The sequence below is a fragment of the Acidocella sp. MX-AZ02 genome (assembly GCF_000306035.1).
In the GTDB taxonomy this organism is placed as follows: domain Bacteria; phylum Pseudomonadota; class Alphaproteobacteria; order Acetobacterales; family Acetobacteraceae; genus Acidocella; species Acidocella facilis.
Map to the genome: position 1 here is coordinate 1,086,560 of NZ_JH976207.1, position 40,832 is coordinate 1,127,391.

General features: G+C 64.5%; 42 protein-coding genes. 15 read left to right on the forward strand and 27 right to left on the reverse strand.

Going from position 1 to position 40,832, the window contains the following annotated elements; genetic code table 11:
* Positions 1 to 134 precede the first annotated feature (134 nt).
* Positions 135 to 413, reverse strand: coding sequence for a succinate dehydrogenase assembly factor 2 (locus MXAZACID_RS05350; RefSeq protein WP_008493117.1), 279 nt, complete (start codon positions 411 to 413; stop codon positions 135 to 137).
* A 49-nt stretch (positions 414 to 462) separates the two neighbouring features.
* Here MXAZACID_RS05350 and recG point away from each other — a divergent pair, with 49 nt between their 5' ends.
* Complete coding sequence (gene recG, locus MXAZACID_RS05355) at positions 463 to 2,511, forward strand: ATP-dependent DNA helicase RecG (protein WP_008493118.1); 2,049 nt, start codon at positions 463 to 465, stop codon at positions 2,509 to 2,511.
* Positions 2,512 to 2,587: 76 nt separating this feature from the next.
* Here the strand turns inward: recG and MXAZACID_RS05360 are convergent, their stop codons facing one another.
* Entirely contained in the window at positions 2,588 to 3,073 is a 486-nt protein-coding gene (locus MXAZACID_RS05360) for a cupin domain-containing protein (protein WP_008493119.1), read from the reverse strand.
* A 55-nt stretch (positions 3,074 to 3,128) separates the two neighbouring features.
* On the opposite strand from MXAZACID_RS05360, the gene MXAZACID_RS05365 reads away from it, so the two are divergent.
* The gene (locus MXAZACID_RS05365) at positions 3,129 to 3,551 is read left to right on the forward strand and encodes an NUDIX hydrolase (RefSeq protein WP_008493121.1); all 423 of its coding nucleotides are present in this window, start codon (positions 3,129 to 3,131) and stop codon (positions 3,549 to 3,551) included.
* A gap of 122 nt (positions 3,552 to 3,673) precedes the next feature.
* On the opposite strand, the gene MXAZACID_RS05370 is transcribed toward MXAZACID_RS05365, so the two are convergent.
* Together MXAZACID_RS05370 and MXAZACID_RS05375 are read right to left on the reverse strand one after the other, a co-directional pair.
* Positions 3,674 to 4,108 carry a 6,7-dimethyl-8-ribityllumazine synthase gene (locus tag MXAZACID_RS05370; RefSeq protein ID WP_008493122.1) on the reverse strand — a complete coding sequence of 145 codons (435 nt, stop codon included), beginning with the start codon at positions 4,106 to 4,108 and terminating at the stop codon, positions 3,674 to 3,676.
* A 44-nt stretch (positions 4,109 to 4,152) separates the two neighbouring features.
* Positions 4,153 to 4,638: a glutathione peroxidase gene (locus MXAZACID_RS05375; RefSeq protein WP_008493123.1), complete on the reverse strand. Its 486-nt coding sequence runs from the start codon at positions 4,636 to 4,638 to the stop codon at positions 4,153 to 4,155.
* 29 nt (positions 4,639 to 4,667) lie between these two features.
* On the opposite strand from MXAZACID_RS05375, the gene mazG reads away from it, so the two are divergent.
* The 3 genes from mazG (at position 4,668) to MXAZACID_RS05390 (ending at position 7,577) form a co-directional block, all read left to right on the forward strand.
* Positions 4,668 to 5,456: a nucleoside triphosphate pyrophosphohydrolase gene (mazG, locus tag MXAZACID_RS05380; RefSeq protein ID WP_008493124.1), complete on the forward strand. Its 789-nt coding sequence runs from the start codon at positions 4,668 to 4,670 to the stop codon at positions 5,454 to 5,456.
* Positions 5,453 to 6,049: a carbonic anhydrase gene (locus MXAZACID_RS05385; RefSeq protein WP_008493125.1), complete on the forward strand. Its 597-nt coding sequence runs from the start codon at positions 5,453 to 5,455 to the stop codon at positions 6,047 to 6,049. Before mazG ends, MXAZACID_RS05385 begins: the two co-directional genes overlap by 4 nt.
* Positions 6,050 to 6,296: 247 nt before the next feature.
* A complete protein-coding gene (locus tag MXAZACID_RS05390) occupies positions 6,297 to 7,577 on the forward strand; it encodes an Nramp family divalent metal transporter (protein WP_008493126.1) in 1,281 nt (426 codons plus the stop codon).
* Here the strand turns inward: MXAZACID_RS05390 and MXAZACID_RS05395 are convergent, their stop codons facing one another.
* Positions 7,578 to 8,021, reverse strand: coding sequence for a monooxygenase family protein (locus MXAZACID_RS05395; RefSeq protein WP_008493127.1), 444 nt, complete (start codon positions 8,019 to 8,021; stop codon positions 7,578 to 7,580). It lies immediately after the preceding gene.
* Positions 8,022 to 8,075: 54 nt separating this feature from the next.
* Here MXAZACID_RS05395 and MXAZACID_RS05400 point away from each other — a divergent pair, with 54 nt between their 5' ends.
* Entirely contained in the window at positions 8,076 to 8,636 is a 561-nt protein-coding gene (locus MXAZACID_RS05400; protein ID WP_162173871.1) for a TetR/AcrR family transcriptional regulator, read from the forward strand.
* Positions 8,637 to 8,967: 331 nt separating this feature from the next.
* Here MXAZACID_RS05400 and MXAZACID_RS05405 read toward each other — a convergent pair whose 3' ends face one another.
* From MXAZACID_RS05405 to lepB, 12 genes are all read right to left on the reverse strand, one after another.
* Positions 8,968 to 10,224 carry an MFS transporter gene (locus tag MXAZACID_RS05405; protein ID WP_008493130.1) on the reverse strand — a complete coding sequence of 419 codons (1,257 nt, stop codon included), beginning with the start codon at positions 10,222 to 10,224 and terminating at the stop codon, positions 8,968 to 8,970.
* A gap of 267 nt (positions 10,225 to 10,491) precedes the next feature.
* A complete protein-coding gene (pnp, locus tag MXAZACID_RS05410) occupies positions 10,492 to 12,642 on the reverse strand; it encodes a polyribonucleotide nucleotidyltransferase (protein WP_008493131.1) in 2,151 nt (716 codons plus the stop codon).
* 254 nt (positions 12,643 to 12,896) lie between these two features.
* Positions 12,897 to 13,784, reverse strand: coding sequence for a DUF817 domain-containing protein (locus MXAZACID_RS05415; RefSeq protein ID WP_008493132.1), 888 nt, complete (start codon positions 13,782 to 13,784; stop codon positions 12,897 to 12,899).
* Between the two features lie 137 nt (positions 13,785 to 13,921).
* Positions 13,922 to 14,392, reverse strand: a complete 471-nt coding sequence (gpt, locus tag MXAZACID_RS05420; RefSeq protein ID WP_008493133.1) for a xanthine phosphoribosyltransferase — start codon at positions 14,390 to 14,392, stop codon at positions 13,922 to 13,924.
* 39 nt (positions 14,393 to 14,431) lie between these two features.
* Entirely contained in the window at positions 14,432 to 16,231 is a 1,800-nt protein-coding gene (locus tag MXAZACID_RS17700) for a hypothetical protein (RefSeq protein WP_008493134.1), read from the reverse strand.
* Positions 16,232 to 16,424: 193 nt separating this feature from the next.
* A complete protein-coding gene (locus tag MXAZACID_RS05430; protein WP_008493135.1) occupies positions 16,425 to 17,183 on the reverse strand; it encodes an NAD kinase in 759 nt (252 codons plus the stop codon).
* Complete coding sequence (locus tag MXAZACID_RS05435; protein WP_039884747.1) at positions 17,180 to 18,010, reverse strand: carbon-nitrogen hydrolase family protein; 831 nt, start codon at positions 18,008 to 18,010, stop codon at positions 17,180 to 17,182. The genes MXAZACID_RS05430 and MXAZACID_RS05435 overlap by 4 nt, the downstream gene beginning before the upstream one ends.
* A complete protein-coding gene (locus tag MXAZACID_RS05440; protein WP_168118393.1) occupies positions 18,001 to 18,777 on the reverse strand; it encodes a bifunctional 2-polyprenyl-6-hydroxyphenol methylase/3-demethylubiquinol 3-O-methyltransferase UbiG in 777 nt (258 codons plus the stop codon). The genes MXAZACID_RS05435 and MXAZACID_RS05440 overlap by 10 nt, the downstream gene beginning before the upstream one ends.
* Positions 18,778 to 18,868: 91 nt before the next feature.
* Positions 18,869 to 20,302 (reverse strand): hypothetical protein, encoded by a 1,434-nt coding sequence (locus MXAZACID_RS05445; RefSeq protein ID WP_039884749.1) that lies wholly within the window; start codon positions 20,300 to 20,302, stop codon positions 18,869 to 18,871.
* A 225-nt stretch (positions 20,303 to 20,527) separates the two neighbouring features.
* The gene (gene era / locus MXAZACID_RS05450) at positions 20,528 to 21,421 is read right to left on the reverse strand and encodes a GTPase Era (RefSeq protein WP_008493141.1); all 894 of its coding nucleotides are present in this window, start codon (positions 21,419 to 21,421) and stop codon (positions 20,528 to 20,530) included.
* Positions 21,418 to 22,089, reverse strand: coding sequence for a ribonuclease III (gene rnc / locus MXAZACID_RS05455; RefSeq protein ID WP_008493142.1), 672 nt, complete (start codon positions 22,087 to 22,089; stop codon positions 21,418 to 21,420). Before rnc ends, era begins: the two co-directional genes overlap by 4 nt.
* Entirely contained in the window at positions 22,086 to 22,850 is a 765-nt protein-coding gene (lepB, locus tag MXAZACID_RS05460; RefSeq protein WP_008493143.1) for a signal peptidase I, read from the reverse strand. Before lepB ends, rnc begins: the two co-directional genes overlap by 4 nt.
* Positions 22,851 to 23,021: 171 nt before the next feature.
* Here lepB and MXAZACID_RS05465 point away from each other — a divergent pair, with 171 nt between their 5' ends.
* A complete protein-coding gene (locus MXAZACID_RS05465; RefSeq protein WP_144052659.1) occupies positions 23,022 to 24,281 on the forward strand; it encodes a D-alanyl-D-alanine carboxypeptidase family protein in 1,260 nt (419 codons plus the stop codon).
* Positions 24,278 to 24,532: a DUF3297 family protein gene (locus MXAZACID_RS05470; protein WP_008493145.1), complete on the forward strand. Its 255-nt coding sequence runs from the start codon at positions 24,278 to 24,280 to the stop codon at positions 24,530 to 24,532. The genes MXAZACID_RS05465 and MXAZACID_RS05470 overlap by 4 nt, the downstream gene beginning before the upstream one ends.
* Before the next feature lie 136 nt (positions 24,533 to 24,668).
* Here the strand turns inward: MXAZACID_RS05470 and MXAZACID_RS05475 are convergent, their stop codons facing one another.
* From MXAZACID_RS05475 to MXAZACID_RS05515, 9 genes are all read right to left on the reverse strand, one after another.
* Complete coding sequence (locus tag MXAZACID_RS05475) at positions 24,669 to 25,577, reverse strand: hydrogen peroxide-inducible genes activator (protein WP_008493146.1); 909 nt, start codon at positions 25,575 to 25,577, stop codon at positions 24,669 to 24,671.
* A 7-nt stretch (positions 25,578 to 25,584) separates the two neighbouring features.
* Complete coding sequence (ahpF, locus tag MXAZACID_RS05480; protein ID WP_008493148.1) at positions 25,585 to 27,165, reverse strand: alkyl hydroperoxide reductase subunit F; 1,581 nt, start codon at positions 27,163 to 27,165, stop codon at positions 25,585 to 25,587.
* A gap of 119 nt (positions 27,166 to 27,284) precedes the next feature.
* Positions 27,285 to 27,848 (reverse strand): alkyl hydroperoxide reductase subunit C, encoded by a 564-nt coding sequence (gene ahpC / locus MXAZACID_RS05485; protein WP_008493149.1) that lies wholly within the window; start codon positions 27,846 to 27,848, stop codon positions 27,285 to 27,287.
* 213 nt (positions 27,849 to 28,061) lie between these two features.
* Positions 28,062 to 28,844, reverse strand: a complete 783-nt coding sequence (locus MXAZACID_RS05490; protein ID WP_008493150.1) for a succinate dehydrogenase iron-sulfur subunit — start codon at positions 28,842 to 28,844, stop codon at positions 28,062 to 28,064.
* A gap of 15 nt (positions 28,845 to 28,859) precedes the next feature.
* Positions 28,860 to 30,674: a succinate dehydrogenase flavoprotein subunit gene (sdhA, locus tag MXAZACID_RS05495; RefSeq protein ID WP_008493151.1), complete on the reverse strand. Its 1,815-nt coding sequence runs from the start codon at positions 30,672 to 30,674 to the stop codon at positions 28,860 to 28,862.
* Between the two features lie 12 nt (positions 30,675 to 30,686).
* Positions 30,687 to 31,094 (reverse strand): succinate dehydrogenase, hydrophobic membrane anchor protein, encoded by a 408-nt coding sequence (sdhD, locus tag MXAZACID_RS05500; protein ID WP_008493152.1) that lies wholly within the window; start codon positions 31,092 to 31,094, stop codon positions 30,687 to 30,689.
* A 5-nt stretch (positions 31,095 to 31,099) separates the two neighbouring features.
* Positions 31,100 to 31,537, reverse strand: coding sequence for a succinate dehydrogenase, cytochrome b556 subunit (sdhC, locus tag MXAZACID_RS05505; RefSeq protein ID WP_008493153.1), 438 nt, complete (start codon positions 31,535 to 31,537; stop codon positions 31,100 to 31,102).
* A gap of 99 nt (positions 31,538 to 31,636) precedes the next feature.
* A complete protein-coding gene (locus MXAZACID_RS05510; RefSeq protein ID WP_051060197.1) occupies positions 31,637 to 32,305 on the reverse strand; it encodes a methyltransferase in 669 nt (222 codons plus the stop codon).
* Entirely contained in the window at positions 32,289 to 32,549 is a 261-nt protein-coding gene (locus tag MXAZACID_RS05515) for an accessory factor UbiK family protein (RefSeq protein WP_008493155.1), read from the reverse strand. The genes MXAZACID_RS05510 and MXAZACID_RS05515 overlap by 17 nt, the downstream gene beginning before the upstream one ends.
* A gap of 46 nt (positions 32,550 to 32,595) precedes the next feature.
* On the opposite strand from MXAZACID_RS05515, the gene rfaD reads away from it, so the two are divergent.
* The 5 genes from rfaD to MXAZACID_RS05540 are packed head-to-tail and all read left to right on the forward strand — an operon-like array spanning position 32,596 to position 36,968.
* On the forward strand, positions 32,596 to 33,579 hold the full coding sequence (gene rfaD / locus MXAZACID_RS05520; RefSeq protein ID WP_008493156.1) for an ADP-glyceromanno-heptose 6-epimerase: 984 nt from the start codon (positions 32,596 to 32,598) through the stop codon (positions 33,577 to 33,579).
* Entirely contained in the window at positions 33,576 to 34,433 is an 858-nt protein-coding gene (lgt, locus tag MXAZACID_RS05525) for a prolipoprotein diacylglyceryl transferase (protein ID WP_008493157.1), read from the forward strand. Before rfaD ends, lgt begins: the two co-directional genes overlap by 4 nt.
* A 23-nt stretch (positions 34,434 to 34,456) precedes the next feature.
* A complete protein-coding gene (locus tag MXAZACID_RS05530) occupies positions 34,457 to 35,350 on the forward strand; it encodes a class I SAM-dependent methyltransferase (protein WP_035178909.1) in 894 nt (297 codons plus the stop codon).
* Positions 35,347 to 36,084: a peptidoglycan editing factor PgeF gene (pgeF, locus tag MXAZACID_RS05535; protein ID WP_008493159.1), complete on the forward strand. Its 738-nt coding sequence runs from the start codon at positions 35,347 to 35,349 to the stop codon at positions 36,082 to 36,084. The genes MXAZACID_RS05530 and pgeF overlap by 4 nt, the downstream gene beginning before the upstream one ends.
* The gene (locus MXAZACID_RS05540; RefSeq protein ID WP_144052661.1) at positions 36,081 to 36,968 is read left to right on the forward strand and encodes a hypothetical protein; all 888 of its coding nucleotides are present in this window, start codon (positions 36,081 to 36,083) and stop codon (positions 36,966 to 36,968) included. Before pgeF ends, MXAZACID_RS05540 begins: the two co-directional genes overlap by 4 nt.
* A 124-nt stretch (positions 36,969 to 37,092) precedes the next feature.
* Here MXAZACID_RS05540 and MXAZACID_RS05545 read toward each other — a convergent pair whose 3' ends face one another.
* Entirely contained in the window at positions 37,093 to 37,755 is a 663-nt protein-coding gene (locus MXAZACID_RS05545; RefSeq protein ID WP_039885026.1) for a tyrosine-protein phosphatase, read from the reverse strand.
* A gap of 64 nt (positions 37,756 to 37,819) precedes the next feature.
* Here MXAZACID_RS05545 and MXAZACID_RS05550 point away from each other — a divergent pair, with 64 nt between their 5' ends.
* A complete protein-coding gene (locus MXAZACID_RS05550) occupies positions 37,820 to 39,577 on the forward strand; it encodes an ABC transporter ATP-binding protein (RefSeq protein WP_008493162.1) in 1,758 nt (585 codons plus the stop codon).
* Positions 39,578 to 39,586: 9 nt separating this feature from the next.
* Entirely contained in the window at positions 39,587 to 40,729 is a 1,143-nt protein-coding gene (locus MXAZACID_RS05555) for an MFS transporter (RefSeq protein WP_008493163.1), read from the forward strand.
* Positions 40,730 to 40,832: the final 103 nt, after the last annotated feature.

Below are 40,832 nucleotides of genomic sequence, written 5' to 3' on the forward strand. Positions count from 1 at the left end.
CAACAGCGGGTGGAAAGGCACCAGCCGGGCCCTCCCTTCCACAGACCCGAATTGATGGGATCCTAAGGGACTGAGTCCCTTAGCGGGGGGTGCAGGGGGGCGGCGCCCCCCTGCACTGACCGAGACAATACCCCTCATATCCCGTTCAGGGCGGCTTCGCGGATGCGCCGGAGCATGGGGCTGTCGGCGTGGGCGGGGATGGGTTTGCGGCCGGTGAGCCAGTCGGCGAGTTCGGCGTCGGGGAATTCCATGACGGCTTCAATTTCGTCGAGTTCGGACTCGGACATGCCGGCGATTCGGGCTTTCACGAAGCCGCCGATCATCAGGTCGTTCTCATAGGTGCCGCGGTGATTGGCGCGGTAGAGCAGCCGTTTGCGGCGTGTGTCCAGGGACGCGTGTTCATCTTCGGTCATGACAGCTTGCGGTATAGGGTTGGTTTGGCCAAGAGTTAAGCCCGTGACGATGGAATTTTTGCTGCCTCTGCGCGCTTCGCTGGCCACGCTGCCGGGTCTGGGCGCCCGGCTTTCTGGATTGATGGCGAAGCTAGTGGGCGGGGAGAGCGTGCGCGATGTGCTGTTCCATCTGCCGGTGGAGTATGTGGACCGGCGGGCGACGCCGAGCCTGGCGCAGGCCCAGCCTGGGCAGGTGGCGACGCTGCGGGTGGAGATCGTCAGCCACGAGCCGCCGGGGCGCAAGGGCCAGCCCTGGCGGGTGGTGATGGGCGATGGCACCGGTTTTGGCGAGATCGTGCTGTTTCATGCTGCCCGGCTGTCGCAATTTCCGGTGGGGGCGAAGCTGATTGTCGCTGGCAAGCTGGAGCGGTTTCAGGACCGGCTGGTGATGGCGCATCCGGACCAGGTGACGCATCAGTTCCGCGAGGCGGAGTTTCCCTGGATCGAGCCGGTCTGGCCACTCGCGGCGGGAATTACACCGCGCACGATGCGCCGGGCGGTGCTGGGGGCGCTGGAAATGCTTCCGGAGTTTCCCGAATGGCACGATCCGAGCATTCTGGCCAGGCGCGGCTGGCCAGGTTTTGGCGCGGCGTTGCGCGCACTGCATGCGCCGGCGGAAGTGCCCGGCAAGGCGCCGCGTGAGCGCCTGGCCTATGACGAGCTGCTGGCCCGCCAGATCGCCTTTGCGCTGGTGCGGGCCCGCCGGCGGCGCGAGAGCGGGCGCGTGCTGGCTGGCGATAACCGGCTGCGGGCGGCCGCCTTGGCGAAATTCGGCTTTCCTCCCACCGCCGGGCAGTTGCAGGCGCTGCGCGAGATCGACGCGGACATGGCGGCCCCGCACCGGATGCGAAGGCTGCTGCAGGGCGATGTCGGCTCCGGCAAGACGCTGGTGGCGCTGCTGGCCTGCCTGGGGGCGGTGGAGGCCGGGGCGCAGGCGGCGTTGATGGCGCCGACGGAGATTTTGGCCAAGCAGCATTTCGCGACCTTCAAGCGCCTCTCCCCGGTGCCGGTGGCGCTGCTCACCGGCAGCGTGAAGGCGGCGGCACGCCGGGCGATTTTGCAGGATCTGGCGGATGGCACGCTGAAGATCATCATCGGCACCCATGCGATTTTCCAGAAGAGCGTGGAATTTCACGATCTCGGCCTGGCGGTGATCGACGAGCAGCATCGCTTCGGCGTGGATCAACGCCTGGCGCTGGGCGCCAAGGGCGAAGCGGCGGATCTGCTGGTGATGACCGCCACCCCGATCCCGCGCACGCTGCTGCTGACCCATTGGGCGGAGATGGATGTTTCGCGCATCACCGAAAAACCCAAGGGCCGGGCGCCGATCACCACCACCATGCACCGGCTCTCGGAGCTGCCGAAGCTGCGCGACGCCATCGCCAGGGCAATCGGCGCGGGTGGGCGGGTCTATTGGGTCTGCCCGCTGGTCTCGGAATCCGAGGCGCTGGACATCACCGCCACCGAAATCCGCTTCGCCGAACTGCAGAGCGTGTTCGGCGCGGCGGTGGCGATGGCGCATGGGCAGATGCCGGCCGAGCAGCGCGACGCCGCACTCGCGGATTTCGCCGCCGGGCGGAAGACCATCCTGGTCGCCACCACGGTCATCGAGGTCGGGGTGGATGTGCCGGAGGCGAATGTGATGGTGATCGAGCATGCGGAGCGCTTCGGGCTGGCGCAGCTGCATCAGCTGCGCGGGCGGGTCGGGCGCGGCGCGGCGAAGAGTTTCTGCCTGCTGCTGCATGACAACAAGATCGGCCAAACGGCCCGCAAGCGGCTCTCCATCCTGCGCGACACCGAGGATGGATTTCTGATTTCGGATGAGGATTTCCGCCTGCGCGGGGCCGGCGAGTATCTCGGCACCCGCCAGTCCGGCCTGCCCGGCTATCTGCTGGCGGACCCGGAGGAGAATGGCGATCTGCTGACCATGGCCCGGCAGGATGCGGTGATGACCCTGCAGCGCGACCCAAGGCTGGAGAGCGAACGCGGGCAGGCCTTGCGGATTTTGCTCAATCTGTTCGATCAGCGCGAGGCGATCGAGACGGTGAAGGCGGGTTAGAACAACATCCGATCAAACGGATTCGTTTGATCGGATAAACTTGCTCGCTCAAACAAAAAGCGAGAGCCTGTTCTGCTCACCTCGCCTTCCCGTCATGCGGCCCCATCTCGCGCGCCGGCCAGTCCGTCCAGCCACGCTCGCCGATCGAGGCTTGGTAAGCTGGGTTTTTTGGGTAGGCGATGCGGTTTTGCGGGAAGTTCGGCTCGCCGATCACCAGGAGCCGCACCTCCTCGCCGGTATTATTGAGAAAACTGTGGCAGATGCCGGTGCCGGGCGGGAAGGACACGGCATCGCCGGGGGCGAGTCGGTGCAGATGCCCGTCAAGCCACACATCCGGCGTGCCCTCCAGCACATACACGAATTCTTCCTGCGCACTTTCCGCATGCGGGTAGGAGGTGCGCCGCCCGGGCGGCAGCCTTTCATGGTGAATGGCGATCCGCGTCAGCCCCATTTTGCGGGCAAGCGGCGCGCCAATGCTCATCAGCTCCGTATCGCCCGGATAGGCGGCATCATCCGCATCTTCCAGGTCACGCCAATGGCGGATGCAAGCGGGTCGGGTCATCTTAAAACTCCTCGCATTTGGCTGGATGCCGCAATGGCCCTAGATGATCTAGAATATGAGCCAATATCCCAGCGCGCCGAAAATCGGCATCGGCATCGTTCTCATCAAAGGCGATGAGGTGCTGCTCGTCAAACGCGGTAAACCGCCAGGGGCCGGGCTCTGGTCCCTGCCCGGCGGCAAGCAGGAGCTGGGCGAGACGGCGGAGCAGACGGCGCGGCGCGAGCTGTTCGAGGAAACCGGCCTGCGCTGTGGGACTCTGGTGCTGGCCGGGCATGTGGATTCGATCCATCGTGACGCGGCGGGAGCGATTGAGTTTCACTATACGATTTTGGATTTCGCGGCCCGCTATGCGGGCGGCGAGGCGAAGGCGCAGGATGATGTGCTGGAAGTCGCCTGGGCGACGCGCGATGAGTTTGACCGTTACGGGCTTTGGAGCGAGGCGCGGCGGATCATTGAGGCGGCGTTAAGGTTGGTTTAACGGTGTTGCGAACACCCCCAACGTTTTCGGAAACTTTTTGAAAAAAGTTCCCGACCCTGCGGCGCCTTTCCATCGCCGCTGCACGACGATGGAAGCTTGGGCGCCTCCGCCCTCAAAAACGTTTAGGACTTTAGGCTTGCCCGCGTCTCGGTGATCGCCAACGCCGCTTTCGCGGCTTCCTGGCCCTTGGTGACGAAATGCGCCCGGTAGATCGCGTTATGGTGGTCGGTTTCCTGGTAGTGATGCGGGGTGAGCGAGACCGAGAGCACCGGCACGCCGCTATCCAGCCCGGCGCGCATCAGCCCATCCACCACCGCCTGGGCGACGAAATCATGCCGGTAGATGCCGCCATCCACCACGAAGGCCGCCGCCACCACCGCCGCGTAGCGGCCGGTCTGTGCCAGATCGCGCGCCAGCAGCGGCATCTCGAAGGCGCCGGGCACGCTGAACACATCCACCTGCGCGGCCGGGATCAGCTCCTGAAAGCCCTTCAGCGCCTGATCGACAATATCGGCATGCCAGGAGGCCTTGATGAAGGCAAAACGCGCAGAACTCATGCTCAGACCCTTTCTTGATCGCGCGGACCATAGGCCGTGGCGATTTATCCGGGCAAGAGCGCGCGGGCGATGGCGCGTTTCACCTTCGGTGCGTCGGGCTTGGTGGCGGAGATGAAGAAATCCAGCAGCTGCCCATCCGGGCCGATCAGATATTTGTAGAAATTCCAGCGCGGTTTCGCCAGGAAGCCTTTCTGCGCCACCACCCAGCTGAAGAAGGGATGCGCCGCCTCCCCGATGGCATGCTCTTTCGCCATCATCGGGAAATCCACGCCGTAATTGGCCTGGCAGAACTGGCCAATTTCCTCCGCCGCGCCCGGCTCCTGGCCGCCGAAATCATTGCAGGGCACGCCGATCACCGTCAGCCCGCGCAGCCCATATTCCGCCCAGAGCGCCTGCAAGCCCTCATATTGAGGGGTGAAACCGCATTTGCTGGCGGTGTTGGCCACCAGCACCACGCGCCCCTTCAAGGCCGCCAGCGGATAGGGTTCGCCCCTCAGCGTGCTGAATGAAAACTCATGAGCGCTGGCCATTTTGCGTCCTGCTATCTAAAAACCCGGTCATGTCGAATGAAGCACCGATTCAGGCCCTCATCAACGTGATGGCGGCGCTGCGCGATCCCGAGACCGGCTGTCCCTGGGACAAGGAGCAGGATTTCGCCACCATCGCGCCCTATACGATCGAGGAAGCCTACGAGGTCCGCGCCGCCATCGCGGCGGGCGACCCCGCACAGCTGCAGGATGAGCTGGGGGATCTGCTGTTCCAGGTGGTCTATCACGCGCAAATGGCGGCCGAGCGCGGCTGGTTCAGTTTCGACGATGTCGCCGCCGGGATCACCGCGAAAATGATCCGCCGCCATCCGCATGTGTTCGGCGAGGAGGCCAGCCGCTCCGCCGCCGCGCAGACCGCCGCCTGGGAGAGCCAGAAAGAAGCCGAGCGCGCCAGCGTCGCCCAGCATGGCGCGCTGGACGGGGTGGCGACGGCCCTGCCCGCGCTCAAACGTGCCCAGAAGCTCACCAGCCGCGCCGCGCGGGTGAAGTTCGACTGGCCGGATGCGAACGCCGTGCTGGAGAAGCTGGACGAGGAGATCGCCGAGCTGAAGGCGGAGCTGGCCGAGGCCAAGCCCGCGCGCATTGCCGATGAGCTGGGGGATCTGCTGTTCGTGCTGGTCAATCTCGCCCGCAAGCTCGGCCAGGATGCCGAGGCTTGTCTGGAAGGGGCGAATGAGAAATTCATCCGGCGGTTTTCGCGGGTCGAAACATTGCTGGCACAGTCCGGCAAAACCCCGCGCGACTCGACGTTGGAGGAGATGGAGAGATTTTGGGTCACGGCGAAACAGGAGGGGTTATGAAGACACTGCTCGAAGGGTATGACCGGTTCCGCAGCAATTATTGGCAGGAGCACAAGGACCGCTACACCACCCTGGCGCGCGATGGGCAGTCCCCGCCGGCGATGGTGATCGCCTGTTCGGATAGCCGCGTGGCCCCGGAAGCGATTTTCGACTGCGCCCCGGGCGAGATTTTCGTGGTGCGCAATGTCAGCGCCCTGGTACCGCCCTACGCGCCGGATGACAAGCAGCACGGCACCTCCGCCGCCCTGGAATTCGCGGTGAACTCGCTGAATGTGCGTTCCATCGTCGTGCTCGGCCATAGCCGCTGCGGCGGCATTCGCGCGCTGATGCAGGGCTCGGGTGAAGGCAGCCGGGACTTCGTGGATAGCTGGATGCAGATCGCCACCACCGCGCGCCAGCGCGTCTGCGATGCGCCGGAAAGCCAGGGCGCGGATTTCGACAGCCAGTGCGCCGCCTGCGAGCATGAGGCGATCCGCGTCTCGCTGGCCAATCTGCTGAGCTTCCCCTGGATCAAGGAACGGGTGCTGGATGGCCGCCTGACCCTGGCCGGGCTGCATTTCAATGTCGAGACCGGGCATCTGCAGATGGTCTGAAACCGATCAGGCTGATCTGAAAATTTCATAATGATCGGCAAGGCGCGGCGTTCAGCAATGAACGGCGCGCCTTTTCAATGGATTAGCCTCCGAATCCCAAAAGACAGCGGCGCAGACATGCCCTTGTAAAATTTGTAGCCAAGGTTACATTTTTCACGCGTGCATCGCGGCGCGCTGGATCCTCAAGCATGAGTATCCAGCTTTAAATTCAGCGCGCAATTTCATGCGCTAGGAGTGACCAGGCAGAATGGATGCCGAGACAGATACCGGGCTGAGCCGCCGGACCGAGGCCGAGATCCACGCCGTTCTGGCGGGGCGCCGGCTTGGGCTGCGCACCGCCTTGCTGTTCGCCGGCCCGGCGCTGATCGCCTCCATCGCCTATATGGACCCAGGCAATATCGCCACCAACATCCAGGCCGGCTCCTTCTATGGCTACCGGCTGCTCTGGGTGGTGCTGCTGGCCAATGTCATCGCCATGCTGTTTCAGGCACTCTCCGCCAAGCTGGGGCTGGTGACCGGGCGCAATCTTGCCGAGACCTGCCGCGAGCATCTGCCGCGCAAGCTGATCTATTTCATGTGGGTGGTCAGCGAGGTGGCGGCGATGGCGACCGACCTCGCCGAGTTCCTCGGCGGCGCCATCGGGCTGGCATTGCTGTGCCATCTGCCGCTGCTCGCGGGCATGGGGATCACGGCGGTGCTCACTTACGTGTTTCTGGTTCTCGGCGGGCGCGGCTTCCGGCCGATGGAGCTGATGATCGGCGGGCTGATCCTGGTGATCGCGGCCTGCTATCTGGCGGAATTATTCATCTCCCCGGTGCAATGGGGGCAGGCGGCGCGCGGCGCTGTGCTGCCGATGCTGCCGGATGCGAATGCGCTGACCATCGCGGTGGGGATCATCGGCGCCACCGTGATGCCGCACGCGCTCTATCTGCATTCCAGCCTCACCCAGCACCGCGTCACCCCGCGCGACGATAGCGAGCGCCGGACGCTGCTGCGCTTTTCCAACCGCGAGGTGGTGATCGCGCTGAGCCTGGCGGGGCTGGTGAATATGGCGATGGTGGTGACCGCCGCCGCCGCCTTCCATGCCGGGCATCCGGATGTGGCGGATATCGAAACCGCCTACCACACCCTCACCCCGCTGCTCGGCCCCGCCGCGGCCGGCGTGTTCCTGGTGGCGCTGATGGCCTCGGGCCTCTCCTCCTCGGCGGTGGCGACGATGGCCGGGCAGTCGATCATGCAGGGCTTTGTCACCTTCTCCATCCCGCTCTGGCTGCGCCGGCTGATCACCATGCTGCCGGCCTTCGCCGTGGTCGGGCTGGGGGTGGATGCGACGCGCGCGCTGGTGCTGAGCCAGGTGGTGCTCTCCTTCGCGCTGCCGGTGCCGATGATCGCCCTCGTCGCCTTCACCCGCCGGGTGGATATCATGGGCCGCTTCGCCAATTCCCGGCTGCTGAACGGGCTGGCCGTCGCCGGGGCGGCGTTCATATTGGGGCTGAATATCGTGCTGCTGGTGCAGATGCTGGGCTGATCACCCCATCCGGCCACGGCTGCTCTTATAGGCGCCTTCAACAGCCTGCGGCGGGGCGATTTTCTGCAAGCCCAGCGGGGCCGGCATATCCAGATAGATCCCCTCCATGCCGCCGCTCTTGCGATAGGCCTCGTGCCAGAAGCCGGTGCCGGCGGGGTCCTTGATGAAATCGCGCCACCATCCGGCATGCGCGCCGGTGCGGGTGAAGGCTTCCAGACTGTCCATATCCCGCCAATATTGCCGCATGCCGACATGCAGCGCCCCGAACAGCATGAATTCATGCGCCAGCAGCCCATCCGGCTGGGCGGCGACGGCGCGCTGGATTTGCGGACCGAGCCGCGCCAGCGTGGCAACCCCGCGCAGGCTTCTCACCCGCATGCCGAGATACACCACCACCAGCTCAGGAATCGTCGATAAATCAACCGAAACGCGCTTGGAAGCCATAGCGACCTCGATTATGTTGACAGTGTCAACTGTTTTTCCATGATGGAGTTATCAGTGTCAACCAATTCTCCGGAGAAACGCGAATTGCGGGCAGCGTTGATCACCGCCGGCCGGCAACTGCTGGCAGAGGCGGGGCTGGCCGGGCTGTCGCTGCGGGCGGTGACACGCCAGGCCGGGGTGTCCCCCACCGCCGCCTACCGATATTTCGCGGACCGGGAGCATTTGCTCGCGGCGATTGCGACTTCGGGGGTATGGGAACTCACAGCGGATCTCGAAGCCGCCGACAGGCTTGGGGTGGACAAGCTCCAGGACCAGGCTTGTGCCTATATACGTTTCGCGGTGGCCAATCCGGCTTTGTACCGGCTGATTTTCGGGCCGGAGCGGCTCAGCCATTATCCGGAGCTGGAGAGTGCGCTGGCGGCGGCCTATGGGGTGCTGGCGGCGCGGGTGGCCAAGCAGGCGGCACCGGGCCGCGCGACCGACAAGACGATGGCGTGCTGGTGCCTGGTGCATGGGCTGGCGAGCCTGGCGATTGATTCACGTCTGCCGCCGGATGCCGGGCCGGCGCAGCTGCTGGCGGCGCGGCTGACCGCGACGCTGAGTTTGGAAAATTAGCGCAATATGGGTTCAGGTTGACGCGCCAGCGTCATCTTAAACACGTGAAATGGCTCGCCAAAACATCAATAGAGTGAGTGGGTGTAAACCTATCTCGCCTAAACCATAAATGTTTTGGTTCTGTTCCAGATCTTCATTCATCTGGCCATTATGTCGATCCCGAGTCTCTTCGCCTTTTGCCCTTGACGCCACGGGCAAAAGGCGAAACCCTGCAATGATCGAAATAATGCTGATCCTTCAAGACGTTGAAGATATAAGCCTGAAACTTATCTGGGACAGCCCCAATGTTTTTGGGATGGCGCGTTGCGACAAAGAGCGGCCCCAAAAACGATTATCTATATAATCTCATCCGCCGCTGCGCCGCCCAGATCGCCGCCAGCGTGATCAAGGCCGTCACCACCAGATACAGGGCCGGGCTGCGCGGGCTGCCGGTTTGCGCGATCAGCCAGGTGAAGATGAACGGCGCCGAACCGCCAAACAGAGCGATACCGATGGAATAGCCGGTGGAAAGACCGATCCCGCGGCCCTGGATCGGGAACACCAGCCCCATGAACCCGTTCAGCGGCGCGTTATAGGGCAGCGCCACCAGATTGAAGAGGATCGGCATGCAGAACAAAGCCGCCTCGGTGGGATAATGCTGCAGCAGGGTGAAAGCCGGATAGGCCACCACCGCCATGCCGATGCAGGAGCCGATCATCAGCCCGACATTGCCGGTCCGGTCGAACAGCCGCGCCAGGAATAGCCGCAGCGGGATGATCAGCATCAGGATCAGATACAGGATGAATATCGCGGAGAGCGCCTTGTGCGGCTGCATATGCAGCTGCGTGGTGGCGTAGGTGGGCAGGTAGAGCCCCAGATAGGTCTGCGCCGTGCCGATCGCCACCAGGCCGCCGGCGATGATGATCGCGCCGGGCAGGATCGGGTGCCGGCCCGGGTTTTCCGCCTGCTGGCGCTTGAAGGAAGGCGCATCCTCCAGCCGCCTGCGCAGGATCAGCACGACCACACCGCCAATCGCCCCCAGCAAAAAGGCGATGCGGAAATTCTGCAGCCCGAAAAACCCTTGCGGATGCAGCGAGAGCAGCCAGGCCACCCCCACCGCCAGCAGCCCGGAAATGTTCTGGCTGATGCCCTGGAAGCTGGCCGCATGCGTCTCCGCTCCTTCGGAATGCTCGATCATCAGCGCCGTGGAGCTGCCGAATTCGCCGCCCAGGGCGAGCCCCTGCAGCAAGCGCGCGGCCAGGATGCCGAACGGCGCCCACAGCCCGATCTGCGCATGGCCGGGCAGAATGGCCATGAACAAGGAGGCGAGGCTCATCATCGCCACGCAGAGGATCATGCAGAAGGCGCGGCCTTTCACATCGGCCAGCCGCCCGAGGATGATGGCGCCGATCGGCCGCGCGAAGAAGGAGACGCCAAAGGTGCCGAAGGTGAGCAGCAGCCGGGCGGTTTGGCTATGGGCGGGAAAGAAGCTCTGGCCGATCGCCAGGGCGAAATAGCCATAGACCATGAAATCGTAGAATTCGAGCGCATTGCCGGCCGAAGCGGCGGCGATCAGTCTGGCCCGCGACACGCGCCCTTGTTGTGTCATTCACCCACATCCCCTGCTGGTTCAGGCGATTATGGCAAGCGCGCCGCCGCAACGCAAAACGGCGCCCAGAGGGCGCCGCGCAAAAGTTTTTGGGCGAAGGCGGCGAAGGTTCCGCCGCCGCTATGCGGCGGTGGAAGGCCGCCGGAGGGGCCGCTTTTTTTCAAAAAAGCGGCGAAGAACGTTTGGGGTTTTGGCAACGCCGGTGCCACCGCCCCGAACGTTTTTGCAGCCCTTTTTGAAAAAAGGGCTGCACCCCAAAAACTTTTTTTAACCTTCGGCCTGCTCGCGCTTGCCCTTGGTGGAGCCAACCTGGTCGGAGATGTCCGCGCCGGTCTCCTGGTCGACCACGCGCATGGAGAGCTTCACCTTGCCGCGATCATCGAAGCCGATGACCTTCACCTTCACCGCATCGCCCTGCTTGACCACATCGGTGGTCTTGGCAACCCGGCCCTGGGCCAGCTCGGAGATATGGACGAGGCCGTCCTTGGCGCCGAGGAAGTTCACGAAGGCGCCGAAATCGGCGGTCTTCACGACCTTGCCATTATAGATCACGCCGACTTCCGGCTCCGCCACGATGCCCTTGATCATGTCGAGGGCCGCCTGGATCTTCTTGTCGTCGGAAGCGGCGATCTTCACCGTGCCGTCATCGCCGATATCCACCTTGGCGCCGGTCTTCTCGACGATGTCGCGGATCACCTTGCCGCCGGTGCCGATCACGTCGCGGATCTTGTCCTTCGGCACGGAGGTGGTGACGATCTTCGGCGCGTTGGCGGAGACGCCGTCGCGATTGCCGGTGATCGCCTTGGCCATCTCGCCGAGGATGTGCAGGCGCCCACCCTTGGCCTGCTCCAGAGCGATCTTCATGATCTCCGGGGTGATCGAGGTGATCTTGATGTCCATCTGCAGGGCGGTGATGCCCTCTTCGGTGCCGGCCACCTTGAAATCCATGTCGCCGAGGTGATCCTCGTCGCCCAGAATGTCGGACAGAACCGCGAAGCCCTTATCTTCCTTGATCAGGCCCATGGCGATGCCCGCCACCGGGGATTTCAGCGGCACGCCGGCATCCATCAGCGACAGCGAGGTGCCGCAGACGGTGGCCATGGAGGAGGAGCCGTTGGACTCGGTGATCTCGGAGACAACGCGCAGCGTGTAGGGGAAGGCTTCCTTGGTCGGCAGCAGCGGGTGAACCGCGCGCCAGGCCAGCTTGCCATGGCCGATTTCGCGGCGGCCGGGTGAGCCCATGCGGCCGGTCTCACCGACGGAGAACGGAGGGAAGTTGTAATGGAGCATGAAATGCTCCTTGAACTCGCCCTCGATGGCATCCACCACCTGCTCGTCCTGAGCGGTGCCCAGCGTGGCCACGACCAGCGCCTGGGTCTCGCCACGGGTGAACAGCGCCGAACCATGGGTGCGCGGCAGCACACCAACCTCGGAGAGGATCGGGCGGACGGTCTTGGTGTCGCGGCCATCGATGCGCAGGCCGGTATCCAGGATGGCGTTACGGACGATATCCGCTTCCAGCGCCTTGAACAGCCCCTTGGCGGCCTCGGCGTTCAGCCCTTCCTCGGTCAGCTTGGCGGCGGCCTCTTTCTTGGCGGCGGCCAGCTTCTCGTAACGGACCTGCTTCTGCGTCTCCTTGTAGGCCTCGGTGATGGCGGCGCGGGCCAGCGCATCCACGCGCGCCTTCAGGGTCTTGGTCTCCTCGGATTCCTCCGGCAGATCCCACGGCTCCTTGGCGGCGGATTCGGCCAGCTCGATGATCGCCTGGATCACCGGCTGGAAGCTCTGATGGCCGAAGGTGACCGCGCCCAGCATCACCTCTTCGGAGAGCTCGGAGGCCTCGGACTCGACCATCAGCACGCCTTCGGTGGTGCCGGCGAGCACCAGGTCCAGCTTGCTCTCTTCGCGCTCGCTGGTGGTCGGGTTCAGCACATACGCGCCGTTGATGTAGCCAACGCGGGCCGCACCCACCGGGCCGAAGAACGGAATGCCGGAGAGGGTCAGCGCGGCGGAGGCCGCCACCAGGCCGACCACGTCCGGATCATTGTCCAGATCATGGCTCAGCACGTTCACCACAACCTGCACTTCATTGCGGAAGCCTTCGGGGAAGAGCGGGCGGATCGGGCGGTCGATCAGGCGGGAGACCAGCGTCTCCTTCTCGGTCGGGCGGCCTTCGCGCTTGAAGAAGCCACCGGGAATGCGGCCGGCAGCGTAGAATTTCTCCTGGTAGTTCACGGTCAGCGGGAAGAAATCCTGCCCCGGCTTGGCGGATTTGGCGCCGACCACGGTGGCGAGCACAACAGTGTCGCCATAGGAGGCGACGACAGCGCCATCAGCCTGGCGGGCAACCTTGCCGGTCTCCAGAATCAGGGTCTTGCCACCCCACTCCATCTCTTTGCGGAAGAATTTATCGAACATACACGGACTCCGTCGCGGCGTGCGGAGCAGAGCCCAAGGGGAATCATACGCAGACAGCCGGGTTTTCGGGGCGGCGCCTCGGGCGGCATGGGTCTGGCTGGGGCAAGAAACCCGCAACCACGGACCATGTGGCCGGAAACGCCGCAAGGTTTCAAAACCGGCGACGGCGCGGATCATCCCGATGGCGTTTTTGCCCCGAACGGCCGCAGAAAACGCCGCGCCACCATGGCACGGCTGCGGTTGTCTAGCCGGTTTTACCCGGCAAGGCTAGCTTGCCCCCTCACCGCCCGCCTTTGGGCCAGTGCCACCAGCGTGTAGGAGACCAGCATCAACAGGAACCAGGAGAGCAGCTTCGTGAAGGAAACCATGTGCCAGGCCGCCCTCTGGTCCGGGTAACGCCAGATCTCGGTGAAGGTGCCGATATTCTCCGCGAACCAGATGAACAACGCGACCAGAAAGAAGCCCAGCAGCAGCGGCATCCAGCGCTCACGCCGCCAGGGCCGGTAATAAACCCGGGTGCGGCCGAACAGCAGAATGGCGGCGAGCAGCAGCAGATAGCGAGCATCCGGCAGATCATGATCGGTGAAAAAATTCACATAGATAGCCAGCGCCAGGGCGCATAAGGCGGGCAGATTCGGGTGATGGGTGAAACGAAGGCTGAGCAGCCGCCAGGTCCGGAACAGATAAGACCCGATGGCGGCATACATGAAGCCGGTGAACAGCGGCACGCCGCCCAGGTGGAAATGCGTCGGCTCGGGATAGGTCCAGGCGCCGATGGCGGTTTTGAAGATTTCCATGACCATGCCGGTGATGTGAAACACCAGAATCACCCGCGCCTCGGCCCAGCTTTCCAGCCGGAAGCGCAGCATTCCGGCCTGGATGGCCAGGGCGGCGAGGAAGAGAAAATCCAGCCGGGTAAGCAGCGCGTGGGTGGGATACAGAAACCGGGTGAGGATCGCCAGCGCCAGCAGCAGCCCGCCGAACAGGCAGGCCCAGCCCTGCTTGATGCCAAAGCGTAGAAATTCATACGCGAACCGGGCAACTGGCCCGCGCGTGGCCATGTCATCGCCAAGCCGCGCTTCCCAGCCGATCGCCCCGCGCAGGACCGGCCAGAGCGCGGCTTGGCTTTCAGGCCCGGTCATGCCAGCCCGTTAGCACGGTTTGCGGCGACAGGCGCCGAGAAATGTCCGGAGCGGTAACAACCTCATTGCCCCCACCCCGAACATTTTCGCCGCTTTTTTGAAAAAGCGGCCCCAAAAAACTTTTGCAATCTTTAGCTTTAGCTCTTGCGCGCCAAAGGCGCGACGAATTGCGGCTCGGTATCCCACGGAAACAAAATCCAGGTATCCTGGCTGACCTCGGTGATGAACGTATCCACCGTCGGCTTGCCGGCGGGCTTGGCATAGACCGTGGCGAAATGCGCCTTGGGCAGCAGCGCGCGCACATGCCGGGCGGTGGTGCCGCTATCGACCAGATCGTCGATGATCAGCCAGCCCTCGCCATCGCCCGCCGCCGGGGCCGGCTTGGTGACATGCGGCTCGCCGCGAGTCTCGTCGTCATAGGTGACGACGCAGATACATTCGATCAGCCGGCAATCCAGTTCGCGGGCGATGATCGCGGCCGGGATCAGCCCGCCGCGCGTGACCGCCACAATGCCCTTCCACGGCCCCGCCGCATGCAAACGCCAGGAAAGCGCCTTGGCGTCACGGTGTAGCTGGTCCCAGGTGACGGTGAAATAATGCTGTGCCATGGCGGTTGCCCTTAATGAAGCGTAACGGCAGGAGCAAGATCATACGGGGCTGAGCTGGGTTTCGATCAACTCCGCGATGTGAGCGGCCGCATGGCAATAGACCAGCCGGTCGAAATGCAGGATGTCGGGATAAACCGCGTCCGGCGGCGCGAACTCCCATGGATCGACGAAATGCGCGTCGGGCGCCATGGCCTGCAGCCAGCCATTCATGCGGGCGGCGCTGGGCCTTGGATGCGCGGGCTCATCCGCCCGGTGGCGCCATCGGCTGGGGGCGAGCAGGAACACCACCACCGCCCCCTGGCGCCGTGCCGCCGCCATCAGCCGGTGAATGACCGGCTCCAACAGATACTCAAATAGCGGGCCGACACACCAATAATCCCGCCGCAATGTCTCCCACGCCTCATAATGCGCGGGCTCGGTCATGATGTCGCGCATCGCCTCGGGCGAAAACCGCGTCAGGTCCTGAGTCGCGCGGGCATCGCCCTGGGCGGCGAAGGGCAGCGTCAAAGGCAGTGTCTTGTGTTTGTAGAGCTGCATGAAATCATCGACCCAGAGGGAGAAGACCCAGGCCTCGCGTTTGCCCGGCCGGGGGTCGCTCAAGGCCGAGCGCCAATCCGCCGCCTCATGGCCGAGCGCTTCCAGCGCCGCGCGTATCTCGCCTTCGGGGGGTGACAGCGCGTGGTCCAGGAACATCGAATGCTCAATCCGAAAGGCCCGGTTGCCCCGCGCCGCCGCCAGCTCTTCGCTCACCTCATCGGCCAGCGGGCGCAGATAATGCGCCAGCGCCTGCATCTCACAGCCGCCGCGTAACACCAGCCTGTCCACCAATTTAGGCCCGCGCGCCGGGGTGAAGCTGGAGGACGCGTCGAGCGTGATCCAGTCAATCTCGGTGGCGCGGAACGGATCCCCCGCCACCTCGCCGACGATCTTCAGCGCCGGGCTGGCGATATGCCGATAAATGAAGGCCTCCACCCCCAGATTGAGGACACGGCAGGAAAAACAGAACTGCGTCAGCGTGCGCTGGCCAAAGAACATCTTGCCGCAATAAAACCCGGCAAACCCATAATCGCCGTAATCGTCGATCACCCGCACCAGCCCGGCAAACACATCGGCGCGCACCAGCGTGGCACGCAGCTGCGCGCGCGCCGCCTCAAGATCTTCCGGCAGTCTGGATTTGGTGAAATTCAGCTGGTTGGTCCGGTTGATCAGCTCGATCGCGCGATCCAGATGCGGCTCCACATCGTGCTCGATGCTCACCCGCACATGGCTCGCGCGCAGGAAGGCCAGATGCCCATCCTTGGTGGCGCTGAACGCCTGTTGGCGCGCCATCAGCTGGCGATATTGAGCCAGGCGTGCATGCGCCGGGTCCGGCTTGCCGGCCAGGCGGGGGTCATCCAGCAAGCCAGCAACAATCTCCGGCCCGGCGGTCTGCAGGCCGGGCACGTGGAACCGCGCCTCGGCCAGATTGGCCGGCTCGTCATCGATGAACAGGATGGTTTCCGGCCGTAGCTGCACCGCCTCCACCAGGGCGGCCAGGCGCGCGCCCTTTGGCGTCCAGTCGATGCTGGGGAAGATGAAATGCTCCCAGACCCCCTGCCCCTGCAGCGTGGCTCTGGCGGCCTCCAGATCGTTCTTCGAACAGATGCTGTTCATGATGCCGCGCCCCACCAGCGTGGCCAGTATCACTGGCCATTCCGGCCGGGGGCTTATCCCGTCTTCGGCCAGCGTGCCATGCCAGCCGACCCCATCCAGGTCCCAGATCACCAGCCGCACCTCCGGCACGGGCAAAGCCATGGGCACGGGCGTGTCGCCGAACAGGATCTGGCGGAGTTCGAGCACGTGAGACACCTCCCTGCCTTGAGCGCATCGAGCTTTTAGCTTGATGCGCTCACTTTTGCTTTTGCGAGCTATTTTATGTGGTTATCTTGACGCTCCCGCGTCAACCTAAACACTATTGCTCTACCAGCGCGCGCCGCGGGCAATGGCTGAACCCTACAAGCCGGCCAAAACGGCGTCTACGATCCCGCTCGCGTCAGACCGTGAATTGCTCGGTGATGATGCGTTCCGAAAGTGCCCGGTCCGGGTCGAACAGCACCGTGGCACCCACGCTGCGATCCTCATGCACCGCCACAGAAATCACATCCCGCACCTCGGTGAAATCCGCCACCGCCGCCACAGGGCGTTTTTCCGGCTCCAGCACTTCGAACAGCACATCCACCGTGGCCGGCAGCAGCGCGCCGCGCCAGCGCCTGGGACGGAAGGCGGAGATGGGTGTCAGCGGCAGCAGATTGGCCGAAAGCGGGACGATCGGCCCATGCGCGGAGAGGTTATAGGCGGTGGAGCCGGCGGGGGTGGAGATCAGCACCCCATCGCAGATCAGCTCCGCCAGGCGCTCGCGCTGATCCACCGAGATACGGATCTTCGCCGCCTGGCGCCCCTGGCGCAGCAGCGAGACCTCGTTCAGCGCCATCGCCTCTTCCACCACGCCGGAGGCGGTGACCGCATGCATGCGCAGCGGGTGCAGCAGCGAGGGCTGCGCTCGGCCGATGCGCGCCGCCAGATCATCCTCGTGATATTCGTTCATCATGAAGCCGACCGAGCCGCAATTCATGCCATAGACCGGCATGGAGCTGCCCAGCACCTGATGCAGGCATTCCAGCATCAGCCCGTCCCCGCCCAGCGCGACGATGACATCGGCCGCTTTCACCTCATGGTCGCCATAGAGCCCTTGCAGCCGCGCGCGCGCGGCCCGGGCCCCCTCCGTCTGCGCGGCGATGAAAGCGAGCTTCATGCGAGCTTGCGATGCGCGAGCACGGGCATGTTGGCGCGGGTGCGCGCGGTCAGCTCATGGTCGATCCGCGCGCTGGCGAAGCCCAGCCCGTCGGAGGCTTTGGCGACGACATGCCCCCAGGGATCGATGATCATCGAATGGCCATAGGTATAACGCGGCTCGCCACCGGCATCGTGATGCACGCCGGTACAGGCGGCGGCGGCGACCCAGCATTGCGTCTCGATCGCCCGGGCGCGCAGCAGCACCTCCCAATGGTCCTTGCCGGTCTGCAAGGTGAAGGCGGCGGGCAGCAGGATGATTTCCGCCCCCTGGCGGCGCAGCGCCAGGAACAATTCGGCAAAGCGCAGATCATAGCAGATCGCGACGCCGATCCTCACACCCTGCATCTCGAAGGTGACGACCTCCTCGCCGGCGCCGTAGGTGGCGCTCTCCCGGTAGCCCTCGCCATTCGGGGTGACGATGTCGAACAGATGGATCTTGCGGTAGCGGGCCAGCTCCTCGCCTTGGGGGTTGAACACCAGCGAGGTGTTGAACAGCTTTTCCCCGGCCAACTCGCCGATCGAGCCGCCATGCACATGGATGTTGTTCTCCACCGCCATGGCGCGCAGGAATTCATAAGCCTCGCCCCCCTGCCCGCCTGGGGCCGGGAGCGGCTCGGCAGCGGCGAATTTCTGCGCCCGGTCGCCGCCCAGGCAGGTCCAGATCTCCGGCAGCACCACCAGATCCGGCTGCTCCGCCGCCATTGCCGCCTCGATCAAGGCACGGGCCTGGGCGATGTTCTGCGCCTTATCCGCCTGCGGCGACATTTGAATGACGGCTATGCGCATTTCAGCACCTCCTGCTCCGACCGGGCGACTTCCCCGGGTATGGGCTCAACGATCGTTAGCAGCGACAAACCAAACGGCAAACTCATACGGCCGACCAATTTAGCCTCAAAGCCGAAGATATGAGTAAGCAGGGTATTCAATATAACGCCTGGCGGCGTGCGCCCCAAAGAACTCTTGCGGCCCGGCAGCTTATCGATGATCCGTGCTATACAGGCCAAAGGCAGCAAAGCGCTGTTCATGAAGCCGAACATACGCGGCTGCAGCCCCGCCTGCTGCAACAACCCCCGCAGTTGCGCGGCGCCATAGCGGCGCTTATGGTGGAGCTGGAGGTCATGCGGCCCATACAGGAACTGGTAGGCGGGAACCGTGATCACCGCCTTGCCGCGAGGGACGAGTAGCGAGGCCACGCGCCGCAGCGTGCCCAAATCATCCTCAACATGCTCAAGCACATCGAGCAGACAGACCAGATCGAAACGCTGATCAGTGAAGGGAATATCGTCCGGCAATGCGCCGGCGAACAAAGCGACCTTCTCAGGACGGCGGCTGGCATAATCCCGCGCCGCCTCGTCACGTTCAACCGCCGTCACATGCCCGAATTGGCTGAGCATGGAAAAATTACCGCCGGTTCCGGACCCAAGCTCCAGAATCCGGGCTTCAGACGGGAAGTTCAGGCTTCGAATGACCGCGTCGAGCACATGTCGACGCCCCACGAACCACCAATGCGCCTCCTCCAGCGCCGCCATTTCATCGTAAGCCTCGCGTTCCAAGGGCACTCCACCAGGTTCATCGCGTCTTCGCTTTACCGGGCAAACAAAGCATTTGTAGGTCGTTACGTCCATTGCTGGACGGGCAGCCAGCTCATTGCGGGTTTGGCGAGGGCGCCGTGTAGAGGCTCACCCCATCCACCTGCCGCGCTGGCCAGCCCCAGCCGGCAATGCCGGCCGCCAGCCGCGGATCGGTGCCGGGCACAACGATGACATCCTGCACACCGCTGGCCAGGGCGTAGGCTTTCAGATCAGCCAGTGTGTCAGGGCCGATCATGTCAAAAAACAGCTTCATCAAAACGCCATCCGCCTGCACCCGGGCCGGCGGAAACACCAGATAGCCGCCGACCTGCGAATAGCTGAAGCCGCTGGTCACCTGCCAGTACATCGAAGGGCTCTTGATTCCCCAGGGCAAAACCAGCACCCGTCGATCGGGGCCGAGATATTGCATGATTTCGGTCTTGTTGAAGAAGCGCTGGACCGGAATCGCCTCTACTGGGGCGGGAGCCGGCCATAGCCACATAACCGCCAGCCCGGCCGCCAACCAGCGCCACCGTGAGGTGGTTCCAGCCAGCCATAAAGCCGTGAACAATCCGGCCAGCAAAAACGCATAAACCATCATCCGCGCCGGCAAGGCTTTGTTAAGCAAAGGCAGGCTGAGCATAATCCGCCACGGGAGAATCAGGAAGGTTGGGCTGCTATGAATCACCAGCACCGGCCCCAGGCTCAGCAACATTGTGCAAAGAAATACCCAGCGCGCAAAGCCGCTGGCCCGGCGCAGATAGCGCCAGACGATGAACATCATTGGCAAACCGAGATAGCCTGTCTGCTCACCCCAGGTGCCGCCGAAATAGCTCGTGAGCGGCATGAACGCATGGCCACCAAGCCAAGTTGTGAAGGTCGGGAAGAAGAAATTGAGCGGGTCGATCGAGAAAAACTCCGGCCACATTTTTGGCAACGCCAGATCATGCGGCCGGCCAAACATCGCCCATAGCAGCGGCGCCAATAGAAGCAGCGTCAACGGTGCCGCCAACATCACATCCTGCGCCAAAAGCCAAAGCCGCTTGCGCCAATCCGGCAGGCGCCACCAGGCCAACAGCCATGCCAGGGCCGCCATCAAGCAGCTTGTAGCCAAGAGCTCTATCGCGATTCCCGCCTGCGCCGCCAGCAACAGCGCCAGCGCCACAACCGTGCCGCGCCGCTTCCCCTGGCCCTGCATTCGCCGCAGCGCCACCAGCACCAGCAAGGGCAGCAGCGCCGTCCATTCCAGGTTTAAATGCTCGTTGATATGCGCCGCAGTATAGCTAGAAAAACCAAACACCCATCCGCCAACCAGAGCAGCCCCCGGCTTGCGGCACAAATGCAGGCACAGCGCATAGGCGCTCAGGGCCGCGCAGGCGGGCGCTGCGACCATCAGCGCATCATACGCCGCGAGCGGCCCAAACAAAGCCGTGATCGGGTAGGCCAACAATGCCAGCACCGGCACGCTGGTCGTCCAACCGAGATTGAGGCCGCCTGGTTGCCACAAGAGATGCGTAAAGAGTGGATCGAGGTGGTGACTGATCGCATAGGGCCACCAGGCGAAGAACCACACATAAATATATGGGTCAGCTCCAACGCCCAGCACGTCCTGGTGCAAATCCGTCCCATGCCAGCTCACCACCAGCGCGCTGGCGAGATAGGCGGCCAGAGCCAGGGCGTGCCAAGCCCAGCGCGTCCGCCCCCTGCCCTCGCCGATGGTCCTCAGAACGCCTCAGCCACGCGGCAGATCGAGCCCGGCGGCGCGGATGCGCGCGGCTTCCTCGTCCCAGCCCGGCCGTTCGACCACGCGCAGGAACAGATCCACCTTCACCTCCATCAGCCGTTCCAGCTCTTGGCGCGCCCGGCTGCCGATCTCCTTGATCCGGGTGCCCTTGGCGCCGATCAAAATCGCCTTATGCCCCTCGCGGGCGACATAGATCACCGCATCGATGCGGATGGAGCCGTTGCGCTGCTCCTTGAAGCTCTCAGTCTCCACCGTGGCGCCGTAGGGCACCTCGTCGCGGGTCTGCAGGAAAATCTGCTCGCGCACGATTTCGGCCGCGAGCTGGCGGTCCGGCAGGTCCGTCATCTCATCCTCGGGATAGAGATACGGGCTCTCTGGCATCTGCGCCACGCAATAATCCAATAGCGCCTCGATCCCGTCGCCGCTCTGCGCGGAGATCATGAAGACCTCCTCGAACTTCGCCATCGCCGCCGCCGCCTGCGCCATCGGCAACAGCTCCTGGCGGTCGATCAGATCGATCTTGTTGAGCACCAGCGAGAGTCGCGCGCCGGTCTCGGCCAGCTTGGCGGCGATGTCGCGCACGCCTTCGGTGAGGCCATGCTTGGCATCCACCAGCAGGAAGCGCAGATCCGCCTCGCCGGCGCCGTTCCAGGCGGCTTCCACCATCGCCTTGTCCAGCCGGCGCTTGGGCGCGAAAATGCCCGGCGTATCGACGAAGATCAGCTGCGTCTCGTCACGCACCAGGATGCCCAGCACCCGCGCCCGGGTGGTCTGCGCCTTCGGGCTGACGATGGAAACCTTCGCCCCGGTCAGCCGGTTGAGAAGGGTGGATTTGCCGGCATTGGGGGCGCCGATGAGCGCGATGAAGCCGCATTTGGTCATTTTGGTAACTGTCCTAATAAAAGCCGCGCCGCCTCTTGTTCGGCGGCGCGCTTGGCGCCCGCTTGCGCAGTGGCGCTTTCAACGCCTACACTCACCCGTACCACGAAAAGCGGCGCGTGCGAGGGGCCGGATTGCTCCAGCGTTTCGTAAAGCGGCAAAATCTGGCCGCGCTTGAGCGCCCATTCCTGCAGCGCGGTCTTCGGGTCCTTTGGCGGGGCCGCTTGCGCCTCCACGACATCTTCCAGCACGCGATGCACAAAGGCGCGCGCGGCTTCCAGCCCGGCATCGAGATAGAGCGCGCCGATCATCGCCTCCACCGCATCCGCCAGCACGTTGGGCTGGGTGCTCACCCCGCGCTTGGCCTCGCCCGGTGCCACATTGAGCATGGCGCCGACATTATGCGCCTCCGCCACCGCCGCCAGCGCCGGCTTGGAGACCAGAGCCGCCAGGCGCGGGCCGAGCTTGCCCTCCTGCTCATTGGGAAAGCGCTCGCTCAGCCATTCCGCGACGATCAGCCCCAGCACCCGGTCGCCGATGAATTCCAGCCGCTCATTCGAGCCGACCCCCTTCGCCCCGGCGGCGGAGCGATGGGTCAGCGCCTCGCTCAGCAGCGCGGGCCGGGAGAACTCATGTCCCAGAAAGGCGGCGGCGATTTCCGTGCGGGTCACTTGATGCCGTGCAGCATCCGGCCCCAGCGGATCTCAAACGGCCATTGCCAGATCTGCCAGAACGGGTGCCGCAAATCGATAGAGAAGAAGATGATCTCCGCCGGGCCGATGACATTCTCCACCGGCACATAGCCGACCGGCCCGTCCATGAAGCGCGAATCCTCGGAATTATCCCGGTTATCGCCCATCATGAAGAGATCGCCCGGCGGCACGGTATAGAGCGGGGTGTTATTGGGATCGACCCCGCCTTCATTCTCCGGCGCGTTGGTCACTTTCAGGATGGCATGGGTAACGCCGCCCGGCAGGGTTTCCTGGTAATCCTTGGTCACCACCGGCGCGCCCGACGAGGTGTCGGTATAATCACCGACAAAGGTCCGCGGGACTTCCTTGCCGTTGATATAGAGCTGCCCGGCGATCATCTGCACCGTATCGCCGGGCAGGCCGATCACGCGCTTGATGTAATCCTCATCCGGGGCGCCGGGCGGGCGGAACACCACCACGGTGCCGCGCTTGGGCATCCGCCCGAAAATCCGGCCCTTGAACCAGTCCGGCGCGAAGGGCAGCGAATAATGCGAGTAGCCATAGGCGAATTTATCGACGACCAGATAGTCACCGACCAGCAGCGTCGGCACCATCGAGCCGGACGGGATGTAAAAAGGTTCGAACAGGAAGGTGTGGATGCCCACCGCGATCAACCCGGCATAGACGACCGTTTTGATGAATTCGCCCAGACCGCCTGATTCTTTGCCGCGCCGTGCCATGAAACCCTTTTCCCGCAAGATTGGCGCTTCAAACAAGCGCCACGCCGCTTGTCAAGAAACGCCGGTCTGATGCGGCGCGGTTACAAGCCGTTAACGCGCGACGCCTTGCGCGGCGCGGCGGTTCGGGTGCAGACAGGCCCCGCCCCAATAAGCCTGGAGTGTGGATCGCCTATGCTGAGACTGTCTGGCCTGTCATGTGCCACCCTTGCCATCGCTTTGGCCGCCGCCTCGCCGGTTCTGGCGAAGACGCAACATGCCGCCACGGCCGCCGATTCGGGCGCCAATGGCGATACCGGGAAGATCGGCGCCACCGCCGCGCCCACCGGCCCGGCGCCCACGCCCGACAGCCCGATCGCCGACAAGAACACCCCGCAGCCGCCGGCGCTGCCGGACATGACCTCCTATGTGCTGATGGACGCCAAGACCGGCGCCATCATCGCCGAGGCCGCGCCGCATCTGCAGGTGCCCCCTGCCAGCCTGACCAAGCTGATGACCGCGCATCTGGTCTTTCAGGCCATCCATCATGGCAGCCTGAAGCTGGACCAGACCGTGCCGGTCTCGGTCGATGCCTGGCACCAGCAGGGCTCCACCATGTTCATCCAGCCCAGCTCCGTGGTGAATGTGGACCAGCTGCTGCATGGCCTCATCATCGTCTCCGGCAATGACGCCGCCACCGCGCTGGCCGAGGAGGTTGCCGGCTCCACCGGCGCCTTCGTGCAGATGATGAACGACACGGCCCGCAAGCTGGACATGACCGACACCAACTACACCAACCCGACCGGCCTGCCCGACCCGGCGCTGCGCACCTCCTCCATGGATGTCGCCAAGCTGTCGCGCGCGATTCTGCAGGACGAGCCGGAGATCCTCGATATCTCCAAGGAGCAGAGCTACACCTATGGCGGCATCACCCAGCGCAGCTGGAACCCGGTGCTGTTCAAGGACCCCACGGTGGACGGGCTGAAGACCGGCCTGACCCGCGAGGCCGGCCATTGCATCGATGCCACCGCCAAGCGCGGCGATATGAGGTTCATCGCCGTCGTCACCGGTGGCCCCACCTGGGGTGAGAGCACCGCGGCGGTGGAGAGCCTGCTGGATTATGGCCAGCGCTTCTTCACCGACATGCAGATCGCCAGCGCCAACCAGCCGATCGACACGCTGAAGAGCGAGGCTTTGAATAGCGGCCAGGTCGCTGTCGGCACCGCGCAGGATCTCGTGCTGACGGTGCCGGTGGACGCGCAGAAGGCGATCACCCACAGCATCACCTACACCGCCGACCTGACGCCCGGCGTGAAGAAAGGCGAGACGCTGGGTACGGTGACGTACAGCGCCAATGGCAAGGAACTGGCGAGCGCGCCGGTGATCGCCCTGGCGGATTCTCCGCCGGCGAGCTTCATCACCAAACTGAAAAACAAGATACGGAAAATGCTATGACCGACTCCCCGCCCGACCGCCTGAGCATCGATCAGGACAGCAAATTCTTCAATGAGGCGATTCTGGAGCGCGGTATCGGCATTCGCTTCAATGGCGTCGAGAAGAATAATGTCGAGGAATATTGCATCTCCGAGGGCTGGGTGCGGGTTGCCGCCGGCAAGGCGGTGGACCGCAAGGGCAAGCCCCTGACGGTGAAGCTCAAGGGCAGCGTGGAGGCGTATTTCCGCGAAGAGCCCAAGGCCGAAGGGTAAAAAGTTTTTTGGTGCCGCTTTTTTTACAAAAAAAGCGGCGAAGAACGTTCGGGGCTTTGGCAAACACATGCCAAAGCCCCGAACGTTTCGTGGCCCTTTTTGAAAAAAAGGGCCACACCCCAAAAACTTTTGCTCCCTAAATACAAGCCTCGGCGATGACCGGGGCCAAGGCGCGATATTCCGGCGCGCGCGGGCTGCCTTCCCGCCAGGCCAGCGCCAGGCTGCGCCACCCGCTGCCGCCTTCCAATTTGCGCAGCTCCACCCCGGTGCCCTTGGCCAGCCCCGCCCGCACCGCCAGCTCCGGCACCAAGGTCACCCCCAGGCCGCCCGCCACCATCTGAATCAAGGTGTGCAATGACGTTGCGGCAAAACGCTGCTGCACGCGCTCGCGCCCCAGCCCGGCGCCGCACACCGCCAGCATCTGGTCGCGCAGGCAATGCCCATCCTCCAGCAGCAGAAATTGCTCCGCCGCCAGGTCCGCCGGGGTGAGCGAAGCCCGCGCCGCCAGCACATGGCCGGGCGGCAGCGCCACCAGGAACTCATCGCGCGCCAACATCAGCGTCTCCGCACCCGCGCAAGCACAAGGCTCGGCCAGGATCAGCAGATCCAGCATCCCGGCATCCAGCTGCTCCAGCAACCGCTCGGTCTGGTCCTCGCGCAGGAACAGCTTCAGCGCCTGGTAGCGCTCGCGCAGCTGCGGCATCAGCCGGGGCAGCAGAAACGGCCCGACGGTCGGAATCACTCCCAGCCGCAACGGGCCGGACATCGGGGCCCGCGCCGCATCCGCCGTCTCCGCCACCGTCGCCAGCGCGGCCAGGGCCGCCCGCGCCTTCGCCACCAGCTCCAGCCCCAGCGGGGTGAAAACCGGATGCTTGGATGCGGAACGATCCAGGATCGAGGCACCGAGCGAACGCTCCAGCGCCAGGATGCCAGCGGAGAGGGTGGATTGCGAGACCGCGCAGGCCGAGGCCGCGCGGCCGAAATGCCCTGTCTCCGCCAGCATCACCAGATAGCGCAGCTGCTGCGGGCTCGGCAGATAGGCCATGACGGCTTTATTCGGCCGCCACCGCCACCTCAGGCGCCAGACGGATCAAATAATCGAATGCGGACAAAGCCGCCTTCGCCCCTTCCCCGGCGGCGATGATGATCTGCTTATAGGGCACGATGGTCGCATCCCCCGCCGCGAACACCCCGGCCAGCGAGGTCTCGCCGCGCACATCGATCTCGATCTCACCGCGCGATGTCAGCGCCAGCGCGCCCTTCAGCCATTCCGTGTTCGGCACCAGCCCGATCTGCACGAAGATGCCGTCCAGCGCCAGCCGATGCACCTCGCCGCTCTTGCGATCCTCATAGGACAGGCCAACAACCTTCTCGCCATCGCCATGCACTTCGGTGGTCTTGGCGGAGGTGATGATGCTGGCATTCGGCAGGCTCTTCAGCTTCGCCTGCAGCACCGCATCGGCACGCAACTGGCCATCGAACTCGATCAGCGTGACATGGCTGACCAGCCCGGCCAGATCGATCGCCGCTTCCACCCCGGAATTACCACCGCCGATCACCGCGACGCGCTTGCCCTTGAACAAGGGACCATCGCAATGCGGGCAATAAGCCACACCCTTGTTGCGGTATTCCGCCTCGCCGGGCACGTTCATCGTGCGCCAGCGCGCGCCGGGGGCGAGCACCAGAGATTTCGATTTCACCGAGGCGCCGCTTGCGAGTTTCACCTCGAACAGGCCGCCTTTATGCGCCGGCGGAACAATCGCGGAGGCAAGCTGCCCCTTCATGATGTCCACCTCATAATCGCGCGTATGCTGCTCAAGTGCTGCCGCCAGTTTGGGGCCTTCGGTATGCGGCACAGAGATGAAATTCTCAATCGCCATCGTATCCAGCACCTGGCCGCCAAAGCGCTCCGCCAGCAGGCCGGTGCGAATCCCCTTGCGCGCCGCATAGATCGCCGCCGCCGCGCCGGCCGGGCCGGCACCCACCACCAACACCTCGAACGGCTCCTTGGCGGAGAGATTGGCCGCCTCGCGCGCCACCGCCCCGCTATCCAGCTTGGCGATGATCTGCTCGATCTCCATGCGGCCTTGGCCGAAAGCCTCGCCGTTGAGCTTGATCGTCGGCACCGCCATCACCTTCTCGGCCTTCACCTCATCCTGGAAGGCCGCGCCATCGACGGCGACATGGGTGATGCCGGGGTTGAGGATGGCGAGCAGGTTCAGCGCCTGCACCACATCCGGGCAGTTCTGGCAGGATTGCGAGAAATAGGTGGTGAAGTGAAACTCGCCGTTGATCTCCTTGATCTGCGCGATCACTTCCGGCGCGATCTTCGGCGGGTACCCGCCGGTCTGCAGCAGGGCCAGCACGAGCGAGGTGAATTCATGGCCCATCGGCAAGCCGGCGAAGCGCACGCCGCGCGCCGCACCCGCTTTGCGGATTTCGAAGGAGGGCACCCGCGCATCGGCGCCATCCAGCTTCAGCGTGATCTTCTCGCTCTGCGCGGAGATATCCTCCAGCAGGCCGCGCATTTCCTTTGACAGCGCGCCGTCATCGAGCGACGCCACCAGTTCGATCGGCTCCGGCATCCGGGCGAGATAGGTCTTCAACTGGCCTTTGAGGCTGTCGTCCAACATGGGGTGCTCCATTGCTTCGAGACTAAAGGCGCGTGGGCCGGGATCATCCGCACAGCCGCGCGTCGCCTGAATAATTTTTGGGTGCCCCCGCCGGAAGCCCGGCGGGGGCGGGTCAACAATCAGATCTTGCCGACGAGGTCGAGCGACGGGGCAAGCGTCTTTTCGCCTTCCTGCCACTTGGCCGGGCAGACCTCACCGGGGTGGGCGGCGACATATTGCGCGGCCTTGACCTTGCGCAGCAGCTCCTTGGCGTCGCGGCCAATGCCACCGGCGGTGATCTCGACGATCTGGATCTTGCCCTCGGGGTCGATCACGAAGGTGCCGCGATCAGCCAGGCCGGCCTCCTCGATCAGCACGTCGAAATTGCGCGAGATCACATGGGTCGGGTCGCCCACCATCGGGTAATCGATCTTGTTGATCGCGTCCGAGCTGTCGTGCCAGGCCTTGTGGGAGAAATGCGTGTCGGTGGAAACCGCGTAGATCTCAACGCCCAGATTTTTGAACTCGACATAATTGTCGGCCAGGTCTTCCAGCTCGGTCGGGCAGACGAAGGTGAAATCAGCCGGGTAGAAGAACACCACAGACCACTTCCCCTTGAGGTCGGCATCGCTCACGGTGATGAATTTGCCACCATGGAAGGCCTGGGCGGTGAAGGGTTTCACTTCGGTGTTGATCAGAGACATACTTAGCTCCTTTTGGGTTTGCTGCATCGCAACGTGAGCTATGTAGACATAAATCTCTTATCCAGGAAATTGATTTTATGTGACGCGATGATCGAGTGGATCGATCATCGGGAATAAGACCAAGGCCGGATGCCCCGCTCCCCAAAAACTTTTGCAAACAAAAAGGCCCGGCTTGTGGCCGGGCCTTTGCTCTCCTGGACGGTGTTCTAACTCTTACGCCTGGCGTTCCAGCATCAGCTGCTTGATCTTGCCGATCGCCTTGGCCGGGTTCAGACCCTTCGGGCAGGTCTGGGTGCAGTTCATGATCGTGTGGCAGCGATACAGCTTGAACGGATCCTCCAGCGCATCCAGACGCTTGCCGGTCGCCTCGTCGCGGCTATCCGCGATCCAGCGATAAGCCTGCAGCAACACGGCCGGGCCGAGATAACGGTCGCCATTCCACCAATAGCTCGGGCAGGAGGTGGAGCAGCAGAAGCACAGAATACACTCCCACAGACCATCCAGCTCGGCGCGCTCTTCTTTGGACTGCAAGCGCTCCTCATCCGGCGGGGCCGGTGTGTCGGACTGCAGCCAGGGTTCGATCGAGCGCAGCTGCGCGTAAGGCTGGGAGAGATCCGGCACCAGATCCTTCACCACCGGCATATGCGGCAGCGGGGTGATCTTCACATCGCCCTTCACCTCCGCGATCGGCTTCAGGCAGGCCAGGGTGTTGGTGCCGTCGATGTTCATCGCGCAGGAGCCGCAAATGCCTTCGCGGCAGGAGCGGCGGAAGGTCAGCGAGCTGTCGATCTCGTTCTTGATCTTGATGATCGCGTCGAGCACCATCGGCCCGCATTTATCGAGATCCACCTCATAGGTGTCCATCACCGGGTTTTTCCCGTCATCCGGGTTCCAGCGATAGACCTGGAAGGATTTCACCCGCTTGGCACCAGCCTCGGCCTTGTAGGTCTTGCCGGTGCCGATCTTGGAATTCGCGGGAAGCTTGAATTCAGCCATCTTCCTGATCTCCCCTTAGTAAACGCGCTTCTTCGGCGGGAACACGGACACCTCGTTGGTGAGGGTCTGCATCTTCACCGGGCGGTAGCTCAGCGCCACCTTGCCGTCATCTGCCACATACGCGACCGTATGCTTCATCCATTCATGGTCGTCGCGCTCGGGGAAATCGTCATGCGCCTGGGCGCCACGGCTCTCCTTGCGGGCTTCGGCGCCAACCATGGTGGCCACCGCATTGCCCATGAGGTTCTGCAGCTCCAGCGCCTCCATGAGGTCGGAGTTCCAGATCAGGGACGCGTCCTGAACCTTCATGTCGGACATGCCGGCCCAGAGCTTCTCCATCTTGTCGACACCCTCGGTGAGCGACTTGGAGTTGCGGAACACCGCGGCGTGGGACTGCATGGTCCGCTGCAGCTGGTCGCGCAGTTCCGCCACCTTGGTGCCGCCCTTGGCGTAGCGGGTGGCATCGAAGCGGGCCAGCGAGGCCTCGCCAGCGCCGGCCGGCAGGTTCGGCTGCGCGGCGCCGGGCTTGATCGTCGCGGCGGCGCGATGCCCGGCGGCACGGCCGAACACCACCAGATCCAGCAGCGAGTTGGTGCCCAGACGGTTGGCGCCATGCACGGACACACAGGCTGCCTCGCCCACAGCCATCAGGCCGGGTACCACCGCATCGGGGTTCTCAGGCGTCGGGCGCAGCACTTCGGCGTGATAGTTCGTCGGGATACCGCCCATGTTGTAATGCACGGTCGGCAGCACCGGGATGGCTTCCTTGGTCACATCCACCCCGGCGAACACGCGCGCGGTTTCGGAAATGCCCGGCAGGCGCTCATGCAGAATGTCGGCGCCGAGATGCTCGAGATGCAGCAGGATATGGTCCTTGTTCGGACCCACGCCGCGGCCTTCATTGATCTCGATGGTCATCGAGCGGGAGACCACGTCGCGCGAGGCCAGATCCTTGGCGGACGGCGCATAGCGCTCCATGAAGCGCTCGCCCTCGGAGTTGGTGAGATAGCCGCCCTCGCCGCGCGCGCCCTCGGTGATCAGGCAGCCAGCCGGGAAAATGCCGGTCGGGTGGAACTGCACGAACTCCATGTCCTGAACCGCCAGCCCGGCGCGCAGCGCCATGCCGCCGCCATCACCGGTGCAGGTATGGGCGGAGGTGCAGGAGAGATAGGCGCGGCCATAGCCGCCGGTGGCCAGCACCACGGTCTGGGCGCGGAAGCGGTGCATGCTGCCATCTTCCAGGCACCAGGCCATCACGCCACGGCAAGCCCCTTCCTCGTCCATGATCAGGTCGAGCGCAAAATATTCCACGAAGAACTCGACCTCGTGCTTCAGGCTCTGCTGATAGAGCGTGTGCAGCATGGCGTGGCCGGTGCGGTCAGCGGCGGCGCAGGCGCGCATCGCCGGCTCGCCATTGCCGTAATCCTGCATATGGCCGCCGAAGGGGCGCTGATAGATCTTGCCGTCCTCGGTGCGCGAGAAGGGCATGCCGAAATGCTCCAGCTCGCGAATCGCGGGCACCGCCTCGCGGCAGAGATATTCGATGGCATCCTGGTCGCCCAGCCAGTCGGACCCCTTCACGGTGTCATACATGTGCCAGCGCCAATCATCCGCGCCCATATTGGCCAAAGCGGCGGAAATGCCGCCCTGCGCCGCCACGGTGTGCGAGCGGGTGGGGAAGACCTTGGTGATGCAGGCGGTCTTCAGACCGGCGGCACCCATGCCCAAAGTGGTCCGCAGCCCCGAGCCGCCGGCGCCGACGACCACGACATCGTACGTATGGTCAATGATGTTATACGCCCCGAAAGAGGGCTTGCTGATCGCGTTCATATTACGCCTCGTTCAGGAAAGGGCGAGCTTAAGGACGGAAACGGCGGAGGCCAGGGCCAGGAAGATGATGATGCCTTTCAGCACCATGACCATCAGCAACCGCTTGGCCTCGTTCGGCACATAATCCTCGACCACCACCTGCAGCCCCATCGAGAGATGGTAGAACATGATGATGATGAGGGCGAGGAACAGCGCGCTGTTCCAGGGCTCGGCCATGTAAGCGTGCATGGCGTGGGCGTCAGCGCCCAGCAGCATGATCACCGAGACCACGAAATAGAGCGAGAGCGGCAGCAGCGCCACGGAGGTGACGCGCTCCGCCCACCAATGGGCGGCGCCATGCTTGGCGGAACCAAGGCCACGCGCCCGGCCCAGCTGGCTGCGGCGCATGGTGATCGAGGGGGATTTGTCTTGCGTGCTCATATCTCTCACCACACCAGAAGGGCAACGACCCAGAACAGCACGGTGAGGGCCACCGTGCCCGCGAACACCAGCTTGCCGTTGCGGTGCATGTCCGGCAGCTCGAAGCCCTTGCCCGAATCCCAGGCCAGATGGCGGATGCCGTTGCAGAAATGGTAAAACAGCGCCACGGTGAAGCCGAACAGGATCAGCATGCCGATCCAGGAGGCCCAGATCGCCTGAATGATCGAAAAGGCCCCATCACCGGAGGCGGCGCAGACCAGCCACAGCGTCATCAAAATCGTCCCGGCACCCAGCGCGCACCCGGTGATGCGATGCAGGATGGAGGAGAGCGACGACATCTGGAAGCGATAGGCGCTGCCCAGCATAAAGGGAGAAACTGGCCGGCGGACCAGCTTACCCTCGGAATTGCGCCCTATCATCAGGGCTTCGCGGACATCCTTCATGGGAACCTTTCTCTCAGGTCAGTGCAGCCATATTATGTTGCAGGTGCTTAGTCCCCATGAATGGGGCGGTCAACGATTCGGAACGAAACTCTGCTCTGTTCAATCCAGACCAGAGGAAATCGCGTATAAACAAACCTGTCTTGTGGTCGAATCTTCCAATTCCAGGCTGGTCGGCACCTCAAAACGCGCCAAAATCTCACCTGGATCGGCCGGACGGTAGCGCCGTCCAGGGTCGGCGAGCAGAACTATCTTGCATTTTGCCAAGCCACGCAGCCAGGGCATGATCGTCGCCGCCATCGCGCTTTCGTAACATATATCCCCGGCGATGATCACGTCCCAATCGCCCGCCTGCCCCACCACATTGCCGGGGCTGAGGCTGATCTCCACCCCGTTCAACGCCGCGTTCAGGGTAATCGCCGCCTGCGCCATCGGGTCGATCTCGGCGGCTTCCACACTTTGCGCGCCCGCCAGCGCGGCGGCGATGCCGGCCAGCCCGGAGCCAGCGGCGAAATCCAGCACCCGCTTGCCCCGCACCAGCTCCGGATGCTGCATTATATACAGTGCCAACGCCTCCGAGCCGGGCCAGGCGAAGGCCCAGTAAGGCGGGGCGATATTCTGTTCGGCGAGAAACGCCTCCGTCGCCTGCCAGAGCGGCGTCAGCGCGCTGGCCAGATAAAGCCGGATCTCAGGCACCAACGCCGCCCGCCCGATCGCGAGCTGGGCGGTGATGAAGCCCTCCGGCGCCACCTCTTTAAGGCTCGGCGCCATCCTTGCCGGCCAGCTCAAGTGCCGCGACGCGTTTCTCCAGCGCATCCGCCTGCTCGCGGGCACGGCGGGCCAGCTCGGCCATCGCGTCGAACTCGTCGCGCCGGACCAGATCCATCCGCCGCAGCGCCTCTTCCACCCGCGCCTTGGCCAGCGCCGACATTTCCTCGCGCAAACCCGCCAGGGCGGAGATCGCGCCGCCCGCCACGCCGGCCAGATCGTCAAAAATTTTCGGTCGTTCAATCATCTGCGGGGCCTTCCAGCTTGTCCTGCTTGTCCATATAACCCGGGGCATGATTTTGGTCACGGGCGGGTCGGGTTTCATCGGCTCCAATCTCAACGCGGCGCTCGCCGCCGACGGGCAGGAGGTCGCCATCGCCGACTGGCTGGGCCAGGAAGGGCAGAAATGGCGCAATCTCTACCATAACCCGCCCGCCCATGTGGTGGCGCCGGAGGCGCTGGAGGCGTGGCTCGGCAGCAACCCGCGTCTCTCCGCCATTGTGCATATGGGCGCCATCTCCGAGACCACGGCGCGCGATGCGGATCTGGTCTGGCGCAGCAATGTCAGCTTGAGCCAGATGCTGTGGAATTGGTGCGCGCGGCATGGCGTGCGTTTCATCTATGCCTCCTCCGCCGCCACCTATGGTGATGGCGCGCAGGGCTTCAGCGACGATAACGACCTCGCCGCGATGGCCCGGCTGCGTCCGCTTAATCTCTATGGCTGGAGCAAGCTCGCCTTCGATCTCTGGGCGCTGCGGCAGGTCGCCGCCCACCGCCCCGCCCCGCCGGCCTGGGCCGGGGTGAAATTCTTCAATGTCTATGGCCCGAATGAATATCACAAGGGCAAGATGATCTCGGTGGTGAAGGTCAAGCATGACGAGATCATCGCCGGCGGCCCCGCGCGTTTATTCAAATCGGATCGCCCGGAGCTGGCGGACGGCGCCCAGAGCCGGGATTTCATCCATGTGGACGATGTGGTGGCGGGGCTGAAATTCCTGCTCACCACCCCTTCCCTCGCCGGCATCTATAATCTCGGCACCGGGACGGCGCGCACCTATGCGGACCTGGCCCGCGCCGTCTGCGCCGCCAACGGGGTGGAAGAGCGGATCGAATATGTCGACATGCCGCAGGCGCTGCGCGGGCAGTATCAATCCTTCACCGAGGCGCCGATGCAGCGGATGCGCGCGCTGGGCTTCAATCATCAATTCATCTCTTTGGAAGCGGGCGTTACCGCCTATATCCAGAACCATCTATTGAAGGCCGATCCCTATAAATGAGCCACCCGATCATTCTGCCGGTCTTCCCCAAAGGGTTCCATATCGGCCCGCTTTTCATCCATTATTACGCCCTGGCCTATATTGTCGGGCTGCTGCTGGGCTGGCGGCTGGTGCGGCGCATGGTGGCCCGCCCGCCGGTGGCGGCCAGCGGGCTGCATGTGGATGATTTCCTCACCTGGGCGGTGCTCGGCGTCATCCTTGGCGGGCGCATCGGCTATGTTCTGTTCTACCAGCCGGTTTATTTCTTTACCCATCCACTGGCGATCCCGGAAGTCTGGGATGGCGGGATGAGCTTTCATGGCGGCTTCCTCGGCGTCACCGTGGCGATTCTCAGCTTCTGCTGGAAGCACGGGCTGAACCCGTTCCGCTTTGCCGACCGCATCGCCGTGGCGGTGCCGATCGGGCTGTTCCTCGGGCGCTGCGCGAATTTCGTCAATGGTGAGCTCTGGGGCCGCGCCGCCCCGCCGGGCTTCCCGCTGGCGATGGTCTATCCCGCCGACCCGTATCAGCTGGCGCGCTACCCTTCGGAGCTGATCGAGGCCTCGCTGGAAGGCATCACGCTGTTCATCATCATGCTGTGCTTCGCCAACTCCTTGCGCATCCGCACCCGCACCGGCACGCTCACCGGCATCTTCCTGGTCGGGTACGGGCTGGCACGGATCACCGGCGAGTGCTTCCGCGAGCCGGACCCGTTCCTGGGATTCCTGCCCTTCGGCACCACGATGGGGCAGCTGCTTTCCATCCCGATGGTGATTGCCGGGCTGATCTTCCTGTATTTCGCCCGCCCGGCGCGGGAAACCATCCTGCGCGAACCCACAGCTTCCAGCCCCAAAACGCCTGACCTCAAAGCGTGAGCGCGCAGCGTTTCGACCACTTCATGGCGGCGGCCAACGCCGCCTATTACGCCAAGGGCCGCTTCGGCCAGGATTTCGTCACCGCGCCGGAGCTGACCCAGGTGTTCGGCGAGCTGCTCGGCGCCTGGGCGAAAGTGGTCTGGCAGCTGATGGGCGCGCCGGAGGGCATCATGCTGGCCGAAGCCGGCCCCGGGCGCGGCGTGCTGATGGCCGATGCGCTGCGGGTATGGCCCGCGCCTTCGGTGCATTTCATCGAAACCTCGCCGGCCTTGCGCGCCGAACAGGCCGCCCGCGTGCCCCATGCGCACTGGCATGACAGCTTAGCCGACATCCCCAACGGCCCGCTGATTTTGCTCGCCAATGAATTCCTGGACGCGCTGCCGGTGCGCCAGTTCATCCGCCGCGAAACCGGCTGGATGGAGCGCTATGTGGCGGACGGCGCCTATGCCGAACACCCCACCCACTACGCCCTGCCGGACGATCCCATCGGCAGCGTGCGCGAGGTGAATGAGCCGGCTTTGGACTTCGTGCGGGCTTTGTCGGCCCGCGGCGGCGTCGGGCTGTTCATCGATTACGGCCCGGCGGAGAGTGCCGCCGGGGAGAGCGTGCAGGCCATCCGTGACGGCGCCTATGCCGACCCGCTGGCCGCGCCGGGCGAGGCCGATCTCACCGCCCATGTCGATTTCGGCGCGCTGAAACGCGCTGTCCCGTCCCAGGGCCCGGTGAAGCAGAATCATTTCCTCACCTCGCTCGGCCTCTATCAGCGCAGCGACCGCCTGGCCCAGCGCCATCCGGAGAAGGCGATGGATCTGCGCCTGACCGTGCAGCGCTTGACGGCGCCGGAGGCGATGGGCAGCCTGTTCAAGGTGCTGGCAATCTGTCCGCCCGACCTGCCGACTTTGCCAGGATTCGCATGACCGATTTCATTACGGCCGATCTGCCCGCCCGGCACGGGTTCTTCACCCGCCATGGCGGCGTCTCCACCGGCCACTATGCCACCCTGAATGCCAGCTTCTCGTCCGATGACGCCGATGCCGTGCGGGAAAACCGCCGCCGCATCGCTGAAGCCATGGGGGTGGAGCGTGACGCGCTGCTGGGGCTGAAACAGGTGCACGGGGCTTTGGTGGCAAATGTCACTACGCCCTGGGCCGAAGGCGACGGCCCGAGCGCGGATGCGCTGGTCACCGCCCTGCCCGGTCTGGCTCTGGGCATTATCACCGCCGATTGCGCGCCGGTGCTGTTTTATGGCGATAATGGCACTGTCGGCGCCGCGCATGCCGGCTGGCGCGGCGCGCTGGCCGGGGTACTGGAAGCGACCGTGATGGCGCTGCGGGGTCTCGGTGCGGTCCGCGTGCAGGCCGCCATCGGCCCCTGCATCCATCAACCCAGCTACGAGGTGGGCGAGGATATGCGTGCCGCCGTGCTGGATGAATCCCGTGCCGCCGCCAGTTTCTTCACCGCCGGCCGCCCAGGCCATTTCTGGTTCGACCTGCCCGGCTATTGCGCCGCGCGTCTGGCCCGGGCGGGTGTCACCGCCGAAATCCTGCCGCACGATACCTGCGCGGATGAGGTGAATTTCTTTTCCTATCGCCGCAAGACCTTGCGGCAGGCGCCCGCCACGGGCCATCAGCTTTCGGTCATATGCTCATGAAACGCGCCTCCCTTCTCCTCGCTCTCGCTTTGGCCGGATGCGGCACGCTGCCCGAACCGTTCTATGGCAATCCCGGCCCGGCCGGCGCCCGGCTTTCGATCCCGCCGGCCCCGGTGCTGTTCGTGCCCGCGCCCGGCCAAGCCCTGCTGGGCGACGATGCGGCCCAGCTCTACGCCAAGGACCTCGCCACCGAGCTGGCGGATTATGACGTGCCGAGCGTCGCCGGCCCGGCGCAGACGCTGAACTGGCATCTTGATGTCACCGCCAAGCTGGAGGGTGCGAGCGTGGTGCCCGCCTATGCGGTGGTCGGGCCGGACAAGAAGATCTACGGGCACCAGACCGGCGCGCCGGTCTCCGCCCAGGGCTGGTCGAACGGCGATCCCGGGACGCTGGACGCGGCGGCGAAGGCGGCGGCACCGGGCCTGTCCAAGCTGATGGCCGGGATCAATGCCGATATTCAGCAGAGCAATCCGCAATCGCTGGAAAACCGCACGCCGCGCATCTTCATCGCCGGCGTCACCGGCGCGCCGGGCGATGGCGACACCGCGCTGCCGACCGATCTGGCGCACGCCCTGCCCGGCCCCGATCTGATCCTGGTGAAGGACAAGAAAACCGCCGATTTCACCGTCACCGGCACGGTCAAGGCGACCCCGGCGGGCCAGGGCGAGGATGAGGTGCAGCTGACCTGGGTGGTGCGGGATGTGAATGACCGGGTGATCGGCCAGGTCACGCAGATCCATGCGCTGAAGCCCTCGGACATGGCGCCTTATTGGGGCGATGTCGCGGCGGCGGCGACGCAGGAGGCGGCGGGTGGCATCCAGAACGTGGTGCAGAATGAAATTTTGAAGAAGGCCACCAAGCCCAGCGCAGCGCCAAAAAACTAAAAGTTTTTGGGGTGCGGCCCTTTTTTCAAAAAGGGCCGTAAAACGTTTGGGGTTGTGGCACCGCAATTGCCCCACGTCGCGGTCTTTCGCAGCTTTTTGAAAAAAGCTGCACCAAAAACTTTTGCTATTCTCTCCCCAGAATCTTCCCGTTGATAAACTCCGCCACCTGCCCGGCCTTGAACGCCGCCCGCAGCTCGGCCTCGTCATAATCCTCGCGCACCCAGTCCAGGAATGGCTTGCGCCCCTCGCCCGTGCGCCGATAAAGCTCAAAGAAGGCGTCCAAAATCCCGGTCTTGGACTGCTTGATATGGCCAAAGCGCAGCGAGAGCTGCCCCATCGCCTGCCCCACCGTGCCACCTTTGATCAGAATGAACAGCCCCGCCGCCAGCCCCGCCCGGTCCGCGCCGGATTTGCAATGGATCAGCGCCGGCCCGCGCATGGTCTCGACAATCTGGGCCAGCCGCAAAATCCGGTCCTTATGCGGGGCGCCACGGGACTCGAAAGCCATGTCGTAGAAATCCAGCCCCAGCCGGCGCGCTTCCTCGCGCGAGAGCGCATCGGAGCCGTTCTTCGCCTGGCCGCGCAGATTGATCAGGCTCTTCAGCCCCACCTTCTCCTTGAACCGGCGCAGATTGCCCGGGGTTGGGTGATTGGAGCGATACAGCACACCCGGCACCACCGGCGCGAAATTGGTCCAGAAGATGCGCAGAAAGGCGTGGTCGACAAACAGCGCATCCACCCAGGCATTGCGCCGGCCATGGGGGGTGGAAAGGTCGCCCTTGTAGATCGTGTCCATGCCCGGGCTGTAGCGCATTTTTCCGCCGGCCCAAACTGTGCTTAACCACGCCGCCATGAGCAAAGCCCCGATTTCCGCCGCCAACGCCTCCACCATTGCCCTGGTCCGCCGGCTCTGGCGCGAGCATGTGCGGCATTTCAAGGGCCGGATCGCGCTGATCGTCGCCGCCACGCTGGCGCTTTCGGCCACCACCGCGCTCTACCCGATCATCATCAAATGGGCGTTCGACCTGTTCGCGGACAAGGATAAGCGCATCCTCTACCAGGTGCCGCTGATGGTGCTGGCCGTCACCGCCGTGAAGGGCAGCTCGATGTACCTGCAGGCGGTGATGACGCAGGACATGGTGCTGCTGGTCATCCGCCGGCTGCAGGTTTCCATGTTCGGCCATCTCACCAACGCCGCCCTGGCGCGGGTGGAACGCGAGGCCCCGGCCCAGCTCGCCACACGCTTCACCACCGATGCCACCGTGATCCGCGATGCGATGACCCGCGCGGTGAACGCGGTGGCGGATGCCACCACCGTCGTCGGGCTCGTGGTCTCGATGTTCGTGATCGATTGGCAGCTCAGCCTGATCTCCGCCTTCATCTACCCGCTGGCGGCGATGCCGATCGACCGCATCGGCCGGCGCATGCGCCGCGCCTCCGGCGGCATGCAGGCGCAGCTGGGCGAGGCGGCGGCCATCCTGAATGAAAGCTTCGCCCAGGCCCGCACCGTGCGCGCCTACGGGCTGGAAGAGATCGAGCAGCAGCGCGCCGAGGCCACCTTCACCGGGCTCTACCGCGCGCTGATCCGCATGACCCGCGTGCGCGCCCGGCTGGACCCGATCCTGGAAGTGCTGGCCGGCGTGGCGGTGGCGCTGGTCATCGGCTTCGAGGGCTGGCGCAATGCCACCGGCGGGGCCGGCATTGGCAGCTTCATGGGCTTCATGTCCGCCTTGCTGATCATGTCCCGCCCGCTGCGCGCTTTGGGGACGATGAATGCCGCCATCCAGGAAGGGCTGGCGGGAATGATCCGGGTGTTCGATGTGATCGACGAACCCGCCGCCATCGCCGATGCCCCAGGCGCGGTGGCGCTGCCCGCCGGCCCTGGCGAAGTGCGCTTCCGGCAAATCGGCTTTGCCTATCCGGATGGGCGCATCGGCCTGAAATCACTGGATTTCACCGCCGCACCCGGCAAGATGCTGGCCCTGGTCGGGGCCTCGGGTGCCGGCAAATCCACGGCTTTGGCGCTGATCCCGCGCCTTTACACCCCCTCAGCGGGCGAAATCCTGGTGGATGGCGCGGATATCTCCCACGTCACCCTCACCTCTTTGCGCGGCGCCATCGCTTATGTCGGCCAGGAAGCGCTTTTGTTCGATGACAGCATCGAGGCGAATATCCGCCTCGGCCGCCCAGGTGCCAGCGATGCGGAGGTGGCCCAGGCCGCCGAGGCCGCCGCTTGTGGCTTCATCAAGGACATGCCGGAGGGTTTCAAAACCCGTGTCGGGGTGAACGGCCAGCGCCTCTCCGGCGGGCAGCGCCAGCGCGTCTCCATCGCCCGGGCCATCCTGCGCAACCCCCGCATCCTGCTGCTGGACGAAGCCACCAGCGCGCTGGACACCGAGAGCGAGGCGCTGGTGCAGGCCGCCCTGGCGCGGCTGCGCGCCGGGCGCACCACCATCGTCGTGGCACACCGCCTCTCCACCGTTCGCGATGCCGACCAGATCGTGGTGATGGCCGACGGCCAGGCGGTGGAAACCGGCACGCATGAGGATCTGCTCGCCCAGAACGGTGCCTTCGCCCGGCTGGTGCGGGCGCAGGCCCTGGCGGCGTAAGAGCCCGGCATGAACGCGGCGCTGCGTCTCTCCATCGCCATTGCCGGGGCGTTTTTCTCGGCTGGTGCCTATTGGATGTTCCTGCCGCTGCTCTCGGTGGCGCTGCGGGCCAAGGGGGTGGATGATTTCTGGGTGGGCATCATCTCGGCCCTGCCCTGGGTCGGGCTGCTCGCGGTTTCCGGCTTTGTGCCGCGTGTCACCCGCAAGCTCGGGCTGCAGCGCATGGTGCTCACCGGGGTTTGCATCACCATCTTCGTGTTTCTGGGCTTCGCCGCCACCGGCAAGGTGTGGGTCTGGAGCCTGCTCTGCCTGGTGATGGGCGGCGCGGTGGCGCTGCGCTGGGCCGGGCTGGACACCTGGATGAACGGCTCCTTTCCGGCGCATCTGCGCGGGCGCCTCACGGGGGTGTACGAACTGATCCTGGGCTGCTCGATGGCGCTCGGCCCGGCTCTGGTCGCCATTGCCGGCAACCAGGGCGCGCTACCCTTCCTGTTCGGTGCCGGGGTGACGGCGTTCGCCGCCTGCCTGCTGCTGCTGGCCGGACGCGAAGCCAGCGCGGAGGATGAGGACGAGGATACACCTGCCCGCCAGCGCGACATTCTGCGCCATCAGCGCCCGGCCTTCATCGGCATCTTCCTGGTGGGCTTCACCGAGGCCTGCAATCTCTCTTTGCTGCCGCTTTATGGTCTCTCGGACGGGTTTTCCGTGCATCTCTCCGCCTTGATGGCGGCGGCGGTGCAGGCGGGCGCGGCGGCGGGCGCCATCGGGCTCGGCGTGCTGGCCGACCATATGGACCGCAATAAATTGCGCGACGCCACGGCGATCATCATGGCGATCATGCCGCTGGGGCTGGCGTTGCCGCTGCACCAGGGCCTGTGGCCGTGGCTGTTCGTCTGGGGCATGGCGCAGGGCGGGATGTTCACGCTGGGCATCGTGTTCCTGGCCTCGCGCTATGCCGGGCTGGGGCTGGCCAGCGCGATGTCGCTGTCGATGGTGGTGTACACGCTGGGCGGCATCGCCGGCCCGCCGCTGCTGGGCTTGTGCATGAGCATATTGGGGGCCACCGGCTTCGCGCTGGGGCTGGCGCTGGTGGCGGTGGTCGGGCTGGTGGCGCTGCTGCGGGCGGGGGCCAGCCAGCAACATCTGGCCTGAAGTTATAAAAGTTTTTTGGTGCCGCTTTTTTTCAAAAAAGCGGCGAAGAGGCCGGGGCGTGTGCCACGGCGTTGCCAACACCCCAGGCCTTCGTGGGGACTTT

Excerpts from the sequence above, each read along its gene's own strand:
- recG (WP_008493118.1), top strand. The coding sequence starts at position 463 with ATGGAATTTTTGCTGCCTCTGCGCGCTTCGCTGGCCACGCTGCCGGGT.
- era (WP_008493141.1), bottom strand. The coding sequence starts at position 21,421 with ATGACCAAATGCGGCTTCATCGCGCTCATCGGCGCCCCCAATGCCGGC.
- MXAZACID_RS05515 (WP_008493155.1), bottom strand. The coding sequence starts at position 32,549 with ATGATTGAACGACCGAAAATTTTTGACGATCTGGCCGGCGTGGCGGGC.
- MXAZACID_RS05390 (WP_008493126.1), top strand. The coding sequence starts at position 6,297 with ATGGATGCCGAGACAGATACCGGGCTGAGCCGCCGGACCGAGGCCGAG.
- MXAZACID_RS05490 (WP_008493150.1), bottom strand. The coding sequence starts at position 28,844 with ATGGCTGAATTCAAGCTTCCCGCGAATTCCAAGATCGGCACCGGCAAG.
- MXAZACID_RS05385 (WP_008493125.1), top strand. The coding sequence starts at position 5,453 with ATGAAGACACTGCTCGAAGGGTATGACCGGTTCCGCAGCAATTATTGG.
- MXAZACID_RS05435 (WP_039884747.1), bottom strand. The coding sequence starts at position 18,010 with ATGCGCATAGCCGTCATTCAAATGTCGCCGCAGGCGGATAAGGCGCAG.
- sdhA (WP_008493151.1), bottom strand. The coding sequence starts at position 30,674 with ATGAACGCGATCAGCAAGCCCTCTTTCGGGGCGTATAACATCATTGAC.
- MXAZACID_RS05465 (WP_144052659.1), top strand. The coding sequence starts at position 23,022 with ATGCTGAGACTGTCTGGCCTGTCATGTGCCACCCTTGCCATCGCTTTG.
- MXAZACID_RS05370 (WP_008493122.1), bottom strand. The coding sequence starts at position 4,108 with ATGAGTTCTGCGCGTTTTGCCTTCATCAAGGCCTCCTGGCATGCCGAT.
- MXAZACID_RS05470 (WP_008493145.1), top strand. The coding sequence starts at position 24,278 with ATGACCGACTCCCCGCCCGACCGCCTGAGCATCGATCAGGACAGCAAA.
- gpt (WP_008493133.1), bottom strand. The coding sequence starts at position 14,392 with ATGGCACAGCATTATTTCACCGTCACCTGGGACCAGCTACACCGTGAC.
- rfaD (WP_008493156.1), top strand. The coding sequence starts at position 32,596 with ATGATTTTGGTCACGGGCGGGTCGGGTTTCATCGGCTCCAATCTCAAC.
- MXAZACID_RS05415 (WP_008493132.1), bottom strand. The coding sequence starts at position 13,784 with ATGACCGGGCCTGAAAGCCAAGCCGCGCTCTGGCCGGTCCTGCGCGGG.
- MXAZACID_RS05375 (WP_008493123.1), bottom strand. The coding sequence starts at position 4,638 with ATGGCCAGCGCTCATGAGTTTTCATTCAGCACGCTGAGGGGCGAACCC.
- MXAZACID_RS05540 (WP_144052661.1), top strand. The coding sequence starts at position 36,081 with ATGAAACGCGCCTCCCTTCTCCTCGCTCTCGCTTTGGCCGGATGCGGC.
- MXAZACID_RS05510 (WP_051060197.1), bottom strand. The coding sequence starts at position 32,305 with ATGGCGCCGAGCCTTAAAGAGGTGGCGCCGGAGGGCTTCATCACCGCC.
- mazG (WP_008493124.1), top strand. The coding sequence starts at position 4,668 with ATGTCGAATGAAGCACCGATTCAGGCCCTCATCAACGTGATGGCGGCG.
- MXAZACID_RS05550 (WP_008493162.1), top strand. The coding sequence starts at position 37,820 with ATGAGCAAAGCCCCGATTTCCGCCGCCAACGCCTCCACCATTGCCCTG.
- MXAZACID_RS05475 (WP_008493146.1), bottom strand. The coding sequence starts at position 25,577 with ATGGCCTATCTGCCGAGCCCGCAGCAGCTGCGCTATCTGGTGATGCTG.
- MXAZACID_RS05350 (WP_008493117.1), bottom strand. The coding sequence starts at position 413 with ATGACCGAAGATGAACACGCGTCCCTGGACACACGCCGCAAACGGCTG.
- MXAZACID_RS05360 (WP_008493119.1), bottom strand. The coding sequence starts at position 3,073 with ATGACCCGACCCGCTTGCATCCGCCATTGGCGTGACCTGGAAGATGCG.
- MXAZACID_RS05530 (WP_035178909.1), top strand. The coding sequence starts at position 34,457 with ATGGCGGCGGCCAACGCCGCCTATTACGCCAAGGGCCGCTTCGGCCAG.
- MXAZACID_RS05365 (WP_008493121.1), top strand. The coding sequence starts at position 3,129 with ATGAGCCAATATCCCAGCGCGCCGAAAATCGGCATCGGCATCGTTCTC.
- ahpF (WP_008493148.1), bottom strand. The coding sequence starts at position 27,165 with ATGTTGGACGACAGCCTCAAAGGCCAGTTGAAGACCTATCTCGCCCGG.
- MXAZACID_RS05405 (WP_008493130.1), bottom strand. The coding sequence starts at position 10,224 with ATGACACAACAAGGGCGCGTGTCGCGGGCCAGACTGATCGCCGCCGCT.
- MXAZACID_RS05430 (WP_008493135.1), bottom strand. The coding sequence starts at position 17,183 with ATGAAGCTCGCTTTCATCGCCGCGCAGACGGAGGGGGCCCGGGCCGCG.
- sdhD (WP_008493152.1), bottom strand. The coding sequence starts at position 31,094 with ATGAGCACGCAAGACAAATCCCCCTCGATCACCATGCGCCGCAGCCAG.
- ahpC (WP_008493149.1), bottom strand. The coding sequence starts at position 27,848 with ATGTCTCTGATCAACACCGAAGTGAAACCCTTCACCGCCCAGGCCTTC.
- MXAZACID_RS05555 (WP_008493163.1), top strand. The coding sequence starts at position 39,587 with ATGAACGCGGCGCTGCGTCTCTCCATCGCCATTGCCGGGGCGTTTTTC.
- lgt (WP_008493157.1), top strand. The coding sequence starts at position 33,576 with ATGAGCCACCCGATCATTCTGCCGGTCTTCCCCAAAGGGTTCCATATC.
- pnp (WP_008493131.1), bottom strand. The coding sequence starts at position 12,642 with ATGTTCGATAAATTCTTCCGCAAAGAGATGGAGTGGGGTGGCAAGACC.
- lepB (WP_008493143.1), bottom strand. The coding sequence starts at position 22,850 with ATGGCACGGCGCGGCAAAGAATCAGGCGGTCTGGGCGAATTCATCAAA.
- MXAZACID_RS05395 (WP_008493127.1), bottom strand. The coding sequence starts at position 8,021 with ATGGCTTCCAAGCGCGTTTCGGTTGATTTATCGACGATTCCTGAGCTG.
- pgeF (WP_008493159.1), top strand. The coding sequence starts at position 35,347 with ATGACCGATTTCATTACGGCCGATCTGCCCGCCCGGCACGGGTTCTTC.
- sdhC (WP_008493153.1), bottom strand. The coding sequence starts at position 31,537 with ATGAAGGATGTCCGCGAAGCCCTGATGATAGGGCGCAATTCCGAGGGT.